Genomic DNA, 57,517 nt, shown 5'->3' with positions numbered 1-57,517 from the left:
GTTGCAGCGGTCGTTGTAATCATCCTGTCCATTCTGCTGGCAGGCACTATTGCTGGTCCTGTTCGCAGACTGTCAGAGGCCGCACAGCGTGTGCAGCGCTCGATCAAGTCCCGTGAGGAAATTCCAGACTTTGGAGATCGTCACGACGAAATCGGCTTCCTTGCCCGCGCTCTCAGAGACATGACCAATACGCTCTATGACCGTATGGAAGCGATTGAAAGCTTTGCCGCCGATGTGGCGCACGAGCTGAAAAACCCGCTGACATCCTTGCGTAGTGCGGTGGAGACCTTGCCTCTGGCCAAGACAGAGGACTCGCGAGCCCGTCTTATGGAGATCATTCAGCATGACGTTCGTCGTCTTGACCGCCTGATCTCTGACATTTCCGAGGCATCGCGCGTCGATGCGGAAATGGCACGAGCTGAGAACCAGAGCTTTGATCTGGCTGTGCTGCTGCGTACCCTTGCCGAAATCGCCAACGAGCGCACGAGGGAAGGGGAGCCGGAAGTTGTTATCGAGGTCGTTCCGTCTAAAATCGAACATCCGTTCGAGATGGTTGGTAACGGTGAGCGCCTGTCTCAGGTGTTCAATAACCTCATTGATAACGCTCGTTCATTCTCTCCAGAAGGTGGCAAGGTCTACCTGACGGCCCGTCGTGAGCAGTCCAAGATTGTTGTGACGGTTGAGGATGAAGGGCCGGGTATCGGGGCCGATGTTATGGAGCGTATCTTCGAGCGCTTTTATACAGACAGACCTGAAACTGAGGGCTTTGGCAATAACTCCGGCCTCGGCTTGTCGATCTGCCGTCAGATCGTTCAGGCGCACAACGGTACCATTACCGCTGAAAACCGCAGCGATAATGCCAAGAGTGAAGACGATAAAGCCAAAACCGGCGCCCGTTTCATCGTAACATTGCCAGTCAGGCATTGAGGATGGGGCAGAAGGTGGCCAAAGGCGAAGGTGAGCGCGATCAGGCAGTCCACGCAAGCTGTGTGGTTGTTGGAACGCGCGGCCTTCTTGTCAGAGGCCCCTCTGGTTCTGGTAAATCCGGTCTCGTCAACGAACTGATGGATCGCGCTAATTCACGGGGGCACTTCGCTGCCCTCGTTAGCGATGATCGTGTTTACCTTGAGGCACTTAATGGCCGCTTGGTAGCAACCGCCCCTGTCACGATACAAGGGCTTTTGGAAATTCGGGGACGCGGTATCGTTCGGCGCCCTTTCCTTACCCGTGCAATTGTGAGTCATGTTGTGGATTTCGTTCCCTTGGAGCAGTTGGAGCGCATGCCGCAAGATGTCGCAATGATGACGCAGATTTGCGGTCTTAAATTACCGCGACAGCCGATTCCTGTAGAGAACTTTGCGGTAGCTGTGCGTCTTGCTGAAGAAGCATTGGAATCTGATTTCGGCTAAATCTAAAATCGCCGCTTCGTCCGTGCCGATTTTTCTTGCACGAAGCTCATTGTTGAAACACAGTGTGGCGAAAGAATAGGCGTTACGCCTTGGTCAAAACACAACGGGAATTGAATGATTGGTCTAGTACTCGTCACCCATGGTCGGCTTGCAGAAGAGTTCAAGTCGGCTCTGGAACATGTTGTCGGTCCGCAAGAGCGGGTTTCAACCATCTGCATTGGGCCGGATGATGACATGGAACAGCGTCGGCAGGATATTCTGAATTCCGTTGAAGCCGTGAATGATGGCTCCGGCGTTGTGCTGCTTACCGATATGTTCGGCGGAACCCCATCCAATCTGGCTATTTCCGTGATGAACGGTGGCACGATTGAAGTTGTTGCCGGTGTAAACCTGCCAATGCTTATCAAGCTGGCAAGCGTGCGCAACGAACTGCCAATTGCTGAAGCGGTAGAAGAGGCACGCAACGCGGGCCAGAAATACATCTCCGTAGCCAGCCAGGTCCTTTCAGGGCAGAGTTGATAGGCAGACATGGCAAACGGTGAACCGCTTCAAGCGACCCTTACCATTGTAAACCGACGCGGCTTGCACGCCCGCGCTTCCGCCAAGATGGTCAAACTGGTGGAAACGTTCGATGCAAACGTCGAGGTCTCTAAAGACGGACAAACCGTAGGCGGTACGTCCATTATGGGCCTTATGATGCTGGCAGCCTCCCCGGGTTGCTGCATTCATGTAAGCGTCTCGGGCAACCAGTCGACGGAAGCAATGGCAGCAATTACCCATCTTGTAGAAGACGGGTTCGGTGAGCGGGACTAGTCCCGCTCTTTTCTTATCTGGATCTCTTTAGGCAGACTATGACCGCAAAGCCAACAATGACACAGCGCCCCGGCGCGCGGGTATTCGTGTTGGATTCGCAGGATCGTGTGCTGCTTTTCCATTTTGTTTTTGGTGAGGGCTATAAAGTCCAGCGCACGTTCTGGGGCTGTCCGGGCGGCGCAAAAGAATCTCATGAGAGCTACGCGCAAGCCGCACAGCGTGAACTGCTTGAAGAGACAGGCTTTGACACTCCCGTAGGCGCGGAGGTTTTTCGGCGCCTAAGCCATTTTCCATTGCCGGACGGGGAATGGGTAGAAGCAGATGAACGCTTCTTTCTCGTACGCACCGATAGCAAGGAAATCGACCGCAGCGGCCATATCGGCTACGAAAAAACAGTGCTGCAGCAAGCGCGCTGGTGGTCTATCGAAGAACTGCAAGCAACCGAGGAGACCGTGTTTCCTGAGGGGTTGCCGGAAATCCTCTCCAATCTTCTCAAGTGATTCCATACATCGCGCCAAAGACTTGGTTGTATAAGCGCCTCTTTGCGCGAAAATGATATAAAGAAACCTTTATATCTTTATTGCCATCCGCGATGGGCCTTTGCTATAAGGGGCTCGATTTGGAATTTTTCCCTTCATAGGCGCAGCTATGGGTGTCGGGTATTGCCGAAGCGCTGCGCAGCACGATCAGGAACGATTGATGAGCACTTTCACAGACTACATCGTAAAAGATCTGGGCCTTGCAGACTGGGGCCGCACCGAGATCGAAATCGCTGAAACCGAAATGCCGGGCCTCATGGCTTGCCGCGAAGAGTTCGGTGCTAGCCAGCCTCTCAAGGGTGCCCGCATTGCAGGTTCCCTGCACATGACCATCCAGACCGCAGTTCTCATCGAAACCCTCGTTGCTCTGGGCGCGGAAGTTCGTTGGGCATCTTGCAACATCTTCTCCACTCAGGATCAGGCTGCTGCTGCAATCGCTGCTGCAAACATTCCTGTGTTCGCTGTTAAAGGCGAAACTCTGGAAGAATACTGGAACTACGCAGACAAAATCTTCGACTGGGGCAACGGCGAAACCGCCAACATGATCCTTGACGATGGTGGCGACGCGACCCTCATGATCCTGCTGGGTGCAAAAGCTGAATCTGATCCTTCCGTACTGGACAACCCGTCCAACGAAGAAGAAGAAGCGCTGTTCGCAACTATCAAAGCTCGTATCGCACGCGACCCAGGTTACTATTCCCGCGTAAAAGCAAACATTCAGGGTGTTTCTGAAGAAACCACGACTGGTGTTCTGCGTCTTTACGAAATGCAGAAGAAGGGCGACCTGCCATTCCCTGCAATCAACGTGAACGACTCTGTTACCAAGTCTAAATTCGACAACCGCTACGGCTGCCGTGAGTCTCTGGTAGACGGTATCCGTCGTGGTACCGACGTGATGATGGCTGGTAAAGTGGCTGTTGTTGCTGGTTACGGCGACGTTGGTAAGGGCTCTGCACAGTCTCTGGCTGGCGCTGGCGCACGCGTAATGGTCACCGAAATCGACCCTATCTGCGCACTGCAGGCATCCATGGACGGCTTTGAAGTGAAGTCCATGAACGAAGCAGTGAAAGAGGGCGACATCTTTGTAACCGCAACCGGCAACAAAGACGTTCTGACCGCTGACCACATGCGCGAAATGAAGGACATGGCTATTGTTTGTAACATTGGCCACTTCGATAACGAAATTCAGGTTGCTTCTCTGCGTAACTACAAGTGGCGCAATGTTAAGCCGCAGGTTGATCTGATCGAGTATCCAGATGGCAAGCGCTTGATCCTTCTTTCCGAAGGTCGTTTGGTAAACCTTGGCAACGCAACCGGTCACCCATCTTTCGTGATGTCCGCAAGCTTCACCAACCAGGTTCTGGCGCAGATCGAACTGTTCACCAAAGGCGAGCAGTACAAGAACGAAGTTTACGTTCTGCCTAAGCACCTTGATGAAAAAGTGGCTCGTCTGCACCTTGCTAAACTCGGTGTTACCCTCACCGAGCTGACTGACGAACAGGCATCCTACATCGGCGTAGAAAAAACCGGCCCGTTCAAGTCCGAGCACTACAAGTACTAAGGTACCTATAAGTTATCATAGAGCCCCATCTACATTTAGTAGGTGGGGCTTTTGCGCTTACTAATAATAGTGGTGGATCAATTCTTCGCCCACAAATTTTGTTTACTATTTGTAAAGAACCTCTTCTGCGTGAATCTAGTTCGAGTTAAATTGGTTAACGAATCAGTTGCTGAGTAGGCGGTATAGCAACTTTCACGGCTCACAGTTCGTGGGCATTGCGGCGGAATAGGGGGCACCAGCATGCCATTTGGCTTGCATCAACGCCTGCGCGTTAGCGTAGCGTGGCGAATGAGGATTCGACAAATTGTGAATCTGCTTGCCGTTGGTGCGTTTGCAATGGTGGCAGCGGCCGGCTTTTCGCAGGCTACCGATATTCTTCCGGCAATTTCAGGCAGTTCTGTAAACCCTCTTGCAGTGATGTGGCTCGCTGCTATGGCTGGAGCTATCGCCTTTGCTGTCACCATTTCTGTTGTGCTGGTTCGTTACCGCCGCCGTGCAAGCGAAGAAATTTCCGCGCTTCAATCTGACAAATCAAACTGCCTTGCCCGCATCGACAAGCTGGAGAGCCTGATCGAGACCGATGACAGTCTAATGCTGATCTGGGAAGGGCGCAGCCGCCTACCGCTCGTTGCAGGCTATATGTCCGAGTCATCGGAGTTTCCTGATAGCCTTGAAGACCTGCTGGACTTTGGCAGCTGGCTGGATACCAAGTCGGCAGAGGCCATTACTGCCTATCTGGATCATCTTCGCAATCATGGCGAATCCTTCAAAATCTCGCTTGGCAGTTTGACGGGCACCTATTTTGAGGCAACAGGCCGTACCGCAGGCGGAGCAGCAGTCCTTCGCCTTCGTGATTTGACGGGTGATCGTCAGGTCTCCGCCCGCATTGCAGAAACAAATCGCAGGCAGCAAGACGAGTTAACGTCACTGCGCCGCCTTCTGGACCAGCACTCAGCGCCTGTGTGGCAGCGAAACGGTGAAGGGCGTCTGACTTGGGTGAACGACGCATATGTGGACGCCGTTGAGGCTGCCAGCGTTAAAGACGTTGTCGAGAATGGCATCGAGTTCCTTGATGAAAAGGGCCGTCGCCGTGTTTCCATGTTGCGTCAGGACGAGGGCGTGTTTAGTTCGCCTCTGCCGGTGGTCGCAGCAGGCGAGCGCCGCGTTTACGAAGTCACTGATGTTAAGGGCGACTGTGGCAGTGCTGGCCTGACACTGGACATCAGCGAGCTTGAGCGCGTTCAAAAAGAACTGCGCCGCACGCTGGATTCCCATACCCGTACGCTGGATGAGCTGCAAACGGCAGTGGCTATCTTTGGCACAGACCATAAGCTCCAGTTCTTCAACGCTGCCTATCGCGATTTGTGGGAGCTGGATCCAGTCTTCCTTGAAAGCAAGCCAAGCGAAGGCGCGGTACTGGATGCTATGCGTGCCGCCCGCCGTCTGCCAGAACAGGCTGACTACAGAAGCTGGCGCAACAAGCATCTGGAATGCTACCAGTCTCTGGAGCCAAAGGAGTTCTGGTGGTATCTGCCCGATGGCCGCACACTGCGTGTGATCGCCAACCCGCAAACGCAGGGCGGTGTCACCTACACCTACGAGAACGTTACCGAGCAGCTTGATCTGGAAAGCCGCTACAACGCGCTGTCCCGCGTGCAGGGTGAAACGCTGGATCATCTGTCAGAAGCTGTTGCTGGTTTCGGCTCTGATGGTCGATTGCGTCTGTGGAACCCGGCCTTTGCCAACACATGGGGCCTTGACGCCGTAGAGTTGGACGAGCGCCCGCATATCTCGGCGTTGATCGAGAAGGTTGCGACACTCTTCCCGAACCGTGAAGTGTGGCAAGAGCTGTCCGGTAGCGTCACCGGCCTTATTGAAAGCCGCACAGCACGTACGGGCCGTATGGAGCGCAACGACGGTAACATCGTGGACTTCGGTATCGTGCCGATGCCCGATGGCGGTACTATGCTCACCTTCGTCAACGTGACTGATAGCGTGAACGTGGAACGTGCCCTCGTTGAAAAGAACGATGCACTTCAAGAGGCGGATCAGCTCAAGAACGCGTTCATTCAGCACGTCTCCTACGAACTTCGTTCGCCGCTTACAACTATTATCGGCTTCGCACAGTTGCTGGGTGATCCGAAATTCGGCGAGCTGTCGCAAAAGCAGTCGGAATACACAGACTACATCCTGTCTTCCTCCTCCTCCCTGTTGGCGATCATCAACGACATTCTCGATCTTACCACCATTGATGCTGGCATTATGGAGCTGGATATCTCCGAAGTGGATGTGTCCGGTACCGTTGTTGAGGCCGTCGAGGGGCTGAAAGACCGTATCGCGGAAAGTCACCTCACGCTGAAAACCCATGTGCCAACCGATATCGGCTCCTTCAAGGCTGATGAACGCCGCCTGCGTCAGGTACTCTTTAACCTCATCTCCAACGCCATCCGCTATTCTCGTGAGTATGGCCTTGTGGAAGTGTTCTGCGAGCGCCATGCGGACATGATGCAATTCCGCGTCGAGGATCATGGTATCGGCATTTCCGGCGAGATGTTGGGCGAGGTTTTTGCCCGCTTTGTCGGCAAGGGTACGGAAGGCAACAGACAGGGCGTGGGTCTTGGCCTGTCGATTGTGAAGAGTTTTGTCGAACTCCACGGCGGAACAGTTGAAATTGCCTCGGAAGAAGGTGTAGGGACAACGGTCACCTGCAACTTCCCTCTGGAACCACGTGTTGTGGGATTGCACGCAGCAGAATAGATCGGGCCCAACGCCCGATCCTTTAGGACGAGGCACCCGTTCATCTCATGCAGATCGAGTTAAAAGACCAACAAGCGACCGAACTCTTTGCCGCTGACCTTGCCGAGCTTTTGAAAAACGGCGATGTGATTGCCCTCTCAGGCGATCTGGGAACGGGAAAATCCACTCTCTCACGTGCATTGCTGCGCCATATGGCAGCCGATCCTGCGCTGGAAGTACCAAGCCCTACCTTTACGCTGGTGCAGACCTATAGCCTGCCGCGCATGTCTATCGCCCACTTTGACCTCTACCGTATTGAAGAGCCGGAAGAGCTGGATGAACTGGGCCTTGAAGAATATTTGGAAGAGGGCGTTGCGCTTATCGAGTGGCCAGAAATGGGCGACCCGTCCTACTGGCCTGACGCGCTGGAAATCAAGCTGGAAGAGGGTATCGAACCAGACACCCGTGTACTGACGCTCTACGCCAACAGCGACGACTGGGAACAGCGCTTGGACCGCCTTGCCGCCCGCCGTGCGCTGATTGAAAATGCTGGCTGGCAGAATGCCGAACGCACCCATGTGAAAGGGGATGCCTCCACCCGCGCGTATCTTCGTCTATCCCGTGATGGCGAAACTGCAATCCTCATGGACAATCCCGCCCGCCATGGCGAGCCTGCCTTGCATAGCGGCAAAACCTACGCCCAGCTTGTTCACCTTGCAGCAGACATCAAACCGTTTATCGCCATTGCTGAGGAGCTGAAGCGTCAAGGCTTTGTCGTGCCGAACATTCTGGCCGCAGATATTGAAAGCGGCATGGCGCTGCTTTCTGATCTCGGCAACGACTTCATCGTGGTGGACGGCAAGCCGGTTGAGGAGCGATATGAAGCCTCCATCGACGTGCTAGCAGCCATGCACAGCCGCGCTTTGCCAGAGGTAATCGAGAGCGAGCTGGCTGGCTCTGTAACCATGCCGACCTATGATGCGCAGGCGCTGGTAACGGAGTGTGAGCTGTTCCTCGACTGGTACTTGCCATACCTCATCAACGCGACAGCAAGCCCTGAGCAGCGCGCCGCCTTTGGCGATGCATGGCGCGACGCACTGGCACCGTTGGAAGCTAGCCCGAAGACTTGGGTTCTGCGTGATTACCACAGCCCAAACCTGCTTTGGGATCAGAATGCTGAGGGCACAGACCGCATCGGCATCATTGATTTTCAAGATGCCCAGCTCGGTCACCCTGCCTACGATGTAGCATCGCTTGTTTATGATGCCCGCTTTGATGTGCCGCAGGATATGCGCGAGCGCCTCGTGAACCGCTATTGTGCTGCAAGGGCTGCATCCGAGCCCGCATTTGATGAAGCCGCTTTCCGCTATGCGCTGGCCGTATGCGCCGCGCAGCGTAACACCAAGATCCTTGGCGGTTTCGTTCGTCTTGACCGCGCTTTCGGCAAACCAACCTATCTAAAGGAATTAGACAGAATCCGGTGTTATCTTGATGACGCGTTGGCGCATCCGCAGCTGAAAAATCTGAAACAGCTGCTGGACGTCATACTGCTGTCAAAACAACTCTGACAAACTGGAGAAAATCCAGAAAGAACCTAGAGATAAACCGATAGATGCTGAGTGATTCCCATTTCCGTCCCGACCATGCAATCGTGCTTTCCGCTGGCATGGGCACCCGTATGCGCCCCATCACGGCGACCACCCCAAAGCCCCTCGTTGAGGTCTGCGGTACCGCCATGCTGGACCACGCCCTGCTGCGCCTAGAAAAAGGCGGCATCAAAAAGTGCGTTGTGAACGTGCATTACCTTGCCGATCTCGTTGAGTTTCATGCTGCCAAGTTCAAAGGCATGGAAATGGCGATTTCCGATGAGCGCGGCATGCTTTTGGAAACGGGCGGCGGCGTGAAAAAAGCTCTGCCGATGTTGGGTGATAGCCCGTTCGTGGTCACTAACTCCGACAGTCTGTGGGTGGAAGGCGTAATGCCGAACCTTGAGCACCTTGCCAATGCTTGGGATCCTGAGAAGATGGATATGCTGTTGCTGCTTGCTTTGCAGGTGAACAGTGTCGGCTATGACGGCAAAGGCGACTTTGAAATGGATTCTGAAGGCGTGCTGGCACGCCGTCAGGAAAAGCGTATAGCACCGTTTGTTTATTCCGGTACCATGATCATCAAGCCGGAACTGTTTGCCGATACGCCAGACGGTCCTTTCTCGCTAAACCTCTTGTTCGACAGGGCAATTGAACAAGGCCGCCTCTACGGCATTGAGGGTGATGGCATGTGGCTGCATGTGGGAACGCCGGAAGGCTTGAAAGATGCGCACACAGCCATTGCAGAGAGTGCCGCTTGAGCCCTATTAAGGATCTTTAGGATTCTTTTTAGGGAGTGTGGTCTTTGCAAGACCTGCGCGTATTTTCAATAGGGCCCAACGTACCGTTTCTTCCGGTCTTGGTAGATAATCTGCTCTCCGGCAACTTGGTTGCCGGAAGCTTCGGGCTTGAAAATCCTCTCGCCTTGGCAGATGTGACGATCTACGTGCCGACCCGCCGTGCAGCGCGAACTCTGCCGGATATTCTGCGGGCGCAAATGGGTGCCCGCGCTACACTCCTTCCCAAAATTCTGCCGCTTGGCGACGTGGATGAAGACGAGCATATCGTCAGCGCGAAGCCAGATGGCCTTGCGCTGCCGCCAGCGCTCTCGCTTATGGAGCGCCGCCTTGCCATGACCCGCCTTGTCTGGGCATGGAAGGGCCACCTGCGCCAGAACCTGCTAGACCCTGATAAGGTCGATATCTCGGCAATTCCTGCGTCTGCTGCTGATGCCGCTTGGCTGGCTGGCGACCTCATCACGCTTATGGATGAAGTGCAGACGGAAGAAGCAGATTGGAAAGAGCTGGAAAGCCTCGCGCCGGATAATCACGCCCAGTACTGGCAGGTCACACTTGAGTTCCTCAAAATCGTAACCGAGCAGTGGCCTGCGTTCCTTACCCAACTTGGCGTTATGGACCCCAAAGCCCGCCGCTCTGCACTGATCCGCCGTGAGGCTGAGCGTCTGCGCCAGATGAAGCCACGTGGTCCCGTTATTGTTGCTGGTGCCACTGGTTCCGTTCCCGCAACAACCGAGCTGCTCAAAGCGGTGCTGGAGTTGGAGCAGGGGGCGATTGTTTTGCCCGGCCTTGATCGCCAGATGGATGATGTGGCTTGGCATGCGCTGGGGCAAAAATCATCTGACACCCAGATCGCCGGTCACCCGCAGCACAGCCTTTATAAGCTGCTCACCAACGTCAATGTACGCCGTGAAGATGTGGTTGAGCTTGGCGAGTGCAAAAACGAAGCGCTGGTCGCCCGTAGCCGCATCATCAACGAGGCGCTCCGCCCGGCAGAGACCACCGACGCTTGGCAGGCCTACTTCAACTCTGCGCTTAAAGAGCAGCGTGAGGAAGCATTTGCCGACGTAAAGCTGGTGCAGGCCAAGAGTGATGCGGAAGAGGCTCTGGCGCTTGCGCTGTGTCTTCGTGAGGCTATTGAGGACGATAAGAAGGTCGCGCTCATTACGCCGGACAGAAAACTCTCCCGCCGCGTGGCAAGCGAGCTGACCCGCTGGGGTATCATTGTTGACGATACTGCTGGCCGCCCACTGGAACACACGCCGCCAACGGTACTGGCGCTGCTGGCCGCCAAACTGGCATTGAGCGGTTTAGAGCCAGTTGACCTATTGGCGCTGCTCAAACACCCGCTGACCCGTTTCGGTCTTTCTTTGAAGCAAGTTCGTGCGGCGGCCCGTTCTCTGGAGCGCGGCGTACTGCGCGGCCCTCGTGCTCGTGCTGGCATTTCCGGTCTTAAGGAAGCCGTCGCTGCAGCTCGTGCAACGGCAGAAACCAAACACACGCCGCGTTGGAAAAAGCTGGTTGAGGCTGACTGGCTTGCCGTTGATGATCTGTTGGAGCGGCTGGAGCAGGCCTTGGCACCGCTGGAAGAGTTGCTCACCATTCATGGTGAAATTCCCATTGCGCAGCTCGTTAACGCCCACACCGAATGCTTGATGCGCATCACGGCAGAAGAAGAGGGCGGTAACGCTGAATACTTCCGTGGTGAAAACGGTGAAGCGCTAGCGCAGGTGCTGACCGAGCTGATTGATGCCAACGAGACGGGGCTTTGCATTCCCGCTCTTGAATGGCCTGCGGTCTTTGCTGCGCTTATTTCCGGCTCTGCTGTACGCCCGCGCAAACCTGCTGACCCGCGTATTCATCTGCTTGGCCCTATGGAAGCGCGCTTGCAGCACTACGACCGCGTAATTTTGAGCGGCCTTAACGAAGGCACATGGCCACAGCGCACCCGCAACAGCCCGTGGCTCAACCGTCCTATGAAAACGCAGATCGGCTTGGAGCCGCCAGAGCGCCGTGTCGGCTCTGCTGCCCACGACTTCCTCAGTATGACCGGTATGCCGGAGGTGATCTTGTCCCGCTCAGAGCGTGTAGACGGCTCACCAACTGTGGCCTCTCGCTGGCTGCAACGCATTTTGACCCTTGCCGGACCTGATGTGGCAAAGAGAATGCGTCACGACGGAAATTATTATACTGAGCTTGCAAATGCGCTGGACCGCATGGAAACCGCTGTGCGCCCTGCAAAGCGGCCAGAGCCGAAACCGCCGCTGGCAGCACGGCCGCGCCAGCTCTCTGTAACCGCTATTGAAACGCTTATCCGCGACCCTTACGCCATTTACGCTCGCAGGGTGCTGAACCTTGATGAGGTGGAGCCGATCGGCGGTGAACCGGGTGTGGCGGATAAAGGCACCATCATCCACGATGCGCTGGCTAACTTCTTGGAAAATTGGACAGGTCCGTTTGACGAGACGGCTGAGCGCGCTCTTTTGGAAGAAGGCGGGCGCTTGTTCCGTCCGCTTGATGCTTTCCCTGAAATCCGCGCTCTTTGGTGGCCGCGCTTTGAGCGCATCGCCAAGGAGTTTATCGCCTTTGAACGCCGTTATCAGGACCAGATTGCCGAGCGCTTCTTGGAAGTTGCTGGCGGCGCTGAAATGAAACGGCCTGATTATTCGTTCCGTCTGACTGGCCGCGCTGACCGCATCGATGCGATGAAAGACGGAACTTTACGCGTAATCGACTACAAAACCGGCATGCCGCCATCTTTGGCGCAGGTGGAGTCTTTGCTGTCACCGCAGTTACCGCTGGAAGTGGCGATGATCCGCCGTGCAGGCTTTGAAAACGTTCCGCCGGAAGATCCGGTATCCGAGTTGCTTTACGTGCAGCTTAGCGGCGGACGCAAAGCGCTTGTTGAGCATTCGCGTGAGCCGAAAGATCACGATATCGCCGATCTGGGTGAAGAGGCGTGGAACCGGCTGGAGAAGCTGGTCGCTGCCTATGAAAATCCGGAGAAGGGATATCTCTCCCGCGCCCGCGTTCTTAAAGAGCGCCAATGGCACGAACCATACGACCATCTGGCCCGCGTACAGGAATGGTCCCTCGGCGGCGAGGGAGATGACGACTAATGCAGATTCCATCAAAGACAATTGAAGATCAAAAACGCGCCGCGCATCCGCAAAACTCTGCTTGGGTGAGCGCCAACGCTGGCTCTGGTAAAACCTTTGTGCTTGCTCGCCGCGTTATTCGTCTGCTGCTGGCTGGAACGGATGCTTCGCGCATTTTGTGCCTAACCTTCACCAAGGCGGCAGCCGCAGAAATGGCGACCCGCGTCTTCGACATTCTTGCTGAATGGACGCATATGAGCGACGAAGAGTTGGCGGCCGAGCTGGAAACAATCGAAGGGCGCTTGCCGGATGCAAATACGCTTGCAAGAGCCAGACGCCTGTTCGCAAAGGCACTGGAAACGCCGGGTGGTTTGAAAATCCAAACCATCCACGCCTTCTGTGAATCGCTTCTGCACCAGTTTCCGCTGGAAGCAAATGTGGCTGGTCACTTCTCCGTTTTGGATGATCGCTTGGTGGCAGACCTGCTCGCGCATGCGCGCGCCGCCGTTTTGCAGCATGCACAGATGGAACCGGATAGCGAACTTGGAAAGTCGCTCGCGTTACTTATTGATTTGCTTCCAGATTCTGGCGTCGAGCGGGCGCTATCGGAGTTGATCGGCAAGCGCGATGCCTTCCGCCAGTGGGCCGCCTGCGCGGGCTCTCTGGATGCGGCGCTCAAAGACTTACGCACCCTCTTTGGAATAGCCGAGGGCGAAAACCTTGCCCAGCTTGAAGCTGAGTTCAGAAGAAGTTGTTCTCTCTCTTCAGAGGAGATCAAAGCCTTTGCAGAAGCGCTGAAAACCGGAACGAAGACCGATAACGACCGTGCAAGCGATCTGCTTAACTCGCTTTCCATCACCAGCGATCAAGCATGGCAATCGGCTTGGCTGCCGATTTTCCTGACTAAGGATTTAGGTCCGCGCAAGACACTTGCCACGAAGAAGATCCAGACAGGATTTCCCCATGTCGTCGAGCGCCTGATTGCTGAACAAGAGCGCTTGCTTGCCTTGCTGGAGCGCCGTGCTTCTGTGCTGACTTTGGAGGGAACGCAGGCGATTCTGCGTCTTTCCGATGCGGTGCTAAACCATTACGAAGGCGAGAAAATGCAGCGCGGTCTTCTTGATTTTGAAGACCTCGTGGTGCGCTGTGCGCAGCTTCTTTCTAACAGTGAAGCCGCCCAGTGGGTGCAGTATAAGTTGGATCAGGGTCTCGATCATATCCTCGTGGATGAAGCGCAGGATACCAGCCCGCGCCAGTGGCAGGTGATTGGCGCGCTGGCAGAAGAATTCTTTACCGGCGAAAGTGCTCGCGGCGCGGCGCGTACCATCTTTGCAGTGGGCGATGAAAAGCAATCTATCTACTCGTTCCAAGGCGCGGTGCCAGCATACTTTGCGCAGATGCGCCGCCACTTCGCAAAGCATGTAACCGAAGCACAAAAACCGTTTGAATCCGTGGAATTGACACTCTCGTTCCGCTCAACGCCGGACGTTCTTGGCGCGGTTGATAAGGTCTTTGAGAACGCCGAAGCCTATCAAGGCCTGTCGCAGGAAAACGTGGCTCCGGTTCATGAGGCAATCCGCCATAATGATCCGGGACGCGTGGAAATCTGGCCGCTAGAAGAACAGCAGGAAACGCTGGAACCGGAGGATTGGACCCAGCCGGTTGACCGCATCGGCCAGTCCAACCCGATGATAAGGCTCGCCTCCCGCATCGCGAACCAGATCAAGGAATGGGATGATAAACAGATCGCCAATCCGGGTGATGTTCTGGTGTTGGTCCGCAAGCGCGGTCCGTTTGTGGAGGCGCTGAACCGCGAGTTAAAGCAGCTCGATATCCCGTCGGCTGGTTCTGATCGCTTGGTTCTGACAGACCATATCGCGGTGAAGGATCTTGTGGCTCTCAGCCGTTTTATTCTTCTGCCGGAAGATGATCTCTCCTTGGCAGCGGTTCTCAAAAGCCCGCTGTTCGGCTTGGATGATGATGCGCTTTTCGAAATCGCTCAGGACCCTCCGGGAAAGCCACGCGCAGGAACGCTCTGGCAGTCTCTGGTTAAGAAGGCGGACTTGTCCCCGCTGTGGGCCGATGTGAAGGCCAAGTTGGAGACATGGCGCGACCGCGCAGACTTTGTGCCGCCGTTTGAGTTTTTCGCCCGTATTCTGGGCGCGGATGGGTTCCGTCTGGAATTCAGAAAGCGCATGGGAACGGAGGTCGATGACGTTCTCGACGAATTCTTATCCCTCACACTTCAATATGAGCTAACGGGCACACCGGGTCTTGAAGGCTTCATCGCATGGCTTCAGGCAGCGCCTACGGAGATCAAGCGCGAGCTTAATGCTTCAAAAGGTATGGTTCGCATCATGACCGTGCACGGCTCCAAGGGGTTGGAAGCGCCCTATGTTATCCTCGTTGATAGCTGCAATGCGCCGGTCACATCCCACCATGATCCGATCATGCTGCCATTAGAGCAGGGCGGGGATGACGACAAACCAAAACCTCCGGCGTTCGTCTGGCTTCCAACCAAGGAATTCCGCACCAGTCATCACACGCAAGCCCTTGATGCTATTAAAGAAGGGCAGCAGGAAGAATACCGCCGCCTTCTCTATGTGGCTCTCACCCGCGCAAAAGATCGCCTCATCGTTTGCGGTTGGAGCCCGAAGCGCGGACCAAATAAAGACTGCTGGTATCAGCTTGTAGCCGATGGGCTTCAGGAAGAGGCTCGTGAAGTTAAAAACGCGGCCGATGAAATTACCAGCTGGGTTTGGACAAAGGGCGGCGTGGAAAAGGGCGAACCTGTTCTTCCCTATAAGAAAACTGGCGATACCAGCGCTGTTCCGAAGGCGCCAAGCTGGGCTGCGCGAAACGTTGATCCGTTCGCCCGCATGAAGCGCTTGAAGCCGTCCGAAGCTTTTGAAGAGATGGAAGCAAAGGACGGGATAGAACAACCATCAGCCTTTAGCGCGCTGGATGCAGCAAGAAAAACAGAAAGCTGGCCTCTGCTGCGCGGTCAGCTGACCCACCGCCTGCTGGAATTTCTACCCGATATGCCAGAGGAGGAATGGGAAGGTGCGATCAATCGTTATCTTGATGCAGCACTACCGAAACGCTTTGCGGAGCACCGCGAGAAGCTGACAAGTGAAGTTGACACGATTTTGAACTCGCAAGCTCTGAGGAAGATATTCTCTGCTGAAGGGCGGGCCGAGGTGCCGATCCAAGGCGAGCTGTATGACGACAAGGGTCGCCCTGCTCAGGTCTTCGGTGTTATCGACAGACTGCTGGTTACCGAGAGCGAAGTCACGATTGTGGACTACAAAACAAACAGTTGGGTGCCGAATCGACCTGAGGACGTATCGGAAACTTATGTGGCGCAGGTCGCGACCTATCGCAAACTTCTGGCAGAGCTTTACCCCAAACATACCATCCGTGCATTTTTGCTCTTTACCGCTGGACCGAAGCTATTAGAGATTTCTGCACAGCAAATGGACCGTTTTCAGTTCTGATCTGAAAGTTGGAAATGCATTGCCTTGACGATGCCACTTAGCATTCTTACTTTCCCGAATAACGGGTCATTCATATGGAATGGCCGAGCACTAATTGAGAGGCAAATAGAATGGCCACTGTAAACGTTAGCGACGCAACTTTTGAGGCTGAAGTGCTGCAGAGCTCTACACCTGTTGTAGTTGACTTTTGGGCGACCTGGTGTGGCCCTTGTAAGATGATTGCGCCTTCTCTGGAAGAGCTGTCCGAAGAGATGGCAGCAAACGTCAAAATTGCCAAACTGGACATCGATTCCAACCAGCAGTCTGCAATGAACTATGGTGTGCGCTCTATTCCGACCATGATCCTGTTCAAGGATGGTCAGCCAGCAGCAACCATGGTTGGCGCTAAGCCAAAGCGCGAAATCGAAGAATGGATCAAGGCTTATTCCTGATCCACTCTGGAAAAGGTGTGAGTGATCCTTTTGCTAGAAGGGACCTTTGGTCAACCCACTGACTGAAGGTCTTTCGTTTTTTGGCAACAGAGCTTAAATAGTGCGCAAGAGTAAGCGCCGGAACGGCAATAAGCTGTGCCTTGCGCACTAACAGAGAATGGGACGAAGATGACCGACCAAGGTAACAACCCGACCCCTGAAGATGCACCGGTTCCTCCAATGGGCGCTGATGCACCGGAGGCTGAAGCCGCAGCAGCTGCTGAAGCGCAGGCTGCAGAAAATCCGGTAGATGCTTTGATGGCCGAAAACGCAGACCTTAAAGATAAGATGCTGCGCGTAATGGCCGAAATGGAAAACCTGCGCCGCCGGACTGAAAAAGAAGTCCGCGATGCGAAATCCTACGCAATTTCAAGCTTCGCCCGCGACATGCTCGTGGTCAACGATAACCTGAACCGCGCAATCGATGCTATTCCTGCAGAAGAGCGTCAGGCGGAGGGTTCCAGCCTCAAGGTGTTGAGCGAAGGCGTTGAAATGGTGGAGCGTGATCTGCTCAACCAGCTGGAAAAGCATGGCGTTAAGCGCCTTACCCCGGAAGGTGAGAAGTTTAACCCGCATTTCCATCAGGCAATGTTTGAAGTTCCAAACACCGAGGTTCCAAACAACACTGTTGTTCAGGTTGTTCAGGCTGGTTACGTAATTGGTGACCGCGTTCTGCGCCCTGCAATGGTTGGCGTTTCCAAAGGCGGCCCTAAGGTCGCTCCAGGTACTGAACCAGGTGCTAATCTGGACAAAGACGCATAATTTCTGCGGCTATTTCGCGGTTAATTTGAGAAGCAGAGGTTGCATCCAACCTCTGCTTTTTATTTGCAATAAATTTCCGGTTACGCGTCGATAATTCCATTGATTTTTGCTGTAATCTGCCTAAAAGGCGGGCAAACTCGAATGGAGCAAAGATATGCCGGAGCACCTTTGGCAGGTATTGGATCTTGTCGGTGTCGCCGTGTTTGCGGTCACCGGCGGATTGGTTGCAGCACGCCTGCGCCAAGACTTTATTGCCTTCCTCTTCTTCTGTACCCTTACCGGTATTGGCGGCGGTACCATGCGCGACTTGTTGTTGGGCGTGCCGGTGTTTTGGGTCGAGAATGAAACCTACATTTACGTCTGTTTCGTCGTCACCATCTTCATGTGGTACTTCTCCCACTGGGTTGAGACGTGGGGAAAGCCACTGCGCTGGTTCGATGCCATCGGCCTTGCAGCATACTGCGTTATGGGTTCTGCCAAGGCGCTGTCTGTGGGCGATGTGTATAGCGTTGCGGTGATGATGGGCGTGTGCACGGCAACTGTTGGCGGTATCGTTCGTGATATCGTTGCCGGTCAGCCATCTGTGCTCAGTCAAAGAGACATTTACGTCAGTGCGGCGTTTATGGGCTCGTGCACCTATGTTGCATCGGTCGCTGTCGGCCTTTCCGATAACATCGGTGTTATTCTTGGCTTCTGCGTTGCGCTGGTTCTGCGTGGCGGTGCGCTGCTGTTCGACTGGACGCTGCCAACCTACAGAACGCCAGAAGAGAAAAAAGACTCCTAAGTCCTTAGAAAAATGTGCCCCGCTGTAGCAAGATCCTCCAGCGGGGAGCCTGCCGACTTAAAAAGCGTAATCTGGTTATAAAAACGCCGCCCAGCTTTGGAGCCCTGACAAAGCTCGGCAAGGTACGCTGCTATTTCAGGCGTAAGGGTAGAACGTTCGCCTTCCTGCCTGCTTTCCGCTGTCTCAGCAGCTTCCAGCGGGCTGCCAACGAAGATGCGGGCCATATCCATCGTAATTCCATCACACCGGAAAGCCCTATCTGCTGTGGTAACTGGCATATCCAAGTGACAGCCCTCCTGCAGCCACTCGCCTTTAATAGTGGGCTCAGCGGCCTCGTTGGCATGGCAAATAATATCCGCGCCGCTTACAGCACCGGCCAGATCGTCTGTCACTCTGATGTCTAGGGCAGTTGAGCGCATGTGCTTCACAAGCCGCTGTGCAGCCAGCGGGTCTTCATCCCAAACAAGAACCTGTTTGATACTGCGAACATCTGCATGCGCGTTGATGAGATACGCAGCCAGACGGTTCGCGCCGATAACAAGCAGCTTGCTGCTGTCTTCGCGGGAGAGATAGAAAGAGGCGAGGGCAGACGTTGCAGCGGTGCGCCACAAATTGAGGTAGTGCCCGTCTATAACTGCAAGAGGCTCGCCTGTTTTGCCGGATTGGAGGAGATAAACGCCAGTCTGCCGTGTGTCGGCACTTGGAGAGGCTCCGAGGGTATGGCTTGTGATTTTGGTGCCTATAAAGCCCTTTTCGGAGGTTCCTTGGGCTTTGAAGTCGTTCCAAGCGGGCTCAACGAGCAGGCGGGAGGGCGGCTCGCCCTCTGGCCGTTCTATCGCGCATTCCAGTGGCTTGGGATATTGAGCACCTGTACGAAATGCACGTCTAAGAGTTTCAATCAGGTCACGAAATCTCATCACAGCTTCAATGTCATGTGCTGAGATTACGCGCATTCAAACTCCTCTGGAGATACCGCTAGGCGAATATTACGCAGCCCACTTGGTATCTGGTTTTGGCAGGGCGTTGTGTGCCTTGGCAGATGCTGCTGCTGTGCGCAGTTCATCAGCCTCATGCTGCAATTGAGCCGCCTTGGCGCGGTTGCTACGCGCGGCCTTGCGGTACTTACCCTGTTTGGTCCATGCCATCACACCACCCAGAACAACACCCACGGCCACAGCTCCGAACAGAAGCCAGAAGACAGGAATGTTAAACGTCAAACCCGGGTCTGCCGGATTAAACGGGTTGAGTGAAACGGGCACACTGTGACGATTGGCAACCGCAAGCACAAGCAAAACGGCACCAAGTGGAACCAATACGAGATTCCTGAGGAACCTGATCAAACGTATTCTCCGTAGGCTGACTTGTTATTATTCGCCCACATCCTCGCCGTCGTTCAAACGCTCACGCATTTCTTTGCCGGTCTTGAAGAACGGGACGTACTTTTCGCTTACCTCAACTTTTTGGCCGGTACGCGGATTGCGGCCAACACGCGAAGGACGATTTTTGACAGAGAACGCGCCAAAGCCGCGAAGCTCTACCCGATCACCACGCATAAGCGCTTCGGTAATCTCGTCCAGAATAGCATTTACAATATTCTCGACATCTCGCTGATAGAGATGTGGGTTCTGTTCCGCGATTGTTTGAACCAACTCTGACTTAATCACTGTCTGCCTCCCCTCGCATGAAGTGGTCTGCCGCTTGTGGAGCCTGCCAAACCGAGACCAGACCGTCAAGCGAAACACCTGCACCAGCAAGGTTTTTTGCTGCTGCTGCTAAAGATTCTATAAGACTACCACTGGAATCCTGCGTAATTCCAGCAATACTGAATGGTAAATAACCGCTAGTGCGGTCTTCACGGATCGCCCAATCGACAACCTTGAGATTCGGCGTAACGCCTTGTTCTGTCTCAAGCCATGCAACTGCAGCCTCTTCGCCGCCGATTGAGTCGATCAATTTGTTCTGTAGAGCCTGGTTGCCACTGTAGACCTGCCCGTTTGAAACCTTGCGCGCTTCTTCCTCAGAAAGATTGCGGCGCTCGGCGACCAGCGCCACGAACCACTCGTAGCTGTCGTTGACCATGCTTTCCAGCACGGCGCGGGCTTCATCGCTTGCAGGGGAATAGAAGTTCGGCTCTGCCTTTAACGGCGAGCTCTTAACTGCGTCCATCTCTACGCCGATTGTCTCCAAAAGGCCCTGCGCATTACCGTATTGAAGCAACACACCGATCGAACCGGTCATGGAGTTATAGCGGGCAATAACGTGGTCTGCGGCAATGGCTGTTAGGTAGCCTGCAGAGGCGCCAACGGTGCCGATGGTAGAGACAACTGGCTTGCTTTCAGAAAGCTCCCTTAAAGCCTCGAAAAGGGCTTCGCCGCCCGTTGTCGTGCCGCCTCTTGAGTTGACCGCGACAATCACACCTTCAACGGCGTCGTTCTCGCCAATCTTACGGATCATCTCCAGCACACGCCGGTCTTCGACAATGGTTCCGCTGATGTCGATTCTGGCGATATGGGCGCTACTCTTCTCACCGTCAGCAAACGGGGTCATTGGCCAAAGCAACGCCACCAGAATGACTGCCAGAAGGAGGAAAGACAACACGCGCCATAGGCTGACCCGTCTGCGTAATCGTCTGCGCTCAATTATAAGATCGCTGTCCAATGTCATGGGCTCGCTTTTCGCTGCTCCGTTTCTTACGCAGGGTAATAGCCTCTAAGGTCTTATAATGTATACGAAGTTTTTTGGTGTGAAACAACAAAAGATGCAAATAATTATGAAGGCACCTAAAGGGTGTTGCAACCGGAGGCATTTACTGTGCGGCAGGGCAAAAAAAGACCGCCTTGTTCATCAGGAGGTGGGGGGGAGCTGTGAACAAGGCGGTTTTGTGTGGCCATGAAGACCAGTTGGACTTAGTGTCTTATTTGGTCGCTTTTATTATTTCCGGAGGGTTGCTCTGAGGTTCCCTCATGGTCAGCGATCTTGTTTCTTGGCGTAGCCGATTAGGGGCATAACCTGCTACGCTTTGTTGGAAGCCCATTTGCCGATTGCTGCAAGGACGGCAAGTAAAACACGGGCTTCCGACGACTCACGGTTTCGGGCGGACCGTGAGACGATCTTTTGAAGTCGAACGGACTGGCACTTGAGTGCTTCTTCTTGCCTGATAGGCCAGGCATCCGAACGACAACAAAATCGGTAATAGAACGAGATATACGGTTGGAATTTGCATCGGCTCCTAACCTCCGTGCCCGAGTTACGTAAGGTAAGATACACAAACCGTGCCAACTGAAAATGGGCTAAAAAACGAGTTATTTTGCCGAATTGCGACCTGTAGTTTGCGTTTTGCAACAATCGCGAGAGTGGGTGGTATTGCGTACATGCGCAAAATGCAAAAATACCGAGTGCAGACGAAAAATTAACTATAATAAACCGTAAAAAGCCTGATTAAGGCGGGCATATTTTGTTTATAATTTAGGTGAAAATGCATATTTGACTGGTCGTGTGGGCAAAATGGCATGCCTTGACCGTGAATATGACGAGAGCTGTGACGCTCTTATATGCAGCTCTAATATAGAACAGCTCTCTTAAAAATCTGCTCTATCAACCAGTCACCGCCGGCCTCTACCTGAAGCTATCTCAGGCAGCAAGGGATTGCTGCCAGTGGCTGTCTTTGTGTTGCCCTGTCCAGCCCCATTCAGTTAGCGGGCAGCGAAAGAGGTGCAGTAGATAAAAGAAAAGCCCGGCCAAAAGGCCGGGCTCTCCGCAAATCAAACCTGTAACAGGTTCAATTCTTAGTCTTCGCCGCGTGCTTTCATAGCAGCTGCAAGAATGTCGCCGAGGGAAGAGCCAGCGTCGGAAGAACCGTACTGTGCAACTGCTTCCTTCTCTTCTGCGATTTCCAGCGCCTTGATGGATACACCAACGCGACGGGTTTTCTTGTCGAACTGAGTTACGCGAGCGTCGAATACTTCGCCAACGTTGAAGCGGGTAGGATCCTGTTCGTCACGTTCACGAGCAAGGTCAGCGCGACGTACGAAAGCTGCCAGATCGGTATCAACGATCTTAACTTCAAGACCACCGTCTTTAACTTCCGCTACTTCACACTTGACGATAGCACCCTTACGGATGTCGCCAGCTGCTTCGAATGGATCAGAGCCGAGCTGTTTGATGCCGAGAGAGATGCGCTCTTTCTCAACGTCAACGTCAAGCACAACTGCTTTGACCATGTCGCCTTTTTTGTACTCTTCGATAACTTCTTCACCTGGACGGTTCCAGTCGAGATCGGAGAGGTGAACCATGCCGTCAACGTCGCCTTCGAGACCGATGAAGAGACCGAATTCGGTCTTGTTCTTCACTTCGCCTTCGACTTCAGCGTTTACAGGGTAACGTTCAGCGAATGCTTCCCATGGGTTCTGAAGGGTCTGCTTCAGGCCGAGGGAGATACGACGCTTGGAGGAATCCACTTCCAGAACAACCACTTCTACTTCCTGAGAGGTAGAAACGATTTTGCCTGGGTGAACGTTCTTCTTGGTCCAGGACATTTCGGAAACGTGGATGAGGCCTTCGATGCCTGGCTCCAGTTCAACGAATGCGCCGTAGTCGGTGATGTTGGTCACGCGGCCAGAGAACTTAGCGTTCAGTGGGTACTTAGCTTCGATGCTTTCCCATGGGTCAACTTCGAGCTGCTTCATACCAAGGCTGATGCGGTGTGTTTCCTGGTTCACACGAACGATCTGAACCTTAACGGTTTCGCCGATTGTGAGAACTTCAGATGGGTGGTTGATACGACGCCATGCAATGGCGGTAACATGCAGGAGACCGTCGATACCGCCCAGGTCAACGAACGCGCCGTAATCGGTGATGTTCTTTACAACACCCTCTACGGTCTGACCTTCTTCGAGGCTCTGAACGAGTTCGGAGCGCTGTTCAGCACGGGTTTCTTCCAGAACTGTACGGCGGGACACAACGATGTTGCCACGGCGCTTGTCCATCTTCAGGATCTGGAAAGGCTGTGGGGTGTGCATCAGAGGTGCAACGTCGCGTACTGGACGGATGTCAACCTGTGAGCGTGGAAGGAAGGCAACCGCGCCATCCAGATCAACGGTGAAGCCACCTTTAACCTGGTTGAAGATCTGACCGGTAACTTTCTCACCAGCTTCGAAAGCGACTTCAAGACGAACCCAGCTTTCTTCGCGGCGTGCTTTGTCGCGGGACAGAACTGCTTCACCCATCGCGTTTTCAACGCGTTCCAGGTAAACTTCTACAGTGTCGCCAACTTTCAGCTCGCCATCACGGCCTTTCGCGCCGAATTCCTTCATAGGAACACGGCCTTCAACCTTAAGGCCTACGTCGATTACTGCGAGGTCTTTTTCAATTGCGACAATGGTACCTTTTACAACAGAACCTTCAAAGAGGTCGGTCGTTGCAAACGATTCTTCCAAAAGGGCCGCAAAATCCTCTGCAGCAGCGTTCATGTTTTCCATTAAAACTCCAGTGCCATAGTTATGGCGTCGCCGGCGGGTTAGCGTTGATCATTAGAGGTTCCTAGCACTCGGTTCTCAATTGGCATTGAGAAACAACCACTTGCAAGCAAGCGGGCCGGCGAAAGCGAATGCCAGTAACCTAATATAGTTTTCAATTGCGGCTGAAAGAGCATTTCAGCGCGAAAAATTCCAGCGTTCTTGCTAGTTTTTCCGCGAGCGCTCTATGATTTCCACAGCCGCGTTGAATGCGGAGTCTATATCCATTTCTGTCGTATCAAGCAAGTGCGCATCTTCGGCAGGGCGAAGAGGCGAATCCGCGCGGGACATATCCCGCTCATCGCGGCGCTGCAGGTCCTTCAAAATCTCGAAGAAGTCTACCTCGATGCCCTTACCTCTCAGCTCGTCGGTACGGCGGCGGGCACGTACTTCTGCAGAAGCGGTAATATAGAGTTTTGCAGTCGCGTTAGGGCACACAACGGTGCCGATATCGCGGCCATCCAGCACTGCACCATCGCCCTGTTCGCCAAACTCGCGCTGCAAGCGAACCAGCTCTGTGCGCAGACCAGAAAGGACTGCGATACGGGACGCCGCTTCTCCTACTTCATGAGCTGAGAGCAGATTACGGTCGAGATTGGTAAAATCCAGGTTACGGGCGACGGAAATTGCAATTTCCTCGTCGCCAAGCGGCAGACCGCGCGCCAGCAGGGCCGCAGCCACTGCGCGGTAGGTCAGGCCAGTGTCCAGATGGTTCAGGCTGTAATACGCAGCCAAGCGCCGTGCCAAAGTGCCCTTGCCAGAGGCAGCTGGTCCATCAAGTGCGATAATCATGCGGCAATCTCCGATCCTTTGGAGAAGCGACCGCCCATTTGGGTAAGCAGGTCAGCAAATACAGGGAAGCTGGTGGCAATAGGGCTGGCATCATCAACGGAAACAGGTTTGTCCGCAGCAAGGCCCAGCACAAGGAATGCCATAGCGATACGGTGATCCAGATGCGTAATAACGGTACCGCCGCCAATATTTGCTGCTTTACCTGTTACGGTGAGAGTGTCTTCACCCTCTACGCATGGAATGTTGTTTGCTTCCAGACCGCGGGCAACAGCAGCCAGACGGTCGGATTCTTTTACGCGCAGTTCTTCAAGGCCCAGCATAACGGTGTCGCCTTCAGCAAAAGCAGCAGCAATTGCAAGAACCGGGTATTCGTCGATCATAGATGGCGCACGATCAGCAGGTACGACAATACCTTTCAGCGCCGAGTGACGAGCGCGAACATCGCCGAGCATCTCGCCGCCAGTGTCGCGCTTGTTGGTGATCTCGATATCTGCGCCCATCTCGATAAGAGTGGTAATGAGGCCGATGCGGTGCTCGTTCAGCAGCACGCCTTCAACGGTCACATCAGAGCCAGGTGTGATAAGAGCGGCGACAATAGGGAACGCCGCAGAAGATGGATCCGCCGGAACGGTAATATCCTGTGCGTTCAACTTTGGCTGACCTTGCAAGGAGATCACGCGCTCACCTGCTTCGTTGATCTCGACCTTGAGGTCCGCGCCAAATCCAATCAGCATCTTTTCGGTGTGATCGCGGGTCGCTACCGGCTCGATAACTGTCGTAGTGCCCGGAGTGTTCAAGCCAGCCAGAAGCACAGCGCTTTTTACCTGCGCGGATGCCATTGGAACGCGGTAGGTGATCGGAAGCGGAGTTTCACAGCCACGAATAGAGGCTGGTAGTCGATCGCCGGTACGGGCGACAACCTGCACGCCCATTTCACGCAATGGGTTCAGTACACGGCCCATAGGGCGACGGGAGAGGGATGCATCGCCAACCATCGTCACGCTGATCGGGTGCGCCGCGAAAATGCCCATGCAAAGGCGGCAGCCGGTGCCAGCGTTGCCGAAATCAATCGGAGCTTCGGGTTCCAGCAGACTGCCCAGCCCAACGCCGTCTACAGTCCATGTTCCGTCCTCGTGTCGCATACAATGAGCACCAACTGCGTTCATTGCATTTGCAGTGCCGATGACATCCTCTGATTCGAGAAGGCCGGTAATTGTAGTGCGGCCAACCGCCAACGCACCAAACATAAGCGAGCGGTGGGATATGGATTTGTCACCGGGTACTTTTATCGTGCCATTAAGCGGATTTCCGCTATGAGAGGTCATAGGCTTCGGCGACGAACTATTGGACATGATCAATTCCGGGGTTGCGACTTCACAAAAAGTAGTTCCATCTATCACGGAACAATTGTGCCGTCACCCTTGTGGCATCTGGGTATATTGAGAATATTTCAGGTTCATATTGCCCCAGAGGTGTAACGTAGCGAATTAATCTTTGACAAAGCCGTCTGCATAACGCTATGGGGGCCGTCAAATCGAGATGTAAAGAAGGTGAGAACCGTGGCAAGACCAGAACTCGGCACCAAGCGCCTTTGCGCAGCATGTGGTGCAAAATTTTATGACCTCCTTCGTGATCCGATCACCTGCCCTAAGTGCGGCCAGATCTTCGAACTGGGTATTGCAGCGAAAACTGCAAAGGCTGCTAAGGTCGTTCAGGAAGAAGAAGAAGACGAACTTGAGTTGGATGGACCAGAGCTCGTATCCCTCGAGGATGCAGATGCTGAAGTGTCCGATGACGATGATGATATCGACGACATCGATGATGTAGATGTTGATGACGACAGCGACGACGACGACGTCTTCCTCGAAGATGATGACGACGAAGATAATGGCGTGTCCGGCATCCGCGTTTCTCGCGACGACGACGAGTCCTAATCATATTTCCACAGCTAAGTAAGGGGAGATCCTTACGCTTGCTGTGGGGGCTTGCTTATTGGTGGCGGCACGATTATGTTCCGCCCCCACAGAGCCTTGTCTGATCGAGGCTTTGGAAGAGAATGGGGCTATAGCTCAGTTGGGAGAGCGCGTGAATGGCATTCACGAGGTCAGCGGTTCGATCCCGCTTAGCTCCACCATCTTCTTCCAGTTAGTCACGCTCCCAAGCGTGCCACCTTTCTAACGAGGTGACCATTTTTGATGGGGCTATAGCTCAGTTGGGAGAGCGCGTGAATGGCATTCACGAGGTCAGCGGTTCGATCCCGCTTAGCTCCACCACTCCTCTTCAAAGTTTCAATAACATTTTCGCCTATCGTTCTCGCATGCTGACTTGCGTGGTTTGTTCTGCGTTTCCTTTTCGCAGTCAACGTCGTTCAACGTGCGCTTGAAAGCCGGACCGTAATGGAAAAGGCGAAGAATGCAGTTTTGCTTTGAAGGTACAACGCAGACAGGGCTGAAAGTTGCGCCGCAAGTTCTTAGCGGCGGCGAAGTTGTTGCGTTGACCGGCCCATCTGGCAGCGGAAAATCTCGTCTCTTGCGCGCGCTCGCGGAAATTGACGCGTCATCTATGGTGATGACGCTCGACGGTAAGGCGAACACTTCATTCCCCGCTCCTCAATGGCGTTCGATGGTTAGCTATGTTGGCCCAACGCCTTATTGGTGGGAGGATGAAACCCTTCAAAGTGTTCTGGCAACACCAGAAAGCCAAGCGCTAGGCACGACGCTCGGAATTCCTTGGAATCTGGCGACAGCAAACATCAGCTCCCTCTCTACAGGTGAGCAGCAGCGAGCCCATTTGGCTAGAGCTTTGACACAAGATCAGTCTCGGGTTCTGCTTCTGGATGAGCCAACCTCTGCCCTTGATGAAGACAATAAGCGGGTGGTCGAGGAATTGATCAAGCAACGGGCAGAACAAGGGCTTTCAGTCCTAGTAACCAGCCATGATGGCTCTCAAGTTGCGCGAATTGCAGGTCGGCACTTGGAAATCATCGGCAATGAGGTCGTGGAGCGCCGATGATCACCAATATCGATATTCACTCTCTTGCCATTGCTGCAGCGCTGTTGCTGATCAACATGGTGATCTCCCGCTACCTTAAATTGGGTATGGAGATGAAGCTGGGCGTGGCGGCGGTGCGTATGGTGCTGCAGCTAACGGCGGTAGGTTTTATTTTAGAGGCGGTCATCACCACTCAGAACGCAGCGCTCGCCTCTGTTGTCTTCGTGATTATGATGCTGTTTGCAGCGCGTGAAGTACGGGCGCGACTTGAAACGCGTATCCAAGGTATAGCTGGCTGGTTCGTGTGCGGTATCGGGCTTTCGATAGCATCCGTGGCCATGCTGTTGTTTTTGCTACGCGGGATTATTCAGCCGCAACCGTGGTGGAACATGCAGTATGCGGTGCCGCTCTTTGGTATGCTGCTGGGCAATTCCATGACCAGTACTGCTTTGATGATAAATAACCTGCTCGGAGCCCTATGGCGTGATCGGGGTGCTATCGAAAACACGCTTGCGCGAGGTGAGCCGATGAAAGGGGCTCTGCTTCGCCCGATCAAACATTCCATTACTGCGGGAACAATGCCGATCACTAACTCAATGGCAGCAACGGGTGTTGTGTTCCTGCCCGGTTTGATGGTCGGGCAGATTCTATCTGGGGTCTCGCCACTAATCGCAGTTAAGTATCAGATGCTTATCATGTTCGCGCTTACCAGCTGCGCCACACTGGCAGTCATAATCTGCGTGCTGCTGATCCCGATGATCCTGACAGATAAGCGCCAGCGGCTTCGCTTTGACCTGCTGGTGCATAAGGCTGATAGTTAGCCCGGGACTATCCTCGTCCGGCTCGCTTCAGGCGCTGTACTACACGGTCCAGCGCTTGCAAAAAATCTGAGCGATCCCGCGGAGAGAACGGCTTAGGACCACCTGTCAGCTCGCCAAATGAGCGAAGGTCTTCTTTGAGGTTACGGGTGGCTAGCGCCATGCCAATGGAGTTCTCATCGAACTCCTTGCCCTTCGGCGATAGAACCGCAGATCCGGCCTTAACACAGCGATCAGCAAGCGGAATATCTTGCGTAATAACCACCGCGTTCTCGTCAGCCCGCTCGGCAATCCAGTTGTCGGCTTCGTCCATGCCTTCGCTAACCACGACGAGCTGCACATCCATATCCCTCGGTACCCGAATGAAGCTATTTGCTACCACAAACACCTTAATGCGGTAACGGTCAGCAACGCGGTAGACCTCATCCTTAACTGGACAGGAATCTGCATCAACGTAGAAGGTAAGAGGAGTGGTCATAGGGTTCCGTTTATGGCTGGAATGTTCTCACTGCCAGTGTTTAGCGACCAATCATGTCAGGAGGCAAGCTCGTGGAAGGCAGCCAACGCTCTTTCCCGCGATGATTTTACATCTACGATTGGCTTTGGGTAGTTACCGCCAAGGTCCACGCCGGCTTCTTGAAGAACGAGAAGAGGGGCCTCCCAAGGAGCATGAAGGTATTTGGCGGGCATTCTCTCCAGCTCTGGAACGAACTTTCGGGTAAATTCTCCGTCCTTGTCGAATTTCTCGCCCTGCTTGACCGGATTGAAAACGCGGAAATAGGGCGCAGCGTCTGCCCCGCAACCTGCCACCCATTGCCAGCTAGCGCTGTTACTGGCTTGATCTGCATCGACCAAGGTGTCCCAGAACCAACGCTCTCCTTTACGCCAATCGATAAGCAGGTTCTTAACGAGGAACGAAGCGGCCACCATTCGCAGGCGGTTGTGCATGTAGCCCGTTTGCCAGAGCTGCCGCATCGCTGCATCTACAAGCGGGTAGCCGGTTTGGCCTCTACACCAGCGTTCGAAAGCAGCCTCGTCCTCACGCCATTCAAAACGGTCAAACTTCATCTGCAGGTTTTGAGTGGGTAGATGAGGGTTATGGAAGAGCAGGTAGTATGAGAACTCCCGCCAGCCCAATTCACTCAAAAAGTGGTCGCGGTTTTTGTCGTCAGGGGCAGCTTGGGCTGCATGCCATACCTGATTTGGCGAAATCTCTCCAAAGTGCAAGTGCGGTGACAGTCTAGAAACACTGCGCCTTGCTGGAAAGTCACGCCCGTTCTTGTAGTCGCTTAGGCTGTCCTCCAAAAAACTATGGAGGCGTTGCTGAGCTGCTGTCTCGCCGATTTGCCAGTGGGACAGCATCTGCCGAGCCCAAGGCAGCTTCGGCATTAACCTAAGATCATCGATGGGGGTGTGCTGCTCAGTTGGTGCGGCAATGGTTTCTGCCGACGGGGCTGGCAACGGCAGACTCGGTGCGGCAGAGTGTAGGCACCCTTTACGGTAAAAGGGCGTGAAGACTTTGTAGGGCGTCCCGTCATCCTTCAGCACCGTCCAAGGTTCCCAAAGCAACGACCCGTTGAAGCTTTCGGCGCTAACTCCGTTTTCGCTAAGGGCTGATTTGATTTCGGTGTCCCGCGCAATTCGCCAAGGTTCGTAGCAGCGGTTCCACTGCACTTTATTAGCGCCGTACTGCTGGGCGAGGGAAAGAAGAATAAGAAGAGGGTCGCCGCGCTCAATTATCAAGCGGCCGCCCAGAGCATCATTAAGCTGCTTGAGCGATTGATGCAGCCATGCTTTTGAAGCGCCCCCCATCTCATCCTGCGGATTGGTGACGTCCTCCAGAACATACACCGGAAGAACGCGCCCTTCTTGGGAGGCCTGATACAGCGAGGGGTTGTCACTGAGGCGAAGGTCCTGTCGAAACCAATGGATGGTAAGGCTGGGTTGCATGGCTTCTAGAATATCCTTTAGCCTGTCACGAATTCTTTAATCTCGCTTACGGTGAAAACGCTCAACTGGTTTGGGTGAGTGCCTGTTTGCTCCGATTATTGATTCTGTCCTCTTACCATGGGGTAGGGGATAGTGATTATTTCACAAAGCGCAAGAGGTGCGCTTTTTGGTGTTTGTGCGCTTCAAGCTATCCCTTTGATTTATATCAGTTTGGATAATTTTTTATACTTAACACTTTGATTGCATTGACATAAACTTTTACCCTATTAGGGTATTCACTTAAAGTTCAAAGAACTGTCATGTGCGCGTGATTTTTCTAGGGAATATCTCTTTGGGAGGACCGGTTCTACCGGTTGAGGTATTGCCGGGACTTTCTCGCAATTGGTCTGAATTTATTTTCTCCCGAACAGGAGACGTTAAAATATGAATTACCGTAGTGCTGCGCGCCTGCTCGCCTTTACTGCTATGACAACCGCATCCACCGCGTCCTTCGCTGCAACCGAGATCTCTTGGTGGCACGCAATGGGCGGTACTCTGGGAGAGGTCGTTAACGAGATCGCGGCTGGTTACAACGAAACCCAGAACGCATGTAACCTTACCCCTGTCTATAAAGGCACCTATGAGGAAACTCTGACCTCTGGTATCGCAGCGTTCCGCGCTGGTGAACAGCCAAACGTAATTCAGGTATTCGATGCTGGTGCTGCAACCATCATCGGCGCTAAGGGTGCTGTTGTTCCTGCACAGGACCTACTTGAAGACGCTGGTAAAGAGTTCAACATGGAAGACTACATCGCTGGTGTACGTTACTTCTATGCTGACACCGCTGGTAAGATGATCGGCATGCCGTTCAACTCCTCCACCCCGATCCTCTACTACAACGAAGAGGCTCTTGCGAAGGCTGGCGTTGAAGCACCAAAGACATGGGAAGACTTTGAAGTTATCGCTCCAAAGCTGAAAGAAGCAGGTTACGTACCGCTCTCCCAGTCTCACCTGCCATGGATCTTCACCGAGAACTTCATGTCTCGTCATAACCTGCAGTTCGCAACCAACAACAACGGTTACGAAGGCGCAAAGGGCACCGAGATCCTCGTAAACAACGAAGCGATCAAAGCACACTTTGCAAAGGTAAAAGAGTGGCTTGATGGCGGTCTGTTCGGCTACTATGGCACCGGCTGGGGTGACAACCAGACACCATTCCAGGAAGGCAAAGTCGCAATGTGGCTCGGTTCTTCCGGTTCCTTCGGTGGTCTGATGAAGTCTGCTGAGTTCAAGTTCTCCTCCACCTTCCTGCCTTACTGGAACTCTGTTGCTGAGCAGGGCTCCGGCACCTTCATCGGTGGCGCTGCGCTGTTCGCAATGGCTGGTAAGCCAAAAGCAGAAAACGACTGTGTGGCTGACTTCTACGGTTACCTGACTTCTGCTGAAGTTCAGTACGAGTGGCACCAGAAGACCGGTTATGTGCCGATCACTAACGCTGCTTACGAACTGGCTAAGAAAGACGGTCACTACGACCGCTTCCCAGCAGCTGAAACTGGCATCCAGCAGCTCAACCAGCCAGGCGGCGACTGGACCAAGGGTTACCGCATGGGCTTCTACGTTCAGATCCGTGACGTGATGAACCGTGAATACGGCCGCATCTTCTCCGGTGAAACAACCGTTGAAGACGCATTCAAAGCAATCGAAGAAGAAGGCAACAAGCTTCTCGGTCGCTTTGCAAAGACTGCAGGCTAACCTAACGCCTTGAAATCCTGAAAGAACCGGTGGTGTGTTTTATGCATGCCTCCGGTTCTCTGTCATGATGGCTCCGGTTTCTCACCTAAGGTCATCTATTCAGAAAAGGTCGCACAGACGACTGGGCTTAGCTGATGAAACGTGTTCAATATTCAAATCCTATTCTGCCATATGCGCTGCTGTTACCGCAGCTAGCTATTGTGGCCGTCTTCTTTCTCTGGCCAGCTGTTGAGGCGGTTCGCGCTTCCTTCTATCTGGAAGATCCGTTCGGTTTCGGATCGACCTTCGTGGGCCTAGAGAACTTCAAAGACACTTTAACCAACTCTCAATATGCCCGTACGGCGCGGTTCACTTTGATCTTCACTGTGCTCGTGGCATTCTTTTCCCTTTCAATCGCGCTTTTGCTTGCGGTGAAGGCGGATAAAGTTATTCGCGGCGCAGGTTCCTACCGCACGCTGTTGATGTGGGTCTACGCAATTGCTCCGCCGGTAGCAGGTCTTCTTGGCGTGATGCTCTTCGATCAACACATCGGTCCGCTGACTGAGCTAGCCCGTTCGTTGGGCTGGAATTTGCAGGTGGGCGTAACGCCTTTCGATACGGCTTTTGTGATGGTGATTACCGCAGTCTGGAAACAGATACCGGTGAACTTCATCTTCTTCCTCTCAGGCTTGCAGAGTGTGCCGAAGTCCGTTCAGGAGGCTGCTGCCATTGACTGTCGCTCTGGTACGCGTCGTTTCTGGACTGTTACTTTCCCGCTGCTGGCACCAACAGGCTTCTTCCTGCTGATCATCAACATCACCTACGCGCTGTTCGATACATTCGGTATCGTTGATCTCGTCGTGAAGGGTGAGCCGGGCAACAACCCGATTACGCTCGTTTACAAAGTGTTCGTTGATGGCTTCCGCGGTAACGACCTTGGTGGTTCGTCTGCTCAGTCTGTCATCCTCATGGTTCTCGTCTTCCTGCTAACTGTGTTCCAGTTCCGCATGATCGAGCGCCGGGTCCACTATAATTAAGGAGAAGACAGCATGAAAAAAGTTCAGCTACTCGACCACGCTGTCCTGATCCTCGGTGCTTTGTTCATGTTGGTGCCAGTTACTCTGGCCTTCATGACATCCACGCATGACGCAATGTCCGTTTACAAAGACGGCTTGCAAATGACTTGGGGCGGGCACTTCACTGACACCTATAAGACAGTCCTCACAGAGGCCAGCGGCTTCACCAAGAGCGTGACCGGCCTGACAATGCTGTACAACTCCATGATCCTCGGATTCGGCTTTGCAATCGGCAAGATCGTAATCTCGATGCTCGCGGCCTATGCAATTGTCTACTTCCGCTTCCGCTTTGGGGTGTTCTTCTTCTGGGTGATCTTCACCACCTTGCTGCTGCCTTTGGAAGTGCGCATCCTGCCATCCTACGAAATTGTTCAGGGTCTAGGCATGATGAACTCCTACAGCGGCCTCATCATCCCGTTGATCGCATCTGCAACCGGTACATTCTACTTCCGTCAGTTCTTCAAATCCGTTCCGGATGAACTGGTAGAAGCAGCCCGTATTGACGGTGCAGGTCCGGTGAAGTTCTTCATCGACATTCTGGTCCCGCTTTCCAAGACCATGATCGCTGCGATCTTCATCATTATGTTTGTTTATGGTTGGAACCAGTATCTATGGCCAACACTCATCACAACCGATGAAACCTTCTTCACGCTGGTACGCGGCATGAAGCAGATTCTTGCGGTGTGGGTTGGTGCCCAAATTCCGGAAACCAATCAGGCGATGGCACTTGCAGTGCTGGCAATGCTGCCACCTGTCGTCATTGTTGTGATCTTCCAATCCTGGTTCGTGAAGGGCCTCGTCGAGAGCGAGAAATGAGTTAAAAATGGCAAGTATTACTCTCAACACTGTCCGTAAGATTTACGCTGGGAATGTCGAAGCTGTTAAAGGCATTTCCATCGATATCGAAGATGGCGAGTTCATCGTTCTCGTCGGTCCGTCCGGCTGCGGTAAATCCACTTTGCTGCGCATGGTGGCGGGCCTTGAAGACATCAGCTCTGGTGAAATCCTGATTGGTGACCGCTTGGTCAACAAGGTCGAGCCCGCTGATCGCGATATCGCAATGGTGTTCCAGAACTATGCGCTCTATCCGCATATGTCTGTCTACAACAACCTTGCTTATGGTTTGAAGAACCGCGGCATCGCGAAAAGCGAGATCGATCAGCGCGTTCGCAAGGCTGCAGAGATCCTCGAAATCGGTGAGTACCTCGACCGTAAACCGCGCCAGCTCTCTGGTGGTCAGCGCCAGCGTGTTGCGATGGGCCGAGCGATTGTTCGTGAACCGTCTGCGTTCTTGTTCGATGAGCCTCTGTCCAACCTTGATGCCAAGCTGCGCGTACAGATGCGCATGGAAATCAAAAAGCTCCAGCGCGATTTGAAGACCACAAGCATCTATGTGACCCACGATCAGCTGGAAGCGATGACACTGGCAGATCGCCTCGTCGTGCTTAACAAAGGTCAGGTAGAGCAGATTGGCTCTCCTATGGAGGTCTACGAAAAGCCGGCATCTACGTTCGTTGCTAGCTTCATCGGTTCTCCGGCTATGAACTTGATCCCGATGAAGAAGACAGCACTGGGCTGGGAGCCTGAGCAGGGCGACGGTGTAAACTTTGACATCCGCAGTGATGCATCCGAGTTCATCGTTGGTCTTCGTCCTGAGGATCTGGAGATTCTTGGCGACGGCGCGCCACTTGGTGCCGGTCTTGCTGCCAAGGTTGTTGTAACCGGCGTAGAGCCTGTTGGAGCGGAAAGCTACATCCACGGTACCTTGGGTGAAGGCGGGCAGGAAGTTATCCTGCGTGCAGCCGGAAAGCAGCACTACGATATTGGTCAGGTTCTTTCCATTGCAGCAAAGCAGGAAAAGATCCACCTCTTCAACAGACAGACCGGCAAGCGGGAAGAAGAGATTTCCGCACTTCAGCCAGCTTAAATACAAAAGGGGCGGTCAAAGGGCCGCCCCTTTACTTTTTGAGGTAAAGGTGTGCCCTGCGCCTACATTCGCGGCGCGAATGGCCAAAAGGATGTATTGGCCGCAACTTGAAACATCTTCTTTGAATCGCCATATTCCTCGTGTTAAGGCAGGCAAGAGCCTGCGTTCCAGATGCCTTATGAAGGGTCTGGTCCAAGGTCGCTTAAGAAAGGACTTTGACAATGACGCGTGTATCGGCCTTTTCCAGCCCGTTTATGCTGGGATTTGATGATATTGAAAGAGTTTTGGATCGCGTGAGCAAAGCTGCCAACGACGGCTATCCGCCGTACAACATCGAGCGCATCCGCGATCATAACGAGTACGGAGATACCATCCGTATCACCCTTGCTGTTGCAGGGTTTACCCGTGACCAGCTGGACGTTTCCGTGGAAGAGAGCCAACTCGTTATCCGTGGTCGCCAGCAAGATGACAAATCCCGAGAATACCTGCATAGGGGCATTGCTGCCCGTCAGTTCCAGCGCGCATTTGTGCTGGCTGAAGGTATTGAGATTTTGGGCGCGGACTTGAAAGACGGTCTTCTATCCATTGACCTTGCTCGTCCTGAGCCAGAGCGCATTGTGCGCCGTATAGAGATTACTTCCCGGGACTAATCCTAGCCCCTCGAATTGAGTAGTTAGTACACGAGGAGCCGGTTATGAGCGATAACAGGTTCGTGCATGAGCACGTCACCCCTAAAGAGAATTTTGAAACTATGGGCGTCGGCCACGTCGCCTATGTGCGCCGTATTTCCCGCAGCGATCTGCGCGTCCTGTTTCCAGATGCAGATTTGCAGGATGCCGATTTGCCAGAATGGGCGCTTCTATCAGCTGATGGCGTTCCGATCATTCTAACTGATACGCGAGCAGCAGCAGTGGCAAGCGCAATTGCCAATGAGCTAAAGCCGGTAAGCGTCCACTAAAGCGCGCTGAATAACAGTAAATGCTGAACCAACGAAAAAAGCCTCCATTGGGAACAATGGGGGCTTTTTTGTAATTCTCTTGAAACGAGCTGCTTAGGCCGCAGTTGGTGAGGCCTGAGGCTGCGTTAGGATAGAATAGATCGCAGCGGCGTCTTTGGTTGCGCGCAACTTGGATGCGACTTCGCTATCGCGGAGCAAACGGGCAACGCGAGCAAGCGCCTTCAAGTGGTCTGCACCCGCTCCCTCAGGGGCGAGCAGCAGGAAAATAAGGTCAACCGGCTGGTCATCCAGACTGTCAAACTCGATTGGCTTGTCCAGACGTGCAAAAACGCCATAAAGCCCTTCAAGCGACAACATCTTGCCGTGCGGAATTGCGATGCCATTGCCTACACCAGTAGAGCCTAGCTGCTCACGCTGAAGGAGGGTGTCGAAGATATCGCGTTCGTTTTGCCCGCAGATGGTTGCCGCCCTGGCTGCCAACTCCTGAAGGGCTTGCTTTTTACTGCTCGCCTTCAAATTCGGGAGGATGGCCTCCGGGCTCAAAAGATCGATTAGTTCCATTCCTAATCCGTACTTTCCTAAAGGCACAAAGCCGGTTTCCCGGCTTTGCACACTCCTAAGCTACTGCAGCACGATAGCTTATTAGCTTGGCTTGCCTGCCTCGGCCAATACTGGATCGATCCACCCAATATTACCGTCCTGGCGGCGGAACACGACATTCATGCCCCCGTTGCCCGCATTGCGGAACATAATGACTGGAGCCTCGCTCAAGTCCAGTTCCATCACAGCCATGCCTACGGTCATGGTTTTAACCTTGGCCAAAGTTTCAGCGACAACAATCGGGTTGTAGTCTGCTGGTACTTCATCTTCGGACTCAGGGTCAGCCAGAACGTAAGAGGTTGCTTCTAGCGCATCTCGTGCTGTTGTACCGTTGTTATGTGCCTTTAGCTTTCTATTGTATCGACGAAGGCGCTTTTCAATGCGCTCAATCGCGATGTCGAAACTCTGTCGTGGGTCTTGACTATCTCCGGAAGCCTGTAAAACAACGCCTGTACTCAAATTGAGTGTACATTCTGCCCGGAAGCCCGACCCCTCTCTGGAGAGTGTCGCATGACCTGTGTAGGCACCGGCGTAATATTTTTCCAGCGCTTCTGCCATCCGGTCCTCGACGTGGCTACGGGTTGCATCACCAATGTCCACGTTTCTTCCCGAAATTCGCAATGTCATGGGAACCTCATTATTTTTGTTTCAACTATGCCTAGAGCGAGACCCCATCTGAGCGATGGAACGCCCTTCAGCAACTACAGAATGGACCACATACGGACAAAGCGCCACTGTTTTCGTGATTATTCCGTCCCTGTTGAAACGCGACGGTAAATAGTCAGAGAGCTTTGAAAAGTCAATTGCTCTCAAATATTAGTAGTTAGTTCTGTGATATATGATTGTGATAACAGCAGGTTAAGCCATTTGCTGTTTGTCTCTGCGGCGCTGAACTGAAGATGGAATCCGCATAGATTCCCGATATTTAGCCACAGTTCGACGGGCAATATCCACACCATCTGCCTTGAGAATTTTGACAATCGTGTCATCCGAGAGGACAGATTTTGCAGTTTCCGCGTCGATAAGTTGTTTAATTTTATAGCGAACTGCCTCTGCAGAGTGGGCGTCGCCCCCCTCGGTTGCCGCGATGGCGGAGGAGAAGAAATACTTCAATTCGAAGATGCCGCGAGTCGTCGAGATGTACTTGTTCGAGGTCACACGGCTCACTGTCGACTCATGCATGCCAATGGCATCGGCAATGGACTTGAGATTCAGTGGTTTGAGGTGCTGCACACCATAGGTCAGGAAGCGGTCCTGCTGGCGAACGATCTCGCTGGATACCTTGAGGATCGTCTTTGCACGCTGGTCCAGGCTCTTGGCTAGCCAGTTAGCTGTCTGCAAGCAGTCGGTGAAATAGTCCAAATCACCTTCGCTGCGACTGTCCTTTGAAATTTCGGAGTAGTAGGTCTGATTCACCAGCACTCGGGGCAGCGTTTCTGGATTTAGCTCAACGCTCCAGCCACCGTTGCTCGTTGGTTTTACGATTGCATCTGGCACTACAGGCTGAACAATTTCGCTGCCAAACGCGGCGCCGGGCTTTGGATCAAGCATTTTGATCTCGCCCACCATGTCGCGCAGATCTTCATCATCTACACCGCAAAGGCGCTTGAGCTGTACGAAGTCTCTTTTGGCAAGCAGCTCGATGTTATCAATCAGCGCGGCCATAGCAGGGTCAAAGCGGTTCTTATCCTTCAGCTGAATGATAAGACATTCCTGCAAGTTACGGGCAAAGATGCCGGCTGGCTCCAAGCCTTGCAGTGAGGCAATGACGTCTTCAAGCTTCTCTCGCGAGATGCCAAGCTGCTCGCTGATTTCATCTTCATCAATACGAAGATAACCGGCTTCATCCAGACAATCGATCAGGAAGCGGGCTACAAGCCGTTCAGATGGTTCGGTGATTGCAAGTGTAACCTGCTCCCACAGGTGGTCAGCCAGAGAGACCTGAGAGGCGACAAATGCTTCCAAGTTGTAGTCGCCTGATGGGGCCGTGTTGCCCATGCTCGGCGTCTGCCAGTTGTCAGCTTTGCTTTGTGTTGGGTCTACGACCCGCTGCTCACCATTATCATCGGGAAATACATTGGAAAGATCAGCATCCATGCGCGTGGAAATCGCGGAAGGGTCTGTCTCCAACTGGCTTTCCATCCAGTTGGCGTCCTGTGCTTCTTCCCGCGCAGTAGCGGGTTCATTACTCTGCTGGTCACCATCTACCGGTAGGCCGTTGTCGTCACCGTCAAGCTTTTCAAGAAACGGGTTGCTCTCGATTTCCTGATCTACATAGGAAACAAGGTCAAGACTAGAGAGCTGCAACAGTTTGATGGCCTGCATCAACTGAGGCGTCATCACCAGTTGCTGGCTTTGTCTGATCTCTAGTTTTGGCGAAAGAGCCATGGGTTCTTGTATTCCTTGCGGTGTGCGCACCTATTTGGCACAGATTATGCTTTGCATACTAGCCCACAAAGGAAATTAAAGCGTAAACTGCTCACCAAGATAAAGACGGCGCACGTCCGGATTGGCAACAATGCTGTGCGGCGTACCTTCTGTCAGAACTTCGCCAGCTGCAATAATATAAGCCCTATCAATTAGTCCTAGTGTTTCGCGAACGTTGTGGTCGGTGATTAGAACGCCAATGCCGCGCTGCGTAAGGTGACGAACAAGTTGCTGAATGTCGCCCACAGCAATGGGGTCGATACCGGCGAACGGTTCGTCGAGCAGCATGAAGGACGGACGGGAGGCGAGGGCGCGTGCAATTTCCACGCGGCGGCGTTCACCGCCCGATAGCGCAATACTTGGCGATTTGCGCAGGTGCGTAACGCGAAACTCCTCGAGCAGCGAGTCGAGTTCTTCTTCACGCTTCTTTTTGTTCGGCTCAACAACTTCCAGAACGGCGCGAATGTTATCTTCCACATTGAGGCCGCGGAAAATGGATGCTTCCTGAGGTAGATAACCGATGCCAAGGCGGGCACGGCGATACATTGGAAGCTGTGTGATATCAAAACCGTCAAGGCGGATCGCGCCATGGTCAGGGCGGATCAGACCGGTAATCATGTAAAAGCAGGTTGTTTTACCCGCACCGTTCGGGCCAAGCAGGCCCACGGCCTCGCCGCGCTGTACGTTGACGCTAACGTGTTTAACGACCTGACGGCGGCCATAGCTTTTGCCAATGCCCTCTACTTCGAGAGTTGCATTACCCGGGATGGTCTGCCCGTCTTCAGTCTGTGCGTTTCCTGCGGAACCTTTTCCGCCAAATCCTAGGGTCAACGTTGATGCCTTGACGTATGAGTTGTTTGTTTTGTTCTTAGCGTTTTTCGAGGCTTTTTGGCTGCAATAGCAACTTAACGCGGCCCTTGCCTGGGGCGTCTAGGTCAACCTTACCAGTCTTCAGGTTAACAATAAGCTTGCTGCCAACAACGACGTTCGGTCCTTGAGAAAGCACAACTTCCTTACCGGTCATTACCATCAGCTCTTTGTCCATGTCGAAACTGGCTTCGTCGCCGGTCGCAACCTGATCCTTGGAAGAGATGTAGACGTTTCCATAGGCTTCGATGCGAGAAATGGTCTGCTGAACGGCGTTCTGCTCACCTTGATCTGCCATGGAGCCGGAGTAGAAGACAACAAGCTTGTTTGTCTTCAGCTTTGACTCGCCTTGGGTGACAATAACGTTGCCGCTGAAGGTGGCGCTTTTGCTTTGGTCCTGAACCTGTAGGTTGGTCGCTTCAATTTCGATCGGTTCTTTGGAGTCAGAGCCAAAACCTGCAAATGCGTCAGAAAAAGTCTGCGCATAGGCACCGATGCTCGTGCTCAGAGTAAGGGCAAGGGCGGCACATAGTACACGGGCGCCAAAGGTCATTGGTTATTCTCCAAGGCTGCAGGATGTAATGTCATTTTCACACCCTCGCTAAAAGTCAAAATTCCGTCTGTCTGGTTAAAGTCCATGGAACCGGCATCAATAGAGCCGCCATCAGCCTGCACGGCTACGGCGTCGCTCGTTTTTATCTTTCCCGATTTCATGTCGATATCCAAGTAATCAAATTCGGCTGTATAGCCTTTGCTGTAGTCAACTTTGATGCCGCCTCTCAGCATTAGCGTTTCAGCTCCCGTATCATACGTTCCGGTTGCAGCAGTAATGTTTGCCTTATCTTGTGCAGAAAGGGCAACCTCTGCGCGGATGTTATCAAGATCGATGATACGTGGGTCGGTAATTCTCTGGATCGCCTGATCTGCGCTCACGGAATAGGAGCGGTCGCCATCTTTGCCGGAAAGGTGCGGATTTTCCATAACCAGACCGTCGGCGGAAAGACGAATGTCGCCAATACCGATGCCGGATAGAATATTCTGCAAAATCACCATGCCAACAACACCGGCGGCAATGAGAATACCGCTAGCAGGCAAAACGAAACGCAGCACTTTTACAAGGCGCGTGTGCCGACGGGCCGCCTTGCGGGCAGCTTCCTGTCGTCTTTCGTCTTCCTCGGTCCAAGCAGAAGACCCCGGTGGCTGATGCATACTCCGCATCCAAAATTCCTTAAGAGTTCTTATGGAGACAGGCGCGGCCAAAATTATAGGCCATTGTCTCTGTCTGGCGACACCAGTGCTTATTCGGGCACTTTGTTATCGCTCCGACATCTGTTTTACCTGATATTCGGTATTGTGTCAGGCAAACAAGAGCTTGCCGTGGCAAACACTAAAAAACCGCTTAAATTGTCGGGAAAAAAGAAGATATTCAGGTGAAACGAGAGCCAACATCTATCCGGCTCTCGCTCCAGCATTCAATTCGCTTAAGAGTGCGCGAAGATGTCGGTTTCCGGCCAGCCTGCAAGGTCGAGCTTTGCGCGGGTCGGAAGAAAATCAAAACAAGCCTGAGCCATCTCGGTGCGCTCTTCACGTGCCAGCATAAACTCAAGTTTTTCTTTGAGCTCATGAAGGTGGAGAACGTCAGATGCTGCGTATGCAAGCTGAGCATCGGAGAGGGTTTCTGCTGCCCAATCAGAGCTTTGCTGCTGTTTGGACATGTCAACGCCGATGAGTTCGCGTGACAGATCCTTAAGGCCGTGACGGTCTGTGTAGGTGCGCACCAGCTTGGATGCGATCTTGGTGCACCACACAGGATTCACGTCGATATCGAGATAGCGGGAGAGAATAGCCACATCAAAGCGAGCGAAATGGAAAATTTTCGGCTTTGTTTCGTCTGTGAAAAGGGCTTTGAGGTTTGGTGCTTCGGTTTGACCTTTGGAAATCTGCACAACATCCGCAGTTCCATCACCTGGAGAAAGCTGGACAACGCATAGGCGATCCCGATGCGGGTTCAAGCCAAGTGTTTCTGTGTCCACGGCAACTGCCTTGGCATTCTTGTAGTTGGAAAGGTCAGGAAGGTCGTTGTGGTGAAATCTGATAGTCATTTCCGCTTCTCAAGGGTTAAGGCAAAATAGGTAGAAAGCTACCGTGCTGCCTGTGATACCTATGAAAGACCACAATGCCTAATAGAAATTTTAAGTTTTCGTGAGAAAAGTGATGGTGCCCAGGAGAGGACTCGAACCTCCACGCCCTTGCGAGCACTAGCACCTGAAGCTAGCGCGTCTACCAATTCCGCCACCTGGGCACTTCCGCGTTTGGGCTGTTTGGTAACCAGCCCTGCGTCTGTGAGGAGGGTGTTTAAGGTCGGGAGGGGGTAATGTCAATCGCGTTTTTGAAAAGAATTTATCTTTTCCCACAATCGGCCTTCACTTGATCAGAATAAGGGGATAATAGTCCTGTATACTACGTAAGGTGCTGCGATAACTTGCAACTATAAAGCGGGATTTGTGGAAAAATGGCTCGAGCGATCAATGATAAAATCGTAACAATTTTGGGCGGATCAGGGTTTGTTGGTAGGCATTTAGTGCGCGCCCTTGCGCTTAGAGGGTACAGAATTCGTGCAGCTGTTCGCAGACCCGACCTTGCAGAACATCTTCAACCTCTTGGTGTCGTTGGGCAAATCATGCCAGTGCAAGCGAATTTGCGCTACAAGGCCTCTGTTGCCCGCGCAATTGAAGGTTCTGACGCTGTAATAAATCTGGTTGGTATTCTTCACGAAAGCGGCAAGCAGACTTTTGAAGCGGTCCATGTAGAAGGCGCAAAGCTGATTGCGGAAACCGCAGCCGAGCTGGGCGTTACCAATTACGTTCACCTTTCCGCAATTGGCGCGGACGTGAACAGCCCGTCCATCTATGCCCAAACCAAAGCTAAAGGCGAAAATGCTGTATTCGAGGCTCTGCCAGATGCAGTTGTAATTCGGCCCTCCATTATCTTCGGACCGGAAGACGATTTCTTTAACCGCTTTGGCGCGATGGCGCAGGTTTCCCCCGCACTTCCGTTGATCGGCGGCGGGCATACCCGTTTCCAACCAGTGTTCGTTGGCGATGTTGCAGAGGCAATCGCCCGCTCTATTGAAGGGAAAACACAACCGGGCCGGATTTATGAGCTTGGCGGCCCTGATATCGTTACCTTTAGAGAGTGTCTGGAAAAGCTGCTCCACAATATCCGCCGTCGCAGAATGCTGGTGAACCTGCCGTTCTCTATTGCGCGAATGAACGCAAGCATCCTGCAACTTCTCCCTAACCCGCTGCTGACAGTGGATCAGGTCGAACTTCTAAAGCGCGATAATGTAGTGAGTGAGTTTGCGCGGGAAGAAGGTTCTACCTTCGATGCGATGGGAATTGATCCGGCGAGTATGGACGCGATCTTACCGACTTATCTCGATAAGTTTTTGCCTCATGGGCAATACGATGCTCGTAAGACCGAAGCTGTTTAAAAAAAAAGAAAAGGGCCGCGAGGCCCTTTTTTGTACCTAGTGGAAGCGCTGCCGCTTAGCCTGCCATTACAATCAAACCAATAAGGCCAGCGGTGCCAACCACAATGCGCCACCAGCCAAACAGCGCAAAACCGTGCTTGCTGACAAAGTTCAGGAATGATTTCACCACAAAATAACCGGCAATGAACGAGGCAACGAAACCGATTGCAATAAGAACGAGGTTTTCGTGGGTCATTACATCAAGGTTTTTGTAAAGGTCATAGGCGAACGCGCCTGCCATGGTCGGCATAGCAAGAAAGAATGAAAACTCGGCAGCAGAGCGTTTGTCAGCACCCATCAGCAGCGAACCAACAATCGTCGCCCCACTGCGGGAAACGCCCGGGATCATAGCAACGCACTGCGCAAAGCCGATCATCAAACACATGGTCCAAGGGTACTGCGAGATATCATCGTATTTTTGCGTCAAAGGCATGCGATCAACCAGCAGCATAATAATGCCGCCAAAGATAAGGGTAACGCAGATAAGAACCGGCGTCTCAAACAGCACGGTCTTAATGAAGCTGTGTGCCATAACGCCAATGAACGCGGCCGGCAGGAAAGCCAGAAGAATACCGATAACGAGGTGGCGCGATTGCGGATTGGTAGGCAAAGACTTTGCAATATCCAGCAGTCGGTGAAAATAGACAGTCAGGATCGCCAAAATAGCGCCCAACTGGATAAGTACTTCAAACGTCCGTCCTTCGTTTTCAAAACCAATGAAATGTCCGATTAGAAGAAGGTGGCCCGTAGACGATACCGGTAAGAACTCGGTAAGGCCCTCGACAAGCCCTAGAATGAGGGCGCCGATAATGGTTTCTGTGTTCATGCTCGTTATCTGTTCTCGTATCTCTTCGGTCAGGCAGCGGATTGTCCCCGCTTTTTTCTGCACTATTTTCGGGATTGACGATTTAGAAGGAAATTATCACTAAGGCACAACCGTTTGGTTACCAGATTGACTTTAAAAATAAACAATGCTGACACTGTATCATCACCCTTTTTCACCATCCTCCCGATTTATCCGTTTGGCTCTAGGTGAATATAAAGTCGAATTTGAGAGCGTCCTCGAATACCCGTGGGTGCGCCGTCCGGAATTTTTGATGAAAAATCCGGCGGGCACAGTGCCAGTTATCGAAGAACAACATGGCATCCCCATCTGCGGACCGATGGTAATCATGGAGTATCTCGACGAAACCCGAGGCTATGCCTTGGGTGACAAGCGATTGCTTCCAGACCATGCGGAATCACGAGCCGAGGTTCGTCGCTTAACAGACTGGTTCATTCACAAGTTCGATCAGGAAGTGATCGGGCATATTGTTCGTGAAAAAATCTACAAGCAGGAAATGTCCTTTAAGCGTGGGGGGGGGCCAGCCTAACTCCGATGCTCTGCGAGTAGCGCGTATCAATATGGTCAATCACCTGCGTTACATCGGTTATCTCGCCGCCTCTCGTAAATGGTTGGCAGGAGACAAACTGAGTTTTGCTGACCTCGCAGCCGCTGCAATGCTTTCTTGTGCCGATTATCTGGGCGAAGTACCATGGTCTGAGGACGAGAACGTAAAAAGCTGGTATGCGCGAGTAAAATCCCGACCAAGCTTTAGACCGCTTCTCTCGGAAAAAATGCTAGGTATGCCGCCTTCGGCAACCTACGCTGATTTGGACTTTTGAGCCTGACTTCCAACGTGCTTACACAAAAACAGGCTTTGCGCTTGAAAAGCGATCTCGTGCAACGCGCAAAGGCTATTGGCTTTGATGATGTTCGTATAACCGGTGCCGATGCAATTCCGCAGGCACCGGAACGGCTTCGTGCATTCGTAGACGCGGGCTATCACGCTTCCATGAGCTGGATGCCAGAGACGATGGATCGGCGCGGCGACCCGAAAGCGCTCTGGCCGGAGGTGAACTCCGTTATCATGTTGGCGATGAACTACGGGCCGGAAGAAAACCCGCTTGAACTTCGTAGCCACAAGGAAAAAGGTGCTGTTTCCGTCTACGCACGAAACAGAGACTACCACGACATCATCAAGGGCAAGCTCAAGGAGCTTGCAAGCCTTGTCGTTTCCAAAGGTGGCGGGGATGTTAAGGTCTTCGTTGATACCGCGCCGGTGATGGAAAAGCCGCTGGCCTATGCCGCCGGTCTAGGCTGGCAGGGTAAGCACACAAATCTCGTTTCCAGAGAGCTTGGCTCTTGGTTTTTCTTAGGCTCTATCTTCACCACGCTGGACTTGCCGAAGGATGAACCCGAGGTTGATCACTGCGGGCGCTGCCGGCGTTGTTTAGATGCTTGCCCAACCAATGCTTTTCCTGAGCCCTACAAGATAGATGCGCGCCGCTGCATTTCCTATCTAACTATTGAGCACCATGGCTCTATCCCGCTGGAATTCAGAGAGCCAATGGGCAACCGCATTTATGGCTGTGATGACTGTCTTGGTGTGTGCCCTTGGAACAAGTTTGCGCAAGCAGCAAGTGAGGCCAAACTACAGGCCCGTGAAGACTTGAAAGAACCAGAACTGGCCTTTCTTCTCCAGCTGGATGATGCAGCCTTCCGCCAGTTCTTCTCCGGCTCCCCGATCAAACGCATTGGGCGTAACCGGTTTATTCGAAACTGTTTGATTGCTGCGGGCAATTCAGGTGAGGCGAATTTGCTTCCGATCGTCGAGCAGCATCTGTCAGATGATGCTTCCGTGGTGCGCTCAATGGCCGTTTGGGCCTATGAGAAGCTCGCAACAGCCGCGATGTTTGCCTCAGTGAGGGAGCAACTTCTCCCTCAGGAGAGCGAGGAAGAAGTTCGGGAAGAATGGTTACGAACCGAAGTCAATCCGCAGTAAAAGTAGAAAACGCCTCAACGACCTGACGATAGACATCGCGCTTAAACGGCACGATCAGGCTTGGCAAGTTGGCAGCTTTTTCCCAGCGCCACTCGGAAAATTCCTGCATATGCCCATGAGGCGGGGTGAGAATGTTGATCTCGCTGTCATCGCCTTCAAAGCGGAAAGCGAACCACTTCTGAGTCTGGCCTTTGAACTTGTTGCCACGCTTGGAGTTGAACAGAACTTCCGGTGGGAAGTCGTAGTTGAACCATTCCGGTGCCTCTGCAATCAGCGAGGCGGAGGTTACGGATGTTTCCTCAAACAGCTCCCGTTTAGCAGCTTCCAAAGGGTTTTCGCCCTCATCCAGTCCGCCTTGCGGCATTTGCCAAGCGAACTCATCCGGCACGGGTGTTTTGTCGCCAAAGCGTTTGCCAGTCCAAACCAAACCATCACGGTTGATGAGCATAATCCCTACGCATGGGCGGTAGGGAAGGGCAGCGTCCTGAGTCACTTTTGATCCTTTAAGTCACGCTATTCGCGGTTCTAGCCATTCGTACTGGCAAGGGCTCCGGAAATCGGGACCAGCACGATGCCGCGTTCTTCCAGACGTTTAGACCAGCTTGCAAGTTCGCGCAATGTCACCGGAAACGCTGTCGCAGTTCCTACAGCAATACCGCGTGAACGCGCTAGAGACTCAAGCTGTAGCAGCTGAGCGCCAATGTCTTCTTCTGTTAGCGTGGCATCAATAACGAGATCCGCCTTCGTGAACGGCACTTTCAACGATTGCGCCAAAAGGGCAGTTTTGCTGAGCGGAGACGTTCCATCATCAAGATACATGAGCCCGCGATCACGCACACTGGTAAGCAAAGGCTCAACATTAGCTTCGTCTGACGTGAAGCGTTCACCCATGAGGTTTACAACGCCCACGTAGTTGGATGCCTGCGAAAGCGTCCATAACAATCGGTCGGTGTTTTCTGCTTCAGATAAACGCGCCATCAGGCTTTGTGGACCAGCATCATTATCTGGAAAACCGAAAGGTTCCATTGGCACCTGAAGAAGCAACTCATGCCCTTTGATGCGTGCCTGCTGTGCCCAATCGCGAGCGCTTTCTGAGTACGGGGACAGGGCGAAGGTGAACTCCGATGGCAATTCGGAAAGCGCCTTGCTGCTCATCTCCGAGACAAGGCCATAGCCATTAATCACCACTGCGATACGCACTTGCGATAGCTGCTCAGATGACATCGGAGAAGAATAGGCATCAAGCGGGCGAAGGCCATTTGGAGCGATTGTCGGGGCTTGACCATATCGAGTACCCTCAAGAAGAGCCTTCAACGGCTCTCCAGGGTTCATAACATCGGAATTATCTCCGCTGCGCAGAGTTTGCGCGGGCGGCTCGATGCTTTGTATCGCAATGGCTTTAAAGTCTGGTCCAGTGGTTACCGTCGCTGCTGCCTCTGAATTGCCAGAAGGTAGGTTGATGCCAATATCTTTCTGAGCGATGCCTTCAACGCCGCTTGCAAGTTCAATAGAGGCAGTTGGTTCACCGCCCAGTGGGTTCTCCACCACGCCGACCCAAATCAGTCCAGTTGTTGCAACAAGCGTAATAATTGCTGCTCCGATCAGCCCCATTGGCAAGTGCCGGATGCGGCGCTTGTTAGAGCCAAGCGGTGCGGTAAGATCGTCTCCCCTCATAGATCCCCCAAAACAGCAAAAGGCGAGGTGCTTGATAAGAAGGCTCGGGGCCTTTCAGCAGCAACTCGCAAATCAAAAACAAATAGTGCGCCTGAGTGTAGCCCAAATCCTGCGCATTTAGTCAAAAAGAACCCGCGCTGTCTGTTAGGTCAGCGCGGGTTCAATATTCTTAGTTCGAGGTGCTTACCTGAGTGTCCGTATGTGGAGGAAACGCCTCATCGGTTTTGTTTCCACGCAGCAGGTCCAGCGCCATGTTTAGCTGGGTGTCCTTGGTCTTGTCCTTAGGGACATAGGCCTGAGAACCAGACTTTTCTTCGCCTTCTTCTGCAGACAGGTGACCACGCAGACCAGCTTCGCCCTTGGTTTCCACACGGCCTTTCAGCTCTTCAGGAAGCTCCTGCAGGGTGATGATATCTGGAACGATACCCTTTGCCTGAATGGAGTTACCAGAAGGGGTGTAGTAACGAGCGGTAGTCAGGCGGATCGCGCCGTTTGCACCAAGTGGAATGATGGTCTGAACAGAACCCTTACCGAAGGAGCGGGTGCCCAGAATGGTTGCGCGTCGATGATCTTGCAAAGCACCGGCAACAATTTCAGAAGCAGAAGCAGAACCGCCATTCACCAGAATGATAACCGGTAGACCGTCTACCAGATCGCCCTGACGTGCACTGTAGCGCTGGGTCTCATCCGCGTTACGGCCACGGGTGGAAACGATCTCGCCGCGATGCAAGAAGGCATCGGAAACAGCAATTGCCTGATCGAGCAGACCGCCCGGGTTGTTGCGCAGGTCAATGACGAAGCCTTTTAGCTTGTCCTTGCCAATTTCCTCGGTCAGCTCTGTAACGCCGCGCTCAAGGCCCTCAAAGGTCTGCTCGTTGAACTGGTTGATGCGGATATATCCAACATCATCCTCGGAGTTAAAGCGGACAGAACGAATGCGGATCACATCGCGGGTGATGGTGATATCAATCGGAGCGTCAGCGCCTTCGCGAAGAACGGTAATGGTGATGTCGGTGTTGATCGGCCCGCGCATCTTCTCAACCGCTTCATCCAGCTTAAGGCCCATAACGGCCTCGCCATCCAGATGGGTAATCAAGTCACCAGCCTGAACGCCCGCATTGAATGCAGGGGTTTCATCGATCGGAGTGACAACCTTCACAAGGCCGTCTTCCATGGTCACTTCAATGCCCAAGCCGCCGAATTCACCACGGGTCTGCACCTGCATATCGCGGAAGCTTTTTGGAGAAAGATAGCTGGAATGCGGATCAAGATCAGTGAGCATGCCGTTGATGGCTGCTTCAATCAGTTCTGCATCTTGCGGCGCTTCAACATAATCGGAGCGCACGCGTTCGAAAACGTCACCGAAAAGGTTTAGCTGATTGTAGGTGTCCGAAGAGGCAGCATGAGCTGCTTCCGAAAACCGGAAGGGAGCTTGGCTGTAAGTTATGACCGCCGCAGCTCCCATTACTACGCCAACCATTAAGAGAGATGCTTTCCGAATCATCCGCGAACCTTTTCGTTTTCAGCGAAAGACCACCATGCTTTAGGGTCTATCGCGGTTCCGTCTTTTCTGAATTCAACATATAGAACCGGTTGCTCTGAACTCAAACTGAGGTTTGCAGCACTTGCAATTCTCGTCTCGCCCATTTTTGCTACCGGCTCTCCGGCGAGAATGAACTGACCTAGTTCTACACTAATATCGTCCATACCCGCTAGAAGTACATGGTATCCTTCGCCAGCGTTCAAAATAATTAGCTGTCCATAGGATCTGAATTTTCCTGCAAAAACAACCCATCCGTCCGTCGGAGAGGTGATCTGCGCGTTAGCTCTGGTCACAAAGGTTTGACCATTTGTCGTATTCCCAAACCCGTCTGCGACCCCGTAATCCTGCATGAGCGTACCCGATACAGGTAAAGGAAGAAGCCCCTTGGCATCGACGAATGAAATTTCAGGTTTCAATCGTCCCGGATCGGAGTAAGGGTCCAAAGGCGTTCCCGAAGCAATTCGCGCTTCTTCTGCCTGTCTTGCTGCCTCAGCTGCACCCCGTGCACTTTCGATCTCACCTTCCAATGTAGCAATCAACTCTTTCAAAGAGGTTGCTTTGGCGGCAAGTTCTTCCGCGCGTGTGCGCTCTGCCAATAGCAAAGCATCGCTCTGCTCTCGTTGACTACGTTTTTCAGCCAGCAAAAGTTCTACTCTTTGCTGCTCTTCTGCAAGCTCCGTCGCTCCGGTCTTGACCCGGTTGCGCTCGGTTTCGATCTCTTCGCGCAATCTCGTCAGTTCAGAAAGGTCACTTGCAAGCGCTTCCGCTTCTATACGAACCTCGGGCATCACTGCGTTGAGCAGAATGGCGGTTCGTACCGCGCCAAGTGCATCTTGCGGGCGTACCGCTAATGCTGGCGGTGGCCGGTGCCCCAATCTCTGCAGCGCCACAAGAACCTCGATCAAGGTACCGCGACGCGCATGAAGAGATTTGCGAACGGAATCTTCGTTTACACGGTGACGTTTCAAACGTGACTCAGTGGCTGCAAGCTGATCCTCGAGCCGCTTCATGCGCTCGCCGGTACGGATCAATGCAGCGTTCAGGCTTTCTCTATCCCGATCAATAGCGCGAATATCGCGTTCGATCTGGGCCCGTTTTTCCTCTGAGATAGAGATGTTACGGGTGAGTTCGAGGAGTTCCTGTTCCTGAATTCTTTTTTGTTCAGCCGCGTCTTGGTTTGCCAGAGTGGTTGTAGGAAAAAAGCTTGCAAGTACAAGGCTGATAGCCAGCACGCACTGCTTCAGGCTTTTGTACCTACTCCCTAAACGCCACACTTTGTTGTTTCCCGGTTCTGAACATGGTCGCATCATACTGCAGCGCTTGCGTTAATGAAGTGTCAACCAAGATAAATCGAGGGGCAAACTTACCATGTTCAGCGCTTATCCATACAGCTGCTTCTATCACTCGCGGTGATAAGGGTGGCCGCTGATAATGGTGATGGCGCGGTAAATCTGCTCGGCGCACAAAATGCGCACGATCTGGTGCGGCCACGTAAGAGCTCCTAGCGCAAGCTTAACATCAGCCCGGCTGAGCAACTCAGGGCCATGCCCGTCTGCGCCACCAATCATGAGAACCAAGTCACTGACGCCGCTATCAAGACCACTGCGAACTTTGTCTGCAAAGGCTTGGCTGGACAAGGTTTTGCCATGCTCGTCCAGTGCAACGATCAAAGCTCCGGCTGGAATAGCTTTAAGGAGCGCAGCTGCTTCTTCTGCCTTGCGGTCCTGCGCACGCGCAGCACGGCTCTCCGTTAGCTCGATTACGCTAACAGATTTAATGCCCAACGCTCGTCCAGCTTTATTGGCCCGGTCAAGGTAACGGTCGCACAAGTCTCGTTCTGCGCCAGCTTTCATTTTGCCAACGCATGCAATTGTTACCTTCATTGTGCCTCTGCTAGGAACATTGGTAGGTGAGCAGGCAATAGCGGCCCAAACGCTAGGCCGCACACTGTTGCACAGCCAGCGTTAGCCGTCAGTATTCGCGTCGATCTTAGCCGTGCAGATGAGGAGAGGTGTTCTCCGCAGACCACATTTTTTCGACGTTATAGAAGGCGCGTACTTCTGGACGGAATACGTGGATGATCGCATCGCCGATATCAATCAGTACCCAGTCGCAATGTGGCAGACCCTCTACGCGAGCGTTACCGTATCCTGCGATTTTGAGTGCACGGAGTAGGTGATCGGCAATCGCACCAACATGGCGCTGGGAGCGGCCTGTTGCCACTACCATGCAATCTGCCAATGCAGATTTGCCTTGAAGGTCGAGCGATACAATTTCCTCAGCCTTGGAATCTTCAAGGTTGTTGAGGATGAGTTCAAGCACGGAAGACTCTTCCAGAGCCTCAGGCTTATGAAGAGCAGCTTTTTCCGGCCCTTCGTGATTGACTGTCATGGTCAGCTGTATAGCCTTTCGCCATGGTTTGCGTTGAAGGTGGCATGGCCACCATGAAAGCGCCTTGGTTTCCATGAAGTGCGCTTCCTCTTTAGGATCACACTTCATAGCGTTTATTTCAAGGCACATATGAATCGCCTCGGCGGAAAGTTCCTAAGCGTTACCTCTGAGCGACGTTGAAGACGTCGCATCAAGAGGACCGTGTAGAAACACCCAAGCCGGGGCTACCGCGTATTTGATCTGCGGTGCATCGCATTCCCGCCAGCGGGCGCTGCGATACGTAATGCTCATGGGAGCGGAAAGAGGCGACAGCGTTGCCTTTGGTCTATTGACCACGGCAACCGGTACACTTTCCAAAATTGCTCTCCAATCTTGCCAGTGATGAAAACTGGCGAGATTGTCGGCTCCCATAACCCAAACAAAATTCAAGCGCGGCCGCATTTGCTTTAGCCGTGCGATTGTGTGGGCCGAGTACGGACTTCCAAGAGCAGCCTCAAATGCCCGTACCTTCATTTTCGGGTGGGATGCCAGCGCCTTTGTGTTGGCAACCCTTACCTTAACATCTGCAAGCTTGCGATTATCCTTGAGCGGGTTACCCGGTGAAACCATCCACCAAACCTGATCAAGTCCTAACCGCTTGAGAGCCGTTTCCGCGACCATGTAGTGCCCCTGATGGGGCGGGTTGAAAGAGCCGCCAAACAAACCAATCGTATTTCCGTCTTCTGCATGTGGGATTTTGAAATCCTCACAATTGCGGTCGGCGGTATAGCTGACTGGGTTTGGTGGTCTCACCACTCTGCTCATGGACGGGTTTGGCCCTCGCCGCGAACGACATACTTGAAGCTGGTCAGTTGCTCAACCCCTACCGGACCACGTGCGTGCATACGTCCGGTCGCGATGCCAATTTCGGCACCCATACCAAATTCGCCGCCATCTGCAAACTGGGTAGAGGCGTTGCATAGCACAATTGCTGAATCCACCTCTGCAAAGAACTTCTCAACAGCCTTACGGTCTTCGGAAATGATGCAGTCGGTATGGTGAGAGCTATACTTGCCGATATGCTCGATAGCCTCTTCAAGGTCAGCAACAATTTTAACCGAGAGAATGGCGTCCAGATATTCTGTCGTCCAATCTTCTTCGGAAACTGGTTTTACGTTGGAGCAAAGGGCTGCAACTTCATCATCGCCGCGGATCTCGCAACCCTTCGCCTGAAGAGCATCGATAATCGGGCGCAGATGGGTTGCCGCAACAGCTTCATGCACCAACAAAGTCTCCAGCGAGCCGCAAATACCGGTGCGGCGCAGCTTGGAGTTAAAAACAATATCAACGGCCTTGTGCAGGTCTGCCTTCTTGTCAACGAAGATATGAACCAGACCTTCAAGGTGTGCGAACACCGGAACGCGTGCTTCGTCCTGCACACGGGCAACAAGGCTCTTGCCGCCGCGTGGAACGATAACATCAAGGTTGCCGCCTAGGCCGCGCAGCATTTCTCCGACAGCTTCACGATCTTTAACCGGTACCAGCTGAATCGCATCGGCTGGTAAGCCAGCTGCCACCAAGCCTTTTTGAAGAGCACGGTGAATAGCCAGATTAGAATGCAGCGTATCGGAACCGCCGCGCAGAATAACCGGGTTGCCTGCTTTCAGGCACAGCGCACCTGCGTCTGCAGTAACGTTCGGGCGGCTTTCGTAAATCACGCCGATCACGCCCAAAGGCGTGCGCACGCGAGAGATGTCCAGCCCGTTCGGACGCTGCCAACGGTCAATCACATGACCGACAGGGTCTGCCAGCTTTGAGATATCTTCCAGCGCAACTGCAATGGAATCGATCCGTCCCTCATCAAGGGTGCCGCGATCCAGATAGGCTGCTGTTTGGCCGTTGTCCCGCATCGCCTGAATATCCAGAGCGTTCGCTTCCAGAATTTCAGGAGTCGCTGCGCGAATAGCGGCAGCCATTTCCAAAAGTGCTTTGTCCTTTTGCGGGCCCGGGGCAATCGCCAACAAATGTGCAGCAGCACGGGCTTTTTTGCCCATGGCGTTCATCATTTCAGCAATTGTATCGGTCGCTGCCGCAGCAGCAGTGCCTGCATTCAACATAACAAGACCCTTTGGTTTAAGCGGAGCGGGACAATGCCACACCCTATCAAAAATGCAAGTTATTGTTCGTCTTCAACCGCCCCGATGACGAGATCGTCACGGTGAACCATTTCGCTACGGCCGGAGTAGCCGAGGATTGCTTCAATTTCGCGGCTGTTACGGCCAATTATAAGCGCAGCTTCAGTATAGTCATAGGCAATAAGGCCGCGACCAATATCAACACCGTGTGCATCGATAATGCGAACGGCGTCACCACGGCTGAAGTCGCCTTCAACACGGCGGATACCGGCAGGCAACAAACTGCTTCCACCACGAAGCGCGGTGCAGGCGCCTTCATCGAGAAACAGGCTGCCCTTTGGCTTCAAAGCACCACTAATCCATGCCTTGCGTGAGGAAGAAGGCGTGGAATGAGCAGGGAACCATGTTGCGCGTGCACCCTTGTCGATACCTGACAGCGGGTTCATGGTCTTACCACTGGTGATGACCATGGTTGTACCAGCGCTCTGGGCAATCTTGGCTGCGTCGATCTTGGTCTTCATACCGCCGGAAGAATAGGCAGTACCGGCAGAGCCAGCCATCGCTTCAATCTTCGGCGTAACCATAGCAACTTCTGGCAGGAAGACCGCGTTCGGGTCTTTCTGGGGGGCAGCCGTGTAAAGGCCATCAACGTCGGAAAGTAGCACGAGACAGTCGGAGCTTGCCATGGTTGCAACGCGTGCGCCGAGGCGGTCGTTGTCGCCGTAGCGAATTTCCGAAGTTGCCACACTATCGTTTTCGTTGATGATCGGAACAGCGCCCATCTTCAGCAACGTACCAATGGTGGCGCGTGCGTTGAGATAACGGCGGCGCTCTTCAGTATCGCCAAGTGTTAGTAGAATCTGGCCCGCAGTGATGCCACGCTCCGCCAGAATTTCCGTGTAAGCCTGCGCAAGGGCAATCTGGCCAACAGAAGCAGCTGCCTGTGCTTGCTCAAGCTTGAGCTGACCGGTTGGCCAACCCAGCACACCGCGACCAAGCGCGATGGAACCGGACGATACAACAATCACCTCTTTGCCCGCGTCGGACAAAGCTTTGATATCGTCAGCCAACGCCTCAAGCCAAGCACGGCGCAGAGCGCCGTTCTCGACAAGCAGGGCGGAGCCGATTTTGACGGTAATCCGCCGGAAATCAGTGAGCTTACGCATGTTTATGGGCGCCACTCTTCAGCGTTGTTATCTGTGGCCGCATTTGCCTCGGCAGCTTTTTCGCGCTCGATAGCATCAAGGATCATGCGCTGGGTTGTGTCGATGTTCTCGCCACTAGCAGAGGAAATAACCAGAGGGGTCTGGCCGCAAGCAGCCTTCAGAGACGCAATTTTTTCTTCGCGCAGCTCATCAGACAGAGCGTCAGACTTGGTCAAGCAGACGATCTCAGGCTTTTCATCAAGGCCGTTGCCGTAGGCTTCCAGCTCACCGCGAATAACGTTGTACATCTCGCCCGGATCTTCATGGGAAGAACCGTCTACAAGATGCAGAAGTACGCGGGTACGCTCAACGTGACCGAGGAAGCGGTCACCAAGGCCAGTGCCTTCATGCGCGCCTTCGATAAGACCCGGAATGTCTGCCAGCACAAAGCCGCGACCATCGATTTCACAAACACCGAGGTTCGGGTGCAAAGTCGTGAACGGATAGTCCGCAATCTTCGGACGCGCGGAAGAAACAGCAGACAGGAATGTGGATTTACCAGCGTTAGGCATGCCAACAAGGCCAGCATCCGCAATCAGCTTAAGGCGCAGCCAGATCCACTTTTCCTGAGATTCCTGACCCGGATTTGCATGTCGAGGAGCCTGATTGGTGGAAGACTTGAAGTGAGCGTTACCAAAACCACCGTTGCCGCCGCGCAGTAGCATAACGCGCTGGCCTACTTCGGTGAGGTCCGCAATTACGGTCTCGTTGTCTTCTTCCAGAATCTCGGTTCCCACAGGAACACGCAGAACCTTGTCATCACCGCGAGCACCAGTACGGTTACGGCCCATGCCGTGCATACCGATCTTCGCTTTGAAGTGCTGCGCATAGCGGTAGTCGATGAGGGTATTCAGACCGTTGACGCATTCAACCCATACGTCACCGCCCTTGCCGCCATCACCACCGTCAGGGCCACCTTCGGAAATGTACTTTTCGCGACGAAAACTTACGCAGCCCGCACCGCCGGCTCCGGCTTGGATAAAGATCTTGGCTTGATCGAGGAACTTCATTGTATTGTCTCTTTAAGATCGCAGTAAAACGTCTTTGTTGATCCTCGTTAAACGCTTTGGCGGAGCAGCACCGCGTTGAAAAGGATAAGGCCAAAGACCTCACGTTTTCACTTTATGGGCATTCGCCCGAAACTCTTGTGAACGCCTTTAAAAGGCTAGGCGGGCAAACTGTCAAGTATTTCTGCCAAATACCTGCTTCTTGGTAGCTCGAACTTGATGTTTGGAACAAGCTGGTTGCCCCGCGCCGCACTTGAAAGCTCGTTGCGGCCGACTTCAAGAAAGCCTAGTTTCTTGAGCACATTTTGAGAACCCGGATTTTCAACAAACGCGCCGCAGCGCAGAACTGGAAAATCATAGTGGGCGAACAGATACTCCCGTACAGCTCTGCCAGCTTCACTCACATAACCTTTGCCCCAGTATGGTTTGCCGAGCCAATAGCCAAAGGTGGTGCCGCTTTGTAGCTCAAAACTACCGATGCAGCCGATAATGCCTGAACCGTCATCAATGGCCCAGTTGATATTGTCACTTCCGTCAGAGTTTGTGGTCAGATCAATCCAGAACTGGGCATCTTCCCGTGTGTATGGGTAGGGGACAGGAACCAGCATCTTGGTGATGTCAAAATCGTTCAGGTATTCGCAAATCCGGTCAAGATCGTCCTGCCGAAAGGCTCGTAGGGTAAGCCTTTCGGTTTTGAGAACCGGAAAGTCTCTCATCGTCATTTTATGCTTCTTGTTGTTCTTACTGGCGCTTCTATGGCGCTCTTGTAATTAGGCAGGCGTTGGTATCGCCTGCAAAAATCGTTCTTTCGTTAGCTCATAGCAGATATGGGAAACAGCTTCATCACCGCGCGCAACGCTGCGAACGGTATCGCGTGCCACCTCTTCAAAGCCGAGCTTACGCAGTATGTGGTTGGATGTGCCGTTCTCTTCGAACGCACCAGCACGGAAAATCGGCTCATCGCGCGTTTCGAAGAAGTACCGCATAACGGCAAATGCTGCTTCGCTGACGAAGCCTTTACCCCAATGTGGCTTGCCAAGCCAGTAACCAAGACTTGTTTCTTCTTTTAGTTTACTCCCGCTGATAACGCCAATTAGACCGCTGCCATCATCCAGAACCCAGCATACAATATCTTCAAGATCGGCTGTTTTGTTGAAGTCGATCCAGCTTTGGGCGTCCTTGGCAGAGTAGGGGTGCGGCACAACCATGAGCATCTTGGCAATATCATAGTCTGCCAGATATTCGCAAAGGCGCAGCAGGTCACCGTCGTTAAACGGGCGAAGCGTTAGGCGCTCGGTCTTTAGTATTGGAAACTCGTGACGGGTCATAACCGCACCTCCTCTTGCCCTTCGGCGTTTTGCATGATGTACAGGTAGCGTTCTCGGCTCAGTTCAAACACTCTGACCGGAAATATTCGGCCACCTCGAGCAGCACATGGATCCTCTGATTGACCGAGGAGTTCATACCCGAACTTGCTGAGTAAACCGGCTGAGGCAGCGTTCTCTAAAAAGACGGTGGAGCGCACCTTTGGGGTGCTCAGCGTGA

Annotated in this window: 55 protein-coding genes, 3 tRNA genes and 1 pseudogene (2 of these 59 running past the window's edge); 28 read left to right on the top strand and 31 right to left on the bottom strand. The window is 53.3% G+C overall.

Annotated features, from left to right (window positions below; all coding sequences use genetic code 11):
* The 14 genes from E1162_RS11230 to E1162_RS11165 all read left to right on the top strand — a co-directional run.
* Positions 1 to 927 carry the 3' portion of a sensor histidine kinase gene (locus E1162_RS11230; protein ID WP_155130718.1) on the top strand. 897 nt of this gene lie to the left of the window's left edge, so the window shows 927 of its 1,824 coding nt (coding positions 898-1,824); the start codon falls outside the window, past its left edge; it ends in the stop codon at positions 925 to 927.
* 14 nt (positions 928 to 941) lie between these two features.
* Entirely contained in the window at positions 942 to 1,409 is a 468-nt protein-coding gene (locus E1162_RS11225; protein ID WP_371311907.1) for an HPr kinase/phosphorylase, read from the top strand.
* A 114-nt stretch (positions 1,410 to 1,523) separates the two neighbouring features.
* Positions 1,524 to 1,928 (top strand): PTS sugar transporter subunit IIA, encoded by a 405-nt coding sequence (locus tag E1162_RS11220; RefSeq protein ID WP_155130714.1) that lies wholly within the window; start codon positions 1,524 to 1,526, stop codon positions 1,926 to 1,928.
* 9 nt (positions 1,929 to 1,937) lie between these two features.
* Positions 1,938 to 2,222, top strand: a complete 285-nt coding sequence (locus tag E1162_RS11215; protein ID WP_155130712.1) for an HPr family phosphocarrier protein — start codon at positions 1,938 to 1,940, stop codon at positions 2,220 to 2,222.
* 38 nt (positions 2,223 to 2,260) lie between these two features.
* On the top strand, positions 2,261 to 2,722 hold the full coding sequence (locus E1162_RS11210; RefSeq protein ID WP_155130710.1) for an NUDIX hydrolase: 462 nt from the start codon (positions 2,261 to 2,263) through the stop codon (positions 2,720 to 2,722).
* A gap of 199 nt (positions 2,723 to 2,921) precedes the next feature.
* Positions 2,922 to 4,322, top strand: a complete 1,401-nt coding sequence (gene ahcY / locus E1162_RS11205) for an adenosylhomocysteinase (protein WP_155130708.1) — start codon at positions 2,922 to 2,924, stop codon at positions 4,320 to 4,322.
* 306 nt (positions 4,323 to 4,628) lie between these two features.
* Positions 4,629 to 7,079, top strand: a complete 2,451-nt coding sequence (locus tag E1162_RS11200) for a sensor histidine kinase (protein ID WP_371311906.1) — start codon at positions 4,629 to 4,631, stop codon at positions 7,077 to 7,079.
* Positions 7,080 to 7,126: 47 nt separating this feature from the next.
* Positions 7,127 to 8,626 (top strand): tRNA (adenosine(37)-N6)-threonylcarbamoyltransferase complex ATPase subunit type 1 TsaE, encoded by a 1,500-nt coding sequence (gene tsaE, locus E1162_RS11195; protein WP_155130706.1) that lies wholly within the window; start codon positions 7,127 to 7,129, stop codon positions 8,624 to 8,626.
* Positions 8,627 to 8,670: 44 nt separating this feature from the next.
* Positions 8,671 to 9,405: a nucleotidyltransferase family protein gene (locus E1162_RS11190; protein ID WP_155130703.1), complete on the top strand. Its 735-nt coding sequence runs from the start codon at positions 8,671 to 8,673 to the stop codon at positions 9,403 to 9,405.
* A gap of 44 nt (positions 9,406 to 9,449) precedes the next feature.
* Entirely contained in the window at positions 9,450 to 12,560 is a 3,111-nt protein-coding gene (gene addB, locus E1162_RS11185; RefSeq protein ID WP_155130701.1) for a double-strand break repair protein AddB, read from the top strand.
* Positions 12,560 to 16,036 carry a double-strand break repair helicase AddA gene (gene addA / locus E1162_RS11180; protein ID WP_155130699.1) on the top strand — a complete coding sequence of 1,159 codons (3,477 nt, stop codon included), beginning with the start codon at positions 12,560 to 12,562 and terminating at the stop codon, positions 16,034 to 16,036. The genes addB and addA overlap by 1 nt, the downstream gene beginning before the upstream one ends.
* A gap of 110 nt (positions 16,037 to 16,146) precedes the next feature.
* Positions 16,147 to 16,467, top strand: a complete 321-nt coding sequence (gene trxA / locus E1162_RS11175) for a thioredoxin (protein WP_155130697.1) — start codon at positions 16,147 to 16,149, stop codon at positions 16,465 to 16,467.
* A 168-nt stretch (positions 16,468 to 16,635) separates the two neighbouring features.
* Entirely contained in the window at positions 16,636 to 17,268 is a 633-nt protein-coding gene (gene grpE / locus E1162_RS11170) for a nucleotide exchange factor GrpE (protein WP_155130695.1), read from the top strand.
* A gap of 154 nt (positions 17,269 to 17,422) precedes the next feature.
* Positions 17,423 to 18,052, top strand: coding sequence for a trimeric intracellular cation channel family protein (locus E1162_RS11165; RefSeq protein WP_155130693.1), 630 nt, complete (start codon positions 17,423 to 17,425; stop codon positions 18,050 to 18,052).
* On the opposite strand, the gene E1162_RS11160 is transcribed toward E1162_RS11165, so the two are convergent.
* From E1162_RS11160 to aroA, 7 genes are all read right to left on the bottom strand, one after another.
* Positions 18,049 to 19,005 (bottom strand): ornithine cyclodeaminase, encoded by a 957-nt coding sequence (locus E1162_RS11160; RefSeq protein ID WP_155130691.1) that lies wholly within the window; start codon positions 19,003 to 19,005, stop codon positions 18,049 to 18,051. The genes E1162_RS11165 and E1162_RS11160 overlap by 4 nt on opposite strands.
* A 33-nt stretch (positions 19,006 to 19,038) precedes the next feature.
* Entirely contained in the window at positions 19,039 to 19,365 is a 327-nt protein-coding gene (locus tag E1162_RS11155) for a lipopolysaccharide assembly protein LapA domain-containing protein (protein WP_257098915.1), read from the bottom strand.
* A gap of 54 nt (positions 19,366 to 19,419) precedes the next feature.
* On the bottom strand, positions 19,420 to 19,716 hold the full coding sequence (locus tag E1162_RS11150) for an integration host factor subunit beta (RefSeq protein ID WP_371311905.1): 297 nt from the start codon (positions 19,714 to 19,716) through the stop codon (positions 19,420 to 19,422).
* Positions 19,709 to 20,716 (bottom strand): signal peptide peptidase SppA, encoded by a 1,008-nt coding sequence (gene sppA / locus E1162_RS11145; protein WP_155130687.1) that lies wholly within the window; start codon positions 20,714 to 20,716, stop codon positions 19,709 to 19,711. Before sppA ends, E1162_RS11150 begins: the two co-directional genes overlap by 8 nt.
* Before the next feature lie 1,121 nt (positions 20,717 to 21,837).
* Entirely contained in the window at positions 21,838 to 23,529 is a 1,692-nt protein-coding gene (gene rpsA, locus E1162_RS11140; protein WP_155130685.1) for a 30S ribosomal protein S1, read from the bottom strand.
* Positions 23,530 to 23,730: 201 nt separating this feature from the next.
* Positions 23,731 to 24,357, bottom strand: a complete 627-nt coding sequence (cmk, locus tag E1162_RS11135; RefSeq protein WP_155130683.1) for a (d)CMP kinase — start codon at positions 24,355 to 24,357, stop codon at positions 23,731 to 23,733.
* Positions 24,354 to 25,709 (bottom strand): 3-phosphoshikimate 1-carboxyvinyltransferase, encoded by a 1,356-nt coding sequence (gene aroA, locus E1162_RS11130; RefSeq protein ID WP_257098914.1) that lies wholly within the window; start codon positions 25,707 to 25,709, stop codon positions 24,354 to 24,356. Before aroA ends, cmk begins: the two co-directional genes overlap by 4 nt.
* Positions 25,710 to 25,916: 207 nt before the next feature.
* On the opposite strand from aroA, the gene E1162_RS11125 reads away from it, so the two are divergent.
* The 5 genes from E1162_RS11125 to E1162_RS11105 all read left to right on the top strand — a co-directional run bounded on the left by E1162_RS11125 (position 25,917) and on the right by E1162_RS11105 (position 28,169).
* Positions 25,917 to 26,291, top strand: a complete 375-nt coding sequence (locus tag E1162_RS11125; RefSeq protein ID WP_371311904.1) for a TIGR02300 family protein — start codon at positions 25,917 to 25,919, stop codon at positions 26,289 to 26,291.
* 124 nt (positions 26,292 to 26,415) lie between these two features.
* A tRNA-Ala gene (locus E1162_RS11120) sits at positions 26,416 to 26,491 on the top strand.
* Positions 26,492 to 26,554: 63 nt separating this feature from the next.
* Positions 26,555 to 26,630 (top strand) — tRNA-Ala (locus E1162_RS11115).
* Between the two features lie 139 nt (positions 26,631 to 26,769).
* Complete coding sequence (locus E1162_RS11110; protein ID WP_155130681.1) at positions 26,770 to 27,369, top strand: ABC transporter ATP-binding protein; 600 nt, start codon at positions 26,770 to 26,772, stop codon at positions 27,367 to 27,369.
* Positions 27,366 to 28,169, top strand: a complete 804-nt coding sequence (locus E1162_RS11105; protein WP_155130679.1) for an ABC transporter permease — start codon at positions 27,366 to 27,368, stop codon at positions 28,167 to 28,169. Before E1162_RS11110 ends, E1162_RS11105 begins: the two co-directional genes overlap by 4 nt.
* 7 nt (positions 28,170 to 28,176) lie before the next feature.
* Here E1162_RS11105 and E1162_RS11100 read toward each other — a convergent pair whose 3' ends face one another.
* Entirely contained in the window at positions 28,177 to 28,644 is a 468-nt protein-coding gene (locus E1162_RS11100) for a YaiI/YqxD family protein (RefSeq protein WP_155130677.1), read from the bottom strand.
* Positions 28,645 to 28,700: 56 nt separating this feature from the next.
* The gene (locus E1162_RS11095; protein ID WP_155130675.1) at positions 28,701 to 30,116 is read right to left on the bottom strand and encodes a cryptochrome/photolyase family protein; all 1,416 of its coding nucleotides are present in this window, start codon (positions 30,114 to 30,116) and stop codon (positions 28,701 to 28,703) included.
* A gap of 423 nt (positions 30,117 to 30,539) precedes the next feature.
* On the opposite strand from E1162_RS11095, the gene E1162_RS11090 reads away from it, so the two are divergent.
* From E1162_RS11090 to E1162_RS11065, 6 genes are all read left to right on the top strand, one after another.
* The gene (locus tag E1162_RS11090) at positions 30,540 to 31,847 is read left to right on the top strand and encodes an extracellular solute-binding protein (RefSeq protein WP_155130673.1); all 1,308 of its coding nucleotides are present in this window, start codon (positions 30,540 to 30,542) and stop codon (positions 31,845 to 31,847) included.
* A gap of 134 nt (positions 31,848 to 31,981) precedes the next feature.
* Positions 31,982 to 32,863 (top strand): ABC transporter permease subunit, encoded by an 882-nt coding sequence (locus E1162_RS11085; protein WP_155130671.1) that lies wholly within the window; start codon positions 31,982 to 31,984, stop codon positions 32,861 to 32,863.
* 12 nt (positions 32,864 to 32,875) lie between these two features.
* A complete protein-coding gene (gene ugpE / locus E1162_RS11080) occupies positions 32,876 to 33,718 on the top strand; it encodes a sn-glycerol-3-phosphate ABC transporter permease UgpE (RefSeq protein ID WP_155130669.1) in 843 nt (280 codons plus the stop codon).
* Between the two features lie 7 nt (positions 33,719 to 33,725).
* On the top strand, positions 33,726 to 34,829 hold the full coding sequence (locus E1162_RS11075) for a sn-glycerol-3-phosphate import ATP-binding protein UgpC (RefSeq protein ID WP_155130667.1): 1,104 nt from the start codon (positions 33,726 to 33,728) through the stop codon (positions 34,827 to 34,829).
* Positions 34,830 to 35,050: 221 nt separating this feature from the next.
* Positions 35,051 to 35,479, top strand: coding sequence for an Hsp20 family protein (locus E1162_RS11070; RefSeq protein ID WP_155130665.1), 429 nt, complete (start codon positions 35,051 to 35,053; stop codon positions 35,477 to 35,479).
* A gap of 44 nt (positions 35,480 to 35,523) precedes the next feature.
* Complete coding sequence (locus E1162_RS11065; protein ID WP_155130663.1) at positions 35,524 to 35,787, top strand: BQ00720 family protein; 264 nt, start codon at positions 35,524 to 35,526, stop codon at positions 35,785 to 35,787.
* Positions 35,788 to 35,880: 93 nt separating this feature from the next.
* Here E1162_RS11065 and ptsN read toward each other — a convergent pair whose 3' ends face one another.
* From ptsN to E1162_RS11025, 8 genes are all read right to left on the bottom strand, one after another.
* Positions 35,881 to 36,348, bottom strand: coding sequence for a PTS IIA-like nitrogen regulatory protein PtsN (ptsN, locus tag E1162_RS11060; RefSeq protein ID WP_155130661.1), 468 nt, complete (start codon positions 36,346 to 36,348; stop codon positions 35,881 to 35,883).
* 81 nt (positions 36,349 to 36,429) lie between these two features.
* Positions 36,430 to 37,014 carry a ribosome hibernation-promoting factor, HPF/YfiA family gene (hpf, locus tag E1162_RS11055; RefSeq protein ID WP_155130659.1) on the bottom strand — a complete coding sequence of 195 codons (585 nt, stop codon included), beginning with the start codon at positions 37,012 to 37,014 and terminating at the stop codon, positions 36,430 to 36,432.
* 231 nt (positions 37,015 to 37,245) lie between these two features.
* Entirely contained in the window at positions 37,246 to 38,775 is a 1,530-nt protein-coding gene (gene rpoN, locus E1162_RS11050; protein ID WP_155130657.1) for an RNA polymerase factor sigma-54, read from the bottom strand.
* Between the two features lie 75 nt (positions 38,776 to 38,850).
* Entirely contained in the window at positions 38,851 to 39,582 is a 732-nt protein-coding gene (lptB, locus tag E1162_RS11045) for an LPS export ABC transporter ATP-binding protein (protein ID WP_371311920.1), read from the bottom strand.
* Positions 39,583 to 39,682: 100 nt separating this feature from the next.
* Positions 39,683 to 40,234: a lipopolysaccharide transport periplasmic protein LptA gene (gene lptA / locus E1162_RS11040; protein WP_155130653.1), complete on the bottom strand. Its 552-nt coding sequence runs from the start codon at positions 40,232 to 40,234 to the stop codon at positions 39,683 to 39,685.
* Entirely contained in the window at positions 40,231 to 40,890 is a 660-nt protein-coding gene (lptC, locus tag E1162_RS11035) for an LPS export ABC transporter periplasmic protein LptC (RefSeq protein ID WP_257098913.1), read from the bottom strand. The genes lptA and lptC overlap by 4 nt, the downstream gene beginning before the upstream one ends.
* 272 nt (positions 40,891 to 41,162) lie before the next feature.
* On the bottom strand, positions 41,163 to 41,783 hold the full coding sequence (locus tag E1162_RS11030) for a ribonuclease D (protein ID WP_155130649.1): 621 nt from the start codon (positions 41,781 to 41,783) through the stop codon (positions 41,163 to 41,165).
* Between the two features lie 113 nt (positions 41,784 to 41,896).
* A tRNA-Leu gene (locus E1162_RS11025) sits at positions 41,897 to 41,983 on the bottom strand.
* Positions 41,984 to 42,193: 210 nt separating this feature from the next.
* Between E1162_RS11025 and E1162_RS11020 the strand changes: the two genes are divergently transcribed.
* Positions 42,194 to 43,174 carry a complex I NDUFA9 subunit family protein gene (locus tag E1162_RS11020; protein WP_155130647.1) on the top strand — a complete coding sequence of 327 codons (981 nt, stop codon included), beginning with the start codon at positions 42,194 to 42,196 and terminating at the stop codon, positions 43,172 to 43,174.
* A gap of 55 nt (positions 43,175 to 43,229) precedes the next feature.
* On the opposite strand, the gene E1162_RS11015 is transcribed toward E1162_RS11020, so the two are convergent.
* The gene (locus tag E1162_RS11015) at positions 43,230 to 44,039 is read right to left on the bottom strand and encodes an undecaprenyl-diphosphate phosphatase (RefSeq protein ID WP_155130645.1); all 810 of its coding nucleotides are present in this window, start codon (positions 44,037 to 44,039) and stop codon (positions 43,230 to 43,232) included.
* A gap of 145 nt (positions 44,040 to 44,184) precedes the next feature.
* On the opposite strand from E1162_RS11015, the pseudogene E1162_RS11010 reads away from it, so the two are divergent.
* Both E1162_RS11010 and queG read left to right on the top strand, forming a co-directional pair.
* Positions 44,185 to 44,878: pseudogene (locus tag E1162_RS11010) on the top strand (glutathione S-transferase family protein).
* Positions 44,875 to 46,038, top strand: a complete 1,164-nt coding sequence (gene queG, locus E1162_RS11005) for a tRNA epoxyqueuosine(34) reductase QueG (protein WP_371311903.1) — start codon at positions 44,875 to 44,877, stop codon at positions 46,036 to 46,038. Before E1162_RS11010 ends, queG begins: the two are co-directional and overlap by 4 nt.
* On the opposite strand, the gene E1162_RS11000 is transcribed toward queG, so the two are convergent.
* From E1162_RS11000 to E1162_RS10940, 13 genes are all read right to left on the bottom strand, one after another.
* On the bottom strand, positions 46,025 to 46,531 hold the full coding sequence (locus E1162_RS11000; RefSeq protein ID WP_371311902.1) for an RNA pyrophosphohydrolase: 507 nt from the start codon (positions 46,529 to 46,531) through the stop codon (positions 46,025 to 46,027). The genes queG and E1162_RS11000 overlap by 14 nt on opposite strands.
* Positions 46,532 to 46,563: 32 nt before the next feature.
* The gene (locus E1162_RS10995; protein ID WP_155130643.1) at positions 46,564 to 47,712 is read right to left on the bottom strand and encodes a divergent polysaccharide deacetylase family protein; all 1,149 of its coding nucleotides are present in this window, start codon (positions 47,710 to 47,712) and stop codon (positions 46,564 to 46,566) included.
* Between the two features lie 169 nt (positions 47,713 to 47,881).
* Positions 47,882 to 49,216, bottom strand: a complete 1,335-nt coding sequence (locus E1162_RS10990; protein ID WP_155130641.1) for a S41 family peptidase — start codon at positions 49,214 to 49,216, stop codon at positions 47,882 to 47,884.
* Entirely contained in the window at positions 49,213 to 50,487 is a 1,275-nt protein-coding gene (locus E1162_RS10985; RefSeq protein WP_371311901.1) for a murein hydrolase activator EnvC family protein, read from the bottom strand. Before E1162_RS10985 ends, E1162_RS10990 begins: the two co-directional genes overlap by 4 nt.
* A 168-nt stretch (positions 50,488 to 50,655) precedes the next feature.
* On the bottom strand, positions 50,656 to 51,138 hold the full coding sequence (rlmH, locus tag E1162_RS10980) for a 23S rRNA (pseudouridine(1915)-N(3))-methyltransferase RlmH (RefSeq protein ID WP_155130639.1): 483 nt from the start codon (positions 51,136 to 51,138) through the stop codon (positions 50,656 to 50,658).
* A 106-nt stretch (positions 51,139 to 51,244) separates the two neighbouring features.
* Positions 51,245 to 51,646, bottom strand: a complete 402-nt coding sequence (gene rsfS, locus E1162_RS10975) for a ribosome silencing factor (protein WP_155130963.1) — start codon at positions 51,644 to 51,646, stop codon at positions 51,245 to 51,247.
* Positions 51,647 to 51,799: 153 nt separating this feature from the next.
* Positions 51,800 to 52,450 (bottom strand): nicotinate-nucleotide adenylyltransferase, encoded by a 651-nt coding sequence (locus tag E1162_RS10970; RefSeq protein ID WP_155130637.1) that lies wholly within the window; start codon positions 52,448 to 52,450, stop codon positions 51,800 to 51,802.
* On the bottom strand, positions 52,447 to 53,742 hold the full coding sequence (locus E1162_RS10965; protein WP_155130635.1) for a glutamate-5-semialdehyde dehydrogenase: 1,296 nt from the start codon (positions 53,740 to 53,742) through the stop codon (positions 52,447 to 52,449). The genes E1162_RS10970 and E1162_RS10965 overlap by 4 nt, the downstream gene beginning before the upstream one ends.
* 59 nt (positions 53,743 to 53,801) lie before the next feature.
* A complete protein-coding gene (gene proB, locus E1162_RS10960) occupies positions 53,802 to 54,926 on the bottom strand; it encodes a glutamate 5-kinase (protein ID WP_155130633.1) in 1,125 nt (374 codons plus the stop codon).
* Between the two features lie 2 nt (positions 54,927 to 54,928).
* The gene (gene obgE / locus E1162_RS10955; RefSeq protein WP_155130631.1) at positions 54,929 to 55,975 is read right to left on the bottom strand and encodes a GTPase ObgE; all 1,047 of its coding nucleotides are present in this window, start codon (positions 55,973 to 55,975) and stop codon (positions 54,929 to 54,931) included.
* Between the two features lie 155 nt (positions 55,976 to 56,130).
* On the bottom strand, positions 56,131 to 56,694 hold the full coding sequence (locus tag E1162_RS10950) for a GNAT family N-acetyltransferase (protein WP_155130629.1): 564 nt from the start codon (positions 56,692 to 56,694) through the stop codon (positions 56,131 to 56,133).
* A gap of 48 nt (positions 56,695 to 56,742) precedes the next feature.
* A complete protein-coding gene (locus E1162_RS10945; RefSeq protein WP_155130627.1) occupies positions 56,743 to 57,300 on the bottom strand; it encodes a GNAT family N-acetyltransferase in 558 nt (185 codons plus the stop codon).
* On the bottom strand, positions 57,297 to 57,517 hold the 3' end of the coding sequence (locus E1162_RS10940; protein WP_155130625.1) for a GNAT family N-acetyltransferase. The gene runs 349 nt beyond the window's last position; only the last 221 of its 570 coding nucleotides appear in the window; the start codon falls outside the window, past its right edge; the stop codon is at positions 57,297 to 57,299. The genes E1162_RS10945 and E1162_RS10940 overlap by 4 nt, the downstream gene beginning before the upstream one ends.

Source organism: Pseudovibrio flavus (genome assembly GCF_009711345.1).
Taxonomy (GTDB): domain Bacteria; phylum Pseudomonadota; class Alphaproteobacteria; order Rhizobiales; family Stappiaceae; genus Pseudovibrio; species Pseudovibrio flavus.
The sequence above is the reverse complement of the archived record's forward strand: the minus strand, read 5'-3'. Positions and strand labels throughout refer to the sequence as shown.

Coding starts and splice junctions, on each gene's coding strand:
- E1162_RS11030 (WP_155130649.1), bottom strand. CDS start 41,783: ATGACTATCAGATTTCACCACAACGACCTTCCTGACCTTTCCAACTAC.
- E1162_RS11020 (WP_155130647.1), top strand. CDS start 42,194: ATGGCTCGAGCGATCAATGATAAAATCGTAACAATTTTGGGCGGATCA.
- E1162_RS11015 (WP_155130645.1), bottom strand. CDS start 44,039: ATGAACACAGAAACCATTATCGGCGCCCTCATTCTAGGGCTTGTCGAG.
- E1162_RS11210 (WP_155130710.1), top strand. CDS start 2,261: ATGACCGCAAAGCCAACAATGACACAGCGCCCCGGCGCGCGGGTATTC.
- E1162_RS11110 (WP_155130681.1), top strand. CDS start 26,770: ATGCAGTTTTGCTTTGAAGGTACAACGCAGACAGGGCTGAAAGTTGCG.
- sppA (WP_155130687.1), bottom strand. CDS start 20,716: ATGACATTGGACAGCGATCTTATAATTGAGCGCAGACGATTACGCAGA.
- E1162_RS11100 (WP_155130677.1), bottom strand. CDS start 28,644: ATGACCACTCCTCTTACCTTCTACGTTGATGCAGATTCCTGTCCAGTT.
- E1162_RS11220 (WP_155130714.1), top strand. CDS start 1,524: ATGATTGGTCTAGTACTCGTCACCCATGGTCGGCTTGCAGAAGAGTTC.
- E1162_RS10965 (WP_155130635.1), bottom strand. CDS start 53,742: ATGTTGAATGCAGGCACTGCTGCTGCGGCAGCGACCGATACAATTGCT.
- E1162_RS11075 (WP_155130667.1), top strand. CDS start 33,726: ATGGCAAGTATTACTCTCAACACTGTCCGTAAGATTTACGCTGGGAAT.
- ahcY (WP_155130708.1), top strand. CDS start 2,922: ATGAGCACTTTCACAGACTACATCGTAAAAGATCTGGGCCTTGCAGAC.
- tsaE (WP_155130706.1), top strand. CDS start 7,127: ATGCAGATCGAGTTAAAAGACCAACAAGCGACCGAACTCTTTGCCGCT.
- E1162_RS11065 (WP_155130663.1), top strand. CDS start 35,524: ATGAGCGATAACAGGTTCGTGCATGAGCACGTCACCCCTAAAGAGAAT.
- E1162_RS11190 (WP_155130703.1), top strand. CDS start 8,671: ATGCTGAGTGATTCCCATTTCCGTCCCGACCATGCAATCGTGCTTTCC.
- E1162_RS11215 (WP_155130712.1), top strand. CDS start 1,938: ATGGCAAACGGTGAACCGCTTCAAGCGACCCTTACCATTGTAAACCGA.
- rpsA (WP_155130685.1), bottom strand. CDS start 23,529: ATGGAAAACATGAACGCTGCTGCAGAGGATTTTGCGGCCCTTTTGGAA.
- E1162_RS11090 (WP_155130673.1), top strand. CDS start 30,540: ATGAATTACCGTAGTGCTGCGCGCCTGCTCGCCTTTACTGCTATGACA.
- cmk (WP_155130683.1), bottom strand. CDS start 24,357: ATGATTATCGCACTTGATGGACCAGCTGCCTCTGGCAAGGGCACTTTG.
- ugpE (WP_155130669.1), top strand. CDS start 32,876: ATGAAAAAAGTTCAGCTACTCGACCACGCTGTCCTGATCCTCGGTGCT.
- addA (WP_155130699.1), top strand. CDS start 12,560: ATGCAGATTCCATCAAAGACAATTGAAGATCAAAAACGCGCCGCGCAT.
- E1162_RS10945 (WP_155130627.1), bottom strand. CDS start 57,300: ATGACCCGTCACGAGTTTCCAATACTAAAGACCGAGCGCCTAACGCTT.
- E1162_RS11085 (WP_155130671.1), top strand. CDS start 31,982: ATGAAACGTGTTCAATATTCAAATCCTATTCTGCCATATGCGCTGCTG.
- E1162_RS11160 (WP_155130691.1), bottom strand. CDS start 19,005: ATGCGCGTAATCTCAGCACATGACATTGAAGCTGTGATGAGATTTCGT.
- hpf (WP_155130659.1), bottom strand. CDS start 37,014: ATGACATTGCGAATTTCGGGAAGAAACGTGGACATTGGTGATGCAACC.
- grpE (WP_155130695.1), top strand. CDS start 16,636: ATGACCGACCAAGGTAACAACCCGACCCCTGAAGATGCACCGGTTCCT.
- proB (WP_155130633.1), bottom strand. CDS start 54,926: ATGCGTAAGCTCACTGATTTCCGGCGGATTACCGTCAAAATCGGCTCC.
- E1162_RS11095 (WP_155130675.1), bottom strand. CDS start 30,116: ATGCAACCCAGCCTTACCATCCATTGGTTTCGACAGGACCTTCGCCTC.
- E1162_RS10950 (WP_155130629.1), bottom strand. CDS start 56,694: ATGACGATGAGAGACTTTCCGGTTCTCAAAACCGAAAGGCTTACCCTA.
- E1162_RS10990 (WP_155130641.1), bottom strand. CDS start 49,216: ATGATTCGGAAAGCATCTCTCTTAATGGTTGGCGTAGTAATGGGAGCT.
- rsfS (WP_155130963.1), bottom strand. CDS start 51,646: ATGACAGTCAATCACGAAGGGCCGGAAAAAGCTGCTCTTCATAAGCCT.
- ptsN (WP_155130661.1), bottom strand. CDS start 36,348: ATGGAACTAATCGATCTTTTGAGCCCGGAGGCCATCCTCCCGAATTTG.
- obgE (WP_155130631.1), bottom strand. CDS start 55,975: ATGAAGTTCCTCGATCAAGCCAAGATCTTTATCCAAGCCGGAGCCGGC.
- E1162_RS10995 (WP_155130643.1), bottom strand. CDS start 47,712: ATGAGGGGAGACGATCTTACCGCACCGCTTGGCTCTAACAAGCGCCGC.
- E1162_RS11165 (WP_155130693.1), top strand. CDS start 17,423: ATGCCGGAGCACCTTTGGCAGGTATTGGATCTTGTCGGTGTCGCCGTG.
- E1162_RS10970 (WP_155130637.1), bottom strand. CDS start 52,450: ATGAGCAGAGTGGTGAGACCACCAAACCCAGTCAGCTATACCGCCGAC.
- lptA (WP_155130653.1), bottom strand. CDS start 40,234: ATGACCTTTGGCGCCCGTGTACTATGTGCCGCCCTTGCCCTTACTCTG.
- rlmH (WP_155130639.1), bottom strand. CDS start 51,138: ATGAAGGTAACAATTGCATGCGTTGGCAAAATGAAAGCTGGCGCAGAA.
- rpoN (WP_155130657.1), bottom strand. CDS start 38,775: ATGGCTCTTTCGCCAAAACTAGAGATCAGACAAAGCCAGCAACTGGTG.
- aroA (WP_257098914.1), bottom strand. CDS start 25,709: ATGTCCAATAGTTCGTCGCCGAAGCCTATGACCTCTCATAGCGGAAAT.
- lptC (WP_257098913.1), bottom strand. CDS start 40,890: ATGCATCAGCCACCGGGGTCTTCTGCTTGGACCGAGGAAGACGAAAGA.
- E1162_RS11070 (WP_155130665.1), top strand. CDS start 35,051: ATGACGCGTGTATCGGCCTTTTCCAGCCCGTTTATGCTGGGATTTGAT.
- E1162_RS11105 (WP_155130679.1), top strand. CDS start 27,366: ATGATCACCAATATCGATATTCACTCTCTTGCCATTGCTGCAGCGCTG.
- trxA (WP_155130697.1), top strand. CDS start 16,147: ATGGCCACTGTAAACGTTAGCGACGCAACTTTTGAGGCTGAAGTGCTG.